The following is a 55558-nucleotide window of genomic DNA, read 5'->3' on the forward strand; positions in this document are numbered from 1 at the left end:
GGGGCGGTGAGCGGCGCGGGGCGGTGAGCGGCGCGGGGCGGTGAGCGGCGCGGGGCGGTGAGCGGCGCGGGGCGGTGAGCGGCGCGCTCCTCTGGATCGCGCCGAACGCCTGTCAAGGCGGCGCGAAGGCGATCACACTGGGGAGCGGCTCCCGGCGGGGAGCCTTCCCTGCCAGGACCGTCAGGAGCGCGCATGGACCTCAAGCTCGAACTGATCCCCGTCCCCGTCTCGGACGTCGACCGCGCCAAGGCGTTCTACGTGGAGAAGGCGGGGTTCGTCTGCGACCTCGACTTCTCGCCGAGCGATGAGTTCAGGGTCGTGCAACTCACGCCGCCGGGTTCGGCCTGCTCCATCGCGATCGGGACCGGCCTGGTCGACACCGCGCCCGGCGCGGTGCGCGGGCTGCACCTGGTGGTCTCCGACATCCACGCCGCGCGGGCCGCGCTGGTGTCCAGAGGGCTGGAGATCGGCGAGGTGGAGGACATGACCGCGCCGGGCAAGCCGACGGTCTCCTACGCCTGGTTCAGCGACCCCGACGGCAACACCTGGACACTGCAGCAACTGCCGTCCTGAATCCGCGTCGGGGTGATGGTGTTTCATCCGGTTGGTGGGTAGCTGCACCGTCATGAGCGAGACACCTGATCCCAGGTACACGGGGGAAGAGGCGGCCGAGCGTGTGGACCGGGCGCTGAACGACGACGACTACCCGGACGAGGTGGACCAGCGCGACGCCCAGGTCGTGGCCGAGGCCGAGGCGGCGCCCGTCCGCCCCGGTCACGGCGAGGGGGCCGCCGAGGGCGACCCCGAGCAGGCCGCGCACCGGGAACGGCTGTGGGACGGATCGACCGCGCAGTCACGCGTGGACGAGCAGATCGAGCCGCCGGACTGAGCGCGGCGCGGCACCGCTACTTGAGCGCGCCCGCGGTCAGGCCGGTCTGGATCTGCCGTTGGAAGACGGTGTAGACGACGAGCATGGGGAGGATGGCGAGGGTCAGCGCGGCGAACAGCGCCGACCAGTCCTGGTCGTAGCCGGCGGCCGTGGAGATGTCGGCGATGCCCTGGGTGAGGACCCACTTGTCGCGCTCCTGCAGCAGGACCAGCGGGAGCTGGTACTGGTTCCACTGGCCGAGCACGTTGAAGATCGTGACGCTCACGATTCCCGGCCTGGCCATCGGCAGCATGATCTGGAAGAAGACCCGCGTGTGCGAGGCGCCGTCCACCAGCGCCGCCTCCGCGACCGCGGTCGGCAGGGTGCGGAAGAAGGCGGCCAGGAAGAACACGGTGAACGGCAGCGAGTAGGCGATGTACACCAGCGCCAGGCCCGCGTGCGTGTTCAGGCCGACGAAGGGGATGACCCGGCCCATGTTCTGCACCACGAAGAACAGCGGGGTCAGCGCCAGGTAGACCGGAAAGGCCAGGCCGGAGACGAACAGCAGGTAGAAGGCGCGGTTGCCGCGGAAGGGGTAGCGGGCCAGCACGTAGGCCGCCATGGACCCCAGCAGCATCGTGCCGAAGGTGCTGAACGACACCACGATGACGCTGTTGAGCATGTACTGGCCGATGTGGGCCTGCTCCCACGCCCTGGCGAAGTTGTCCCACCGGACGGCGGCCGGAAGCGACCACGCGTCGCCGAAGATCTCGTCCTCGCTCTTGACCGACGCCAGGAAGGTCCACAGGATCGGCACCACCACCAGGACCGTCCAGACCAGCAGGGCCACGTGCGTGAGCACCGACAGCGGCCCGAGCCTGCGGCGCCGCTCGACCGCGAGACGCTTGCGCGAGAGGTACATCAGTACTCGATTCGTTCCCGACGCGAGAGGCGCAGGGCCAGGATCGCGAAGCCGATGGTGAAGAAGAACATGACGACGCCGAGCGCGGAGGCGTAGCCGAAGCGGAAGTACTGGAAGGCGTTGCGGTAGATCTCGGCGGCCATGACGGTGGTCGAGAAGTCGGGACCGCCGTGCTGGTCGGTCATCACCCAGACGATGGCGAAGACGTCGAGGGCCAGGATGCCCAGGTACACCCACGCGACCTGGACGGTGTCCCACAGCAGCGGCAGCGTGATGCGGAAGAACAGCGAGAGGCGTCCCGCGCCGTCGATCTGGGCGGCCTCGAACATGTCGCCGGGGATCGAGGCCAGCCCGGCGGAGAACAGCACCACGTAGAAGCCGACCGCCTGCCAGACCATGACGCCCAGCACCGACCAGAACGCGATCGACGGGTCGGACAGGAAGCCCACCGGCGGCAGGCCGAGCGCCATCAGCGGGCCGTTCAGCATGCCGCTGCCGTCCGGCCGGAAGACCTGCTGGAACAGCACCGCGACCACGGCCACGGCCAGCACCTGCGGGAAGAAGAACACCACGCGGTAGACCTTCGACCCGGCCACGCCCGTGATGCCCTTGCCGCCCACGTTCAGCAGGAAGGCGAAGAACAGCGCCACGACGATCGTGATGAGCGGCAGCAGCACCAGCAGCAGCGCGTTGTGCGACACCGCCTTCCAGAAGATCCCGTCGTCGAGCAGCCGCCGGAAGTTGTCGAGGCCGACGAACCGCGGCGCGGCGGACACGCCGCGCCAGTCGGTCATCGCGATGTAGAAGGCCTGCAGGTACGGCGCGATCACGTAGACGAGGTAGAGCGTGACCGGCGCCGCGAGGAAGGAGGCGATGAAGAGGCGACGGCGCAGCATGTCAGCGCGAGTACTTCTTGATCGAGGAGTCCTTCTTGATCTCGTCGGCCTTCTTCTGGATGCGCTCCAGGTACTTGTCGGCGGTCAGCCCGCCGCTCATCAGCTGCCCCGTGGCGGCGATGGCCTCGTCCTTGAGCTGGGCGTACCAGCGCTCCCAGCGCCAGTAGACGGTGTTGGCGCCCGCGGCGGCCACGGCGTCGGAGGCGCTCCTGACGCCCGGCGACAGCGCCCGGCCCTCGCCGGCGCCCTTGACCACCGAGACGGTCCTGACCAGCTCGCTGAAGTCGCCGGCGGCCTTCTTCGACAGCATGGCCCTCAGGTATTCCATGCCGCCCTGCGGGTTGGCCCCCTTGGCGGGCACGATGAAGTTCTCGCCCGGCTGGGAGTGCAGCGTGCCGTACGGCATCTTGTCGGAGCCCGTGACGTCGGGGATGGCGAACATCTGGTAGGCGAAGTCGGCCGGTGTGGTGTCCTTCTGCTCGTTCTCCAGCCAGGAGCCGGAGGGCAGCATGGCGACCTCGTACTTGTTCTGCGCGGTCTGCGTCTGCACGTGGTCGAGGCCCGCGGTGCCCTCCATGAGGTACTTGGCGCCCACCTCGGCCCACCGGGTGGCCGACTGCTTCATGGCGTCGGTGGTCCACGCGCCGTCCTCGAGGTTGTCGATGTTGACCAGCACCTCGTTGCCGCCGATCTTGGCCGCCATGGTCAGCAACGCCTCGTACAGGTACTGGGGGAACTTGCCCGCGTAGGTGAAGGGCGCCATCTTGCCGGACTTCTTGATGGCCTCGCAGAGCGCGACGAACTCCTCCCACGTCTTCGGCGCCTGCCAGCCGTTCTCGTCGAAGGCCTTCTTGGAGTACCAGATGCCGAAGATGTAGTTCACATAGCCGAGCACACTGAACTTGCCGTCATAGGTGCCGATGTCGATCACGGCGGGGTCGATGGCGTCGCGCACCTTGACCGCGGGGTCGTCCCATGTGGGCGCGTCGAGCAGCGGGGTCAGGTCGAGGAGCTGGCCGTCCTGGGCGAGGGCGCCGAAGTCCATGGCGTTCGCGCCCGAGTTGTCGATGACGTCGGGCGGGTTGCCGCCGGCGAAACGGGGCTGGAGGACCTTGGTGATCTCTTTGGTGGTGTTGTGCTTGATCTGCGCCTTGGGGTACTTGGCGGCGAACAGCGGCTGGTGGATGTCCTTGGCGTACGCGCTGCCGAAACCGCCGTCGAAGATCCAGACTTCCAGCGGCTTGTCGGCCGCGACCCCGAACGGGTTGGCGGCGCTGGTGGGCACGGCCGCGGCGGGGGCCGAGGTGGCGGCCGGCGGGGCGGGCGTGGCGCAGGCGGCCAGCGCGCCCGCGGCGGGGACGAGGACGGCACTGCGGAGAAGCTGACGGCGGGTGATCTGGGGGGTGTTCTGGGAGGTGAACTGGGGGGTGTTCGGCATGGGCTACTCCAGTCGATGACTCTCCACGGCCTTGATGGTCAGTTCGAAGGCCTGATTGGTGCGTTCGTAGGTCTGCTGGGCGACCGCCACGTAGACGGCGTCCAGCACGAACAGCTGCGAGTGCACGGCGGCCAGGCCGCCGAGACGGAACGTGGTCTCCCTGCTGGCCGTGGTGAGCACCAGGTCGGCCAGCTCGGCCAGGGGTGAGCGGGCGAAGGAGGTGACCGCGACGCAGATCGCGCCGTGGGTACGGGCCTCGGCCAGGGCCTCCATGACCTCGCGGGTGCGGCCCCGGTGCGAGATGCCGATCGCGACGTCGCCCTGCCCGAGCAGCGCCGCGTCCGACAGGGAGACGTGCGCGTCGCCCGAGCTCCAGCACGGAACGCCGATGCGGCGCAGCCGTCCCTCGAACATCGTGGCCACCGCGCCGCTGGTGGAGACGCCCACGAGCAGCACCCGGCGGGCGGCGACGATCGCGTCGGCGACCTGGCCGACGACGGCCAGGTCGAGCTGGGCGGCGGTGTCCTGGATCAGGCGTGCGTCGGCGGCGGCCATCACCTCGACGGCGGCGTCGAGCGGATCGTCGGGGCCGATGTCCTGGCCGACCCCGGCACCCCAGCCGGCCTGGGCGGCCCTGCCCGTCTCGGTCGCGAGCACGACGCGGAGCTCGGCGTAGCCGGAGAAGCCGAACGCCCGGCAGAACCTGGTCACGGTGGCGGGTGAGCTGCCCGCCCGCTCGGCCAGCTCGACGATCGTGGACCTGGCGGCCTCGGCGGGATCGTCCAGAATCACCTCGCCCACCCTGCGCAGGGCTTCCGGCAGACCGGGCAGTTCCGTCTCGACGCGGCCGAGGGCACCAGATGGCACGAATATTCCTTCCGAATACCGGACCTTGCGGCGAAAATTATTCTTGCAATGAGGTCGCGTCAAGACCCAGGATGTGACACGTGCGTAACGGCTTCCTGTGACGAAGTCCTGACCGGTGCCCGATGGCGGCGAGAGCGAGTAGGTGGGTGGGCCGTGAAACACGGTGACGTGGTGGTCGGTGTCGACGCGGGCGCGACGTCCTCCCGGGTGGCCGTGCACACGCTCGACGGCACCAGGCTGGGCTACGGCAAGGCGGGCGGCGGCAACCCCAGCGCCCACGGCGTCGAGGCCGCGGCGGCCGCGATCGGGGCGGCGCTCGCCGAGGCACTGGAAGGCGTCGACCCCGCGCGGGTGTCGCGCTCGCTGGCGGGCGTGGCGGGCAACGTCACCGACTTCGGCGCCGCCCTCGGCAAGCTGTGGGCCGGCCACGGGATCACCGCGGGTCCCCGGCTCGTCAACGACGTGCCGATCGCCTACGCGGCGGGCTCGGCGGCGCCATCCGGCACGCTGCTGCTGTCCGGCACCGGAGCGGTCGCCGCGCGCGTGACCGGGCACGAGCTCGACGCGCTGTCCGACGGGCTCGGCTGGCTGCTCGGTGACGCGGGCTCCGGCTTCTGGATCGGCAGGCAGGCGGCCAAGGCCGTCGTCCACGCGCTCGACCGCGGCGACCGGGGCGGGCTGCTGTCCGAGCTGGTCGTGGCCCGCTTCCTCGGCGACGACCGCGGGCCCACCCCTCGCAGGGAGGCCGAGCGCGTCGTCAGGCTCGCCCAGGCCGACCGCACCTCGCTCGGCCCGCTGTCGGCCCTGGTCAGCCAGGCCGCGAGCGCGGGCGACCCGATGGCCGTCGAGATCGCCGAGCGGGCCGCCGCGCACCTCGCCGAGACCGTGGCCAGGGTCTACGACGGCGGGCCCATCGTGCTGGCGGGCTCGGTGCTGACCAGCGAAGGCCCGGTACGGCACGCGGTACGGGCGGAGCTGGAGCGGCGGTGGGACGCCGAGATCAGCACGGCCCGCGACGGGGCGGGAGCCGCCGCATGGCTGGCCGCCCTGCCGCTGCTGTCGGCCGCCGAGGCCGCCGACCGGCACGCCGCCTTCACCGGCTGAACCGCCCCACGCCCTGTTCCGCCCCGTACCCTGGTCCGCCCCCGCCCTGCCTTGGCCCGTGCCCGGTTTCCGGCCCGGACACCCCCGTCCGTGTCGGGAGACCGCCCGGCATTTCAGCCGGCCCGTGCGGGGCCGGTCAGGCGGTGAGGAGGGCGGCGCTGCCGTACGAGCCGCCGAACCCGGTCACCAGCGCGACCTCCGCGCCCGCCCGCACCTCCCGGACGGCCTGGGCCACGTTGTTGAGCCCGTGGACGTACCCCTCCGACAGCAGCCCGCCGTGCGGGTTGACCCGCGCGTGCCGCCCGGCCAGCAAGTAGGCGCCGAGGTCGGGCCGTCCCACCAGGCCGAAGTCCTCCAGCTGGCGCGGCACCAGCCACGAGTAGGCGTCGTAGAGCAACGCCGCCTGCACATCGGCGGGCCGCATGCCGGACGCGGCCCAGAGCATGGGGGCCACGTACGCGGAGAAGACGGCCGTGACGTCCGGCGAGCGGTCCATCGCCGAGCAGCCGGGCCCGCCGCCCCGCACCACGGCGTGGACGCGCGGCCCCGGCAGCGCCGCGCTGACGACCAGCGCGCAGGCGCCGTCGGTCTCCTGGCAGCAGTCGACCGTCCGCAGCGGGCTGCAGACGAGCGGCGCGTCCAGGTAGGCCTCGAACGTGAGCGGGTCGCGGCGCAGCGCCCGCTCGTTGGCGGCGGCGTTCACGCGGGACTGGGCGACGACGGCGTGCAGGTGCTCCGCCGCGAGACCCGTGTCGTGCAGGTAGCGGGTGGCGGCCATGGCGAACATGGGGATGGGGCCGGCCATGCCGTAGGGGATGGTGAAGCGCTCCTGCGGGCCGGTCGAGACGGTGTTCATGCGCCTGCCCGAGCGGCCGTTGAGCGCGCGGTAGACCAGCACGTGGCGCGCCAGCCCCGACTCGATGAGCATCGCCGCGTCGCCGAGGACGGAGGCGGCCTGGGTACCGCCGCCGGAGATGTCGTTGTGCCAGCCGAGGCGGTCGATCCTGAGCGCCCTGGCGACCTGCACCACGGGCGCGGAGTCGTTGAGGTGGTAGCTCAGGAGGGCGTCGATCTCGCGGGGGTCGAGTCCCGCGTCGGCGCAGGCCAGCTCGGCCGCCTCGACCGCCAGCGCCAGCTCCGTCCGGCCGGAGGCCCGGCTGAGGGACGTCATCCCGATCCCGGCGATCCTGCCGCGCATGCTCCTCCCGATCTGCCGTGGCCCGCCGCGTGGCCCGTCGCGTGACCCTCCGCCGTGACCCGTCGCCTTGGCCCGTCGCCGTGACCCGCCGCCGCGTTCTGCCCGCCGCGTCCTGCCCGCCGTGTGCTCCGCGCCCCCCGTGCTCCGCCGCCGGCGCCCTGGTCGGCGGGGAATGCCGCCCGCCGGCGGGGCGCGATCCGGACGGCGGGCGGCGGTCCCGTGGTCCGGTCGCGGGTGGCGTCGCGACGGGAGATCGCCCCGCCCGTCACGCTAGTGCGGCCCACCAAGTTAGGCAAGCGCTTGTTAGGTTCACCGGACAGGAGGTGAGACGCCGCCCCGATCCGGGCATGATGGGGAACGGATGTGGCGATGTTGGGTAGTAGTACTATCCAAGTATGCGGATGTCCCAGCTGAGCGCCGAGTCGGGCGTGCCCATCGCCACCATCAAGTACTACCTGCGGGAAGGCCTCCTCCACCCGGGCGAGCAGGTGGCGGCCACCCGCGCCGAGTACGACGAGTCGCACCTGCGCAGGCTGCGGCTGATCAGAGCGCTGCTGGAGGTGGGCCGCCTGCCGATCACCTCGATCAAGAAGGTGATCGACGCGGTCGACGACGAGAGCCTGCCCGTGCACTACATGCTCGGCACCGCGCACTACGCGATCAGCCCCACCGTCGAGACGGGCGAGGGCGAGGAGTGGACCGCCGCCCGCGAGCAGGCCGACCGCATGATCGACGACCTCGGCTGGCAGGTGTCCGTGACCGCCCCCGGCCGCGACGAGCTGGCCCAGACCCTCGTCAAGCTCCGCCAGCTCGGCCTCAGCACCGACCTGAGCCCCTACGCCCGCGCCGCGCACCAGCTGGTCACCGAGGTCGAGCTCGACACCATCCCGCTGGACGGCCCGCGCGACGCGGCCGTGGAGGCCCTGGTCCTCGGCACCGTGCTGTACGGCAAGGCCTTCGACGTGCTGCGCCGCCTGGCGCAGGAGTCGGAGTCGGCCCGCCGGCTGAAGGTCAGTCCCCCAGCACCAAAGGGCGCTTGAGCAGCCACAGCGCCGCCCGCTTGAGCAGCGTGCGGTGCACCTCGTTGTCGTAGGAGCGGGTGTCGTGGCCGAGGGCGTCGTAGACGACCCGGCCGCGCCGTACCGGGCGGGCCCAGACCATCGGCTGGCCCAGCGCGGAGGCCAGCGGGTGGACGTCGGGCAGCACCTCCAGGTCGCTGTAGACCTCGTCCACCAGGTCGAAGTCGCGCAGCCCCTCGACGATCGGGTGACCGCCGAGGACCCGGACGCTCTGCCAGCCGAGCGGCGGGTGGTGCGAGGCGCCCCAGACCCACCGGGCGCCGAGCACGCGCGGCCAGCCCTGCCAGTCGTCGAAGCAGACGGAGGCGGCGTGCATGCACAGCAGGCCGCCGCCCCGCTCCAGGTGGTCGAGCAGCGTGGTGCGAGCCTCGGCGGGCAGCGTGAAGCCCTTCTGCCGCCAGCGCAGGGCGTTGACCGTGATGAGCTGGTACTCCGACGGCTCGCCCAGCGCCCCCGCGATGTCGTCGGTGATGTCGGACTCCACCCCGACGTCGGCCAGCACTCCGGCGAGCGCGGCCGACGTGGCGTCGAAGTCGTGGAACAGGCCTCCTGAGAGAATCAGATTTCTCGCCACATCACGACTTCATCACGGATCGCCGAGGGAAATCCATGGCCGTTCGCTGGCCGGGGGAAAACTCGATCTTGGGCACCATCCCGGCATGAGATTCGTCAAGATCGCGGCACTCGCCACCGCCGCCCTGATCGCCACCTCCGCGACCGCCTCGGCCGCGCCCGCCTCGTCCTCGCGAGCGCTCTTCATCGTCCAGGTCACCGTCCCCAACGGATGGACCCGCGTGGTGAGCCTGACCTGCGCCCCGGAGGGCGGCGCCCATCCGCAGGCCGCCACCTCCTGCGCCCTGCTGGAGACCGTCGAGGGCGACCTGGCCCACCATCCCGCCGAGCAGGGCATGTGCACCAGGGAGTACGACCCGCGCGTGGCCGAGCTGACCGGGTGGTGGGAGGGCTCGTCGGTCCACTTCGAGCGGACCTTCGGCAACCGCTGCGAGATGCTCCTGGCCACGGGGTCGGTGTTCGACCTGTAGCCGAGGGCCTTCGCGCGCAGGATCGGCGCCCCGTCGCCCGCGCCTCCGGGCACCTCCGGGGAGACGATCCGCGTAGGGACGGCCCGTGATGGCCGGACGGCCGTGGAGAGACGACCCGGCATGATTCGAACCGTGGATTTCGCGACATACCGCCCGATGCTGCTGGGGCTCGCCTACCGCCTGCTCGGCAGCATGTGGGACGCCGAGGACATCGTCCAGGAAGCCTGGCTGCGCTGGAGCGGCACCGACCAGAGCAGGGTCGAGGAGCCGCGCGCCTTCCTCGTGACCATCGTGTCCCGGCTGGCGCTCGACCAGCTCAGGTCCGCGCGGGTCAGACGGGAGGCCTACACCGGTCCATGGCTGCCGGAGCCCGCGCCGACCGCCGAGGTGGGCCCGCTGGACACGGCCGAGCTGCGCGACACCCTCTCGTACGCCACCATGCACCTGATGGAGCGCCTGTCCCCGCCGGAGCGGGCGGTGTTCGTGCTCAGGGAGGCGTTCGACCTGCCGTACGAGGAGATCGCGGAGATCGTCGGCGCCAGCCGGGCCAACTGCCGTCAGATGCACCACCGCGCCTCCGTACGGCTGGCCGAGGGCCGCGGACGCTTCCAGCCGAGCACCGAGGAGCACGCCAGGCTGCTGCGCCGCTTCCTCGACGCCGCGCAGGGCGGCGACCTGTCCGCGCTCACCTCGATGCTCAGCGACGACGTGGCGATCTGGACCGACGGCGGCGGCAGGGTCCGCGCCGCGCTCAGGCCGATCCACGGCCGCGACAAGGTGCTGGCCTTCCTCACCGGGCTCACCGACCGGTACGCCTTCGAGGGCGGGATCGTCGAGGCCAACGGCGCTCCCGCGCTCCGGCTCACGGTCGGGGGACGGGACCAGGTGGCCTTCGTCGACGTCCGCGACGGCCTGGTCCACGGCATCTACACCGTGATGAACCCTGACAAGCTCCGCGGTTTCCCGCAGGGCGACCAGGAGGAAAACCGCATTATCGGGGCACCACCTCCTTCCCTACCGTCTTCCACATGATCTCTTTCATGAACCTGCTGATGGCGGCTGTGGTCACCCTCCCTGGTGCGGCGGTGCAGGAGCGGCTGGAGGCGTTGCCGAAGACGGCCGCCCTCGTGCGGCTGAGCGACGAGCGCACCGCGTGGGTGGGCGCCGCCGGAGTGCGCGACCTCAGGTCCGGACGGCCCGCCGCCCCCGAGGGCCACTTCAGGATCGGCAGCGTCACCAAGACCTTCGTGGCCACGGTGGTCCTGCAACTGGTGGACGAGGGGAAGGTCGCGCTGGACGACCCGATCGACCGGTACCTGCCGGGTCAGGTGCCGGACGGCGGGCGGATCACCGTGCGGCAGATCCTCGACCACACCAGCCACCTCCACGACTACATGAGCGAGCCCGGGTACTCCACCAACCGCTGGCGCGGGAAGGACCGCTTCCGCCACTACTCCCCCGCCGCGCTGCTGAAGGTGGCCTTCGCCAGGAAGCTGCCCGACGACGGCAGATGGCACTACTCCAACACCAACTACGTCGTGGCCGGGCTGCTGGTGGAGAAAGTGACCGGCCGGCCGTACGGGGAGGAGGTCGCGCGCAGGATCCTGCGGCCGCTCGGGCTGCGGCAGACCAGCGTGCCAGGCGACCGGCCGGGCCTGCCGGAGCCGCACGCCCGCGGCTACGAGCCGCTGCCGGGCGGCGACCTGGTCGACGCCACGCTCATGAACCCCTCGCTCGACTGGGCGGCCGGCGAGATGATCTCCACGGCGCGTGACCTGGACCGCTTCTTCGACGCGCTGCTCACCGGCAAGCTCACCAGCGCCGCCTCCCTGGCCGCGATGCGCACCGCGGTGCCCACGGGCGCCGGCTTCGACTACGGCCTCGGCCTGCAGGCCTACCGGCTGCCGTGCGGCACGAAAGTCTGGGGGCACAGCGGCGAGCTGATCGGCTACCTCACCTTCGCCTTCCGCTCGGACGACGGCCGCTCGCTCACGCTGTCGATCAATCCAGCGGCCCGCAACCCGTCGACCGAGCAGGTGATGGAGATCGCGGCGACCCAGTTCTGCGATCGGTAGTCTCGCTGTCATGGATCTCGGCATCTCGGGCAAGGTCGCACTGGTCACCGGTGGTAGCGCGGGCATCGGGCTGGCCGCCGCCAAGGCGCTGGCGCGGGAGGGCTGCGACGTGTGCGTCTGCGCGCGCAGCCCCGAACGGCTCGCCGACGCGGTGGTGGAGCTGCAGGAGTTCGGCCACGTGGTGCACGCCGTCCTCGCCGACGTCGAGGACCCCGCCGCGGCCGAGCGGGTGGTGGCCGAGACGCGCGAGGTGCTGGGGCCGATCGACATCCTGGTCGCCAACGCGGGCGGGCCGCCCGCGGGCACCTTCGTCGAGGTCAGCCTGGCCGACTGGGAGGTGGCCGTGCAGCGCAACCTGCTGGGCACGGTGCGCCTGATGCGGGCGGTGCTGCCCGACATGCGCTCGCGCGGCTGGGGCCGCATCGTCGCCGTGACGAGCAGGTCGGTGCGCGAGGTGATCGACGGGCTGGCGCTGTCCAACGCCACCCGCACGGCGGTCGCCGGCGTGGTGCGGTCCCTGGCCAGGGAGGTCGGCGAGGACGGCGTCCTGGTGAACAACGTGTGCCCGGGCCCGATCGACACCGAGCGGCTGCGCTCGCTCGGCCACACCGGCAGCACGCCCCTCGGCCGCATCGGCCGCCCCGAGGAGGTCGGCGACGTGATCGCGTTCCTGGCCAGCGACAGGGCGTCCTTCGTCAACGGCGTGTCCCTGCTGGTCGACGGCGGGGAGAGCAGGGTGGTGGCCTGACGGCAGATCCAGCACCCGCCAACCCATGACATCCTTCGTGTAGAAGCGAAAGGGAAGGACGGGGGCATGGACAAGCCGGTCATCGTGACGGTCGACGACGACCCGGGCGTGTCGAGGGCGGTCGCCCGCGACCTTCGGAAGAAGTACGGCCAGCAGTACCGCATCGTGCGCGCCGAGACGGCCGAGCAGGGCATCGAGGCGGTCCGCGAGATGCGCCTGCGCGGCGACGAAGTGGCCGCGATCCTCGCCGACTACCGGATGCCGCAGATGAACGGCGTGCAGTTCCTCGAGGCGGCGATGGACATGTTCCCGTTCGCGCGCCGGGTGCTGCTGACCGCCTACGCCGACACCGACGCCGCCATCCAGGCGATCAACGTGGTCGACCTCGACCACTACCTGCTCAAGCCGTGGGATCCGCCGGAGGAGAAGTTCTACCCGGTGATCGACGGCCAGCTCGACGCGTGGCAGCGCACCGACCGGCAGGTCAAGGCCGAGCTGCAGGTCGTGGGCGACCGCTGGTCGGCCCACTCCTACCGGGTGCGTGACTTCCTGTCCCGCAACCACGTCCCCTACCAGTGGATGCTCGCCGAAGACCCCGAGGGGCAGCAGCTGGTGGCGGCCGTCGGCGGCGACTGCCACCTGCCGCTGGTGATCACCGCGGAGGGCGAGCAGCTGCAGGCGCCCGACCAGTCGACGCTGGCCTCGGCCGTGGGCCTGTCCACGACGCCGTCCACCGACTTCTACGACCTCATCGTGATCGGCGGCGGGCCCGCGGGCCTCGGCGCCGCCGTCTACGGCGCGTCGGAGGGGTTGCGCACGGTGCTGGTCGAGGCGCACGCCTCGGGCGGCCAGGCGGGGCAGAGCTCGCGCATCGAGAACTACCTGGGCTTCCCCGACGGCGTCTCCGGCGCCCAGCTGGCCGACCGGGCCCGTAGGCAGGCGCTGAAGTTCGGCGCGGAGCTGCTGACCGCGCGCAAGGTCATGAGCCTGGAGGCCAAGGGCCAGGCCAGGGTCGTCGGCTTCAGGGACGGCGGCCAGATCGCGGCGCACGCGGTCATCCTCGCCACCGGCGTCACCTACCGCAGGCTGGAGGCGCCGGGGCTCGACGACTTCGTCGGCAGGGGCGTCTACTACGGCGCCGCGCTCACCGAGGCGCCCTCCTGCCGCGACAGCGAGGTCTTCATCGTCGGCGCGGCCAACTCGGCCGGGCAGGCGGCCGTCTACCTGGCGGGATTCGCCAGCAAGGTCCACTTGTTGGTGAGGGGTGACGGTTTGGAGAAGTCCATGTCCCACTACCTCATCGAGCAGATCGCCGCGATCCCCACCATCGAGGTCCACTACGAGACCGAGGTGACCGCCGGCTCCGGAGACGACCACCTCGAACGGCTGACGCTGACCACCAGGGGCGAGGAGTGGTCGGCCGACGCGCAGTGGCTGTTCGTCTTCATCGGTGCCGAGCCGTACACGACCTGGCTGGGCGACGGCATCGAGCGCGACGCCAAGGGGTTCGTCATCACCGGGCCCGATCTGGTGGCGTCCGGCGAGCGGCCGCGCAACTGGCCGCTGCGGCGCCAGCCGTACTTCCTGGAGACCAACGTCCCCGGCGTGTTCGCCGCGGGAGACGTGCGCGCGGACTCGATCAAGCGGGTCGCCTCCGCCGTGGGCGAGGGCGCGATGGCCGTCGCTCTGGTGCACCGCTACATGGAGAAGCAATGATCGACATAGACGAACTGCGCAAGCTCTTCCTCTTCGAGCGGCTGACCGACGAGCAGCTGACCCTGCTGGCCACCAAGGGCGAGGTCCGCTCTTACGACAGGGACTCCTTCGTCCTGCGGCAGGGCGAGCCGTCCGAGCACTTCTTCGTCCTCATCGAGGGCGAGGTGCAGATGCTGACCGACACCAGCGCGGGGCCGGTCGCCCAGCCGCGCACCTCCCAGCCCGGCGTCTACGCCGGTGCCGTCCAGGCCTACCTGGGCAACCGCGCGCCCGACGTCTACCAGCACTCGCTGCGCGCCACCGCGCCGTCTCGCCTGTTCGTGCTGCCGGCCAAGAAGTTCGGCCACATCGTCACCGAGTGGTTCCCCATGGCCTTCCACCTGCTGGAGGGCATGACGTACGGCGGGCGGGCGGCGCGCGAGATCATCGACAGGCGCCAGCGGCTCACCGCGCTCGGCACGATCACCGCGGGCCTCACGCACGAGCTGAACAACCCCGCGGCGGCGGCCGTGCGCGCCGTGAGCGAGCTGCGGACCAGCATCAGGGCCTCCCGCGTCCAGCTGGCCGAGCTGGCGGCCCACGGGATACCGCCGCAGAAGCTGCTGCACCTGGTCGAGCTGTCCGACGCCTGCGCGCAGGCGGTCGGCACGCTGCCCCCTCGGTCCCCGCTGGAGATCTCCGACGCCGAGGACACCGTGGGTGAGGCGCTGGAGGAGATGGGCGTCGACGACGCGTGGGAGCTGGCTCCCTCGCTGGTGAACGCCGGGTTCACGCTCGACACGCTGGACAGGATCCGCACCAAGGTGGGCGACGAGCACGCCGGCGTGGCGCTGCGCTGGCTGTCGCAGGCCACGGAGATCTCGCAGATGCTGAGCGAGGTGACCGAGGCCACCGAGCGGATCACATCGCTGCTCGACTCCGCCAAGCAGTACTCCCAGATGGACCGCGCGCCGTACAGCGTGCTGGACGTGCACGACCTGCTCGACAGCACGCTGGCGATCTTCAGGGGGAAGATCCCGCCCGGCGTGTCCGTGGTCACCGACTACGACCGGACCCTGCCGGACATCCCCGCCTACGGCGGCGAGCTCAACCAGGTGTGGACGAACCTGATCCACAACGCGCTCGACGCCATGGGCGAGGAGGGCACGCTCACGATCCGCACCGCCCACGACGAGGACGAGGCCATCATCGAGATCGGCGACACCGGTCCCGGCGTGCCCGACGAGATCAAGGAGCGCATCTTCGAGCCGTTCTTCACCACCAAGACGGTGGGCAAGGGCACCGGGCTCGGGCTGGACATCTCCTACCGGATCGTGGCGGGCCGCCACAACGGCGAGCTGAAGGTGCGATCGGTGCCCGGCGACACCTGGTTCGAGGTACGGCTACCGCTCCGCGAGACCCCCGCCTAGCCCTGGCACCGACCGGCGATCATGTCCGTCAGCCGCGGCACCACGCGGTCGGCGGCGACCCTGAAGCCGTCGTGCTCGAACTCGTTGGTCACCCACGCGCGCGTGTTGCCGACCCGGCTTGCCGTCTCCAGCGACAGGCCGGCGTCGACGTACATGTCGTCGTGGTAGACGACGGCGGCGACGGGCACCTGGTTGCCGGCCAGCCGCTCCGGGTCGTAGAGGGCGGGCCAGCCGGTGTAGGAGGCGAGCCGCTCGGCCGCCTCCTTGAACGGCCGCAGGGAGCGGATCTCGTCGAACATCCAGGGGTAGATCATCTCGCCGGTGAACATCTCGGGGGCGGCGAAGTCCTCCGGCATCACCCTGGCCGCGGCCCACGAGGTGGCGGCGCCCTGCGCGTAGATCGGCTCGTGCAGGACCGCGTACAGCGGGTTGCCCACGAAGCCCGTCGCGGTCATGACCTCGTACAGGAAGGCGTCGGACAGCCGGCCGCCGGCCCAGGCGTCGTCGAGCAGCCAGTGCAGCGAGGCGGCGCCGTCGCCGGTGCCGAGGCGCAGGCCGAGCGTCCTGAAGCGCCTGGAGGTGAGGCGGTCGCCGTCCGGCAGCAGCACCTCGGACTCGTCGAGGTGGGCGACGATCCGCCGCACCTTCTCGGCGTCCTCGGGGAAGCTCCGGTAGTAGCGGGTGACCTTGTCGCGCACCCGCGCGTAGGTGCGGGTGTAGACCTCGTCGGCGGTCGCCTCCAGCCCCGGCAGGCCCCCGGTGATGTGGCAGGCCCTGAGCGCGGCGGGCGCCTGCGACAGGTAGGTGAGGGTCACGAAGCCGCCGTAGCTCTGCCCCCACGTCTCCCACTGCTCGATGCCGAGCTTCGCGCGGATGTGCTCGCAGTCGGCGACGATGGCGTCGGCGCGGAAGTGCCTGAGATAGGCGGCCAGGTCGTCGGGCTTCTCGGGTGAGGAGGCGTCGGCGGGGGTGCTGCGGCCGGTGCCGCGCTGGTCGAGGAGGAGCACCCGGTGGGTCTTCAGGATGTGCGCGAAGTGCGCGGGCCCGGTGGGCCTGGGCGACCGGCCGCCGGGCCCGCCCTGCAGGAACAGCGCCCACGGCAGACCCGAGCGGGCCGGATCGGCGATCTCGCGGGCGAAGACCGTGATGGTGGGGCCGTCCGGGTCCGCGTGGTCGAGCGGGACGGTGAACTCGTGATCGGTGGCTCGCAGGCCCGGCAGAGTGACATTCACTCCCCTATGATCACATTTCATGGATGAGGCTCCCCCTGGCATCAACCCTCACATTCCCAGCGTGGCCCGCATGTACGACTACTACCTCGGCGGCAAGGACAACTTCCGGGCCGACCGGGAGGCCGCCGAGAAGGTGCTCGCCGTCGTCCCGGAGACGCGGCAGGCCGCCAGGGAGAACCGCGCGTTCATGCAGCGCGCCGTCCGGTTCCTGGCCGGGCGGGGCATCAGGCAGTTCCTGGACATCGGCACCGGGCTGCCGACCCAGGGGAACGTGCACGAGGTGGCAGGACCGGACGCTCGCGTGGTCTACGTGGACAACGACCCCATCGTGCTGACCCATGCCAGGGCCATCCTGTCGGGCGCCGAGGGGGTCGACGTCGCGCAGGGCGACCTGCGCCTGCCCGAGGCCGTCCTCGACAGCCCCGAGGCGCGCCGGCTGCTCGACTTCGACGAGCCGGTCGCGATCCTGGTCGTGGCCGTGCTCCATTTCGTGCAGGACACCGACGACCCCGAGCGCATCATCGGCAGGCTGAAGGAGCGGATGGCGCCCGGCAGCTACCTGGTGCTCTCGCATGCCTGCCCCAACCGTCCGGTGGAGTCGGAGGACATCGCCTCGGTCTACGACCTGGCCACCGCGGGCATCAGGCTGCGCGACCGCGCCGAGGTCACGCCGTTCTTCGACGGCCTGGAGCTGGTCGAGCCCGGACTGGTCAACGTGGCCGAATGGCGGCCGGAGGTGGCCGAGCTGGCGCCGCTGCAGGGCGTGGGCGACTACCTGCTCGGCGGGGTGGGCCGCAAGGGCTGACCACCCGCCGGCGAGCGCCGAGGCGCCCGCCGGCGGAGACGGCCGGCGGAGGCGTCAGCCGTCCAGGGCCGTCAGGTCGAGCCGCTGGAGCCGCTCGGGGTCGGACAGCACGTCGATGGCCACGATCTGCCCGCCCGTGACGGTGAAGCCCATGACGGACAGCGGCCGGCCGTTGGCGGCGACCACGACGCCGGCCGTCCCGTTGACCAGCGCCGGGCGGGCGAACGGCGACAGCCTCCCGAACGTGACCGCCTGCTCGGCGACGGTCCGCGCGCCGGTGAACACAACGGTGTGGCGGGCCCGCGCGAGGCCGCCGTCGGAGCGCAGCACGACCTCGGGGTGGAGCACGGCGACGAGCGCCTCGAAGTCGCCGTCGCGGGCGGCGGCGAAGAAGGCGTCGACGACGTCACGCTGGCGGCCGAGGTCGGGGTCGGGAGCCGGGGCCTGCCCCTGGACGCGGCGGCGGGCGCGGCTCGCGAGCTGCCGTGCCGCCGCCGGCGACCGTTCGATCATCGGGGCGATCTCCTCGAACGGCACGGCGAACATGTCGTGCAGCACGAACGCCAGCCGCTCGGCCGGTGACAGCGTCTCCAGGACCACCAGCAGCGCCAGCCCGACCGAGTCGGCCAGCATCGCCTGCCGCTCCGGGTCGATCACGGACGCGGAGCCGATGATCGGGTCGGGCATGGACACGTCGAGGGGGTCCTCACGGCGCTGCTCGCGCGAGCGCAGCACGTTCAGGCACACGCGCGCCGCCACCGTCGTCAGCCACGCGCCGAGGTTCTCCACATCGCCGGTGTCGGCGCGGCTGAACCGCAGCCAGGTGTCCTGGACGGCGTCGTCGGCCTCGCTCACCGAGCCGAGCATCCGGTAGGCCACCGCTCGCAGCCGAGGCCGGTGCTCCTCGAACCGCTCGCTCAGCCGTTCGCGCTCGTCCACCGTGTCACGTTCCTTCCATGCGGGGTGTCGTAACGGTAGACCCCTGGAACCCGGTGGATGTGACCGGGGCTCGTCGCGCGCCTTCCTATCGGGCGGGGCGGGAAGCTGGTACGCTCCCAAGCGAGCGCTTGGTTTATCAGCCGAAGGGCGGACGCATGAGGTTCTCCACCTTCCATCTCTTCCACCGGTTCGACGGGCAGAGCTTCAAGGACGTCTACGACTACCACCTTGAGCTCATCGAGCTGGCCGAGGAGCTGGGCTTCCACGGGGTACGGCTGGCCGAGCACCACTTCCGCGACTACGGCGTGGTCCCGAACCTGTTCACGCTGCTGGCCCACGCCGCCGCCCGCACCGAGCGGATCCGCCTGGGCACCGGCATCGTCGTGCTGCCGCTGCACAACCCGGTCCACGTCGCCGAGGAGGCGGCCCTCGTCGACGTGCTGTCGGGCGGCAGGCTCGACCTGGGCATCGGCCGCGGCTACCAGAGCTTCGAGTTCGAGGGCTTCGGCATCGACCTGGCCGAGGCGCGCGACCGCTTCAACGAGGCGCTGGAGGTGATCCTGGGCCTGTGGACCCAGGAGTCCTTCCAGCACGAGGGCAAGTTCTACCGGACGGGCGAGGTCTCGCTGACGCCCAGGCCGCTGCAGACGCCGCACCCGCCGATCCACGTCGCCGCCGTCTCCCCCGAGACCGTCACCATGTACGGCGAGCGCGGCCTGCCGATCCTGGCCGACCCCGCCGCGCCGTTCCGCAAGGTCGTGAAGGCGGCCGAGACCTGGCGCGAGTCGGCCGGAACGGCGACGGCCGACCTGGTCGTCGCCCGCAGCGTCTACGTGGCGCCGACCGTCGAGCAGGCGCGCGAGGACCAGGCGAGGTTCGAGGCCGCCTTCGACCGCTCGCGGATCTTCAACGAGCGCAGCGCGCCCATCGACCCGAAGACCGGCAAGGCCGCCCAGGGCTTCGAGTACTACCAGGACCGCTACCTCAAGGGCGGCTCGGTCTCCAACGACTTCCGCTGGGAGCAGCTGGAGGTCATCGGCGATCCCGCGCGGGTGATCGAGCAGATCGGCGTGCTGAAGGCGGCCGGGTTCTCCACCCTGCTGTGCGACTTCGGCAGCACGCGCCCGATGCCGCTGGAGGAGATGAAGAAGGTCATGCGGTTCTTCGCGACCGAGGTGATACCCGCGTTCCAGGAGGCGTGATGATCCACTCGCTGACACTCTCCGACGTCCTGGCCGAGCACGCCCGCAGCCGCCCGCAGGTGACGGCGGTGGTCGACGGCGAGGTCCGGCTCACCTATCCCGAGCTCGACGCGCGGGTCTCCCGCCTGGCCGGCGCGCTGGCGGGCAGGGGTGTGACGGCGGGCGAGCGGGTGCTGTGGCTCGGCCAGAACTCGCACGCCGTCCTGGAACTGCTGCTGGCCTGTTCCCGCCTCGGAGCGGTCTTCTGCCCCGCCAACTGGCGCCAGTCCACCGACGAGCTGCGGTTCGTCGTCGAGGACCTCGCGCCCGCCGTGGTGGTGTGGGAACGATCGGAGGCCGCCGCGCCGCTGGCCACCGAGGCGTGGGTCGAGGACTACGCCGCGCTCGTCGAGGAGGGCGCCGCCCTCGACGGGCTCCCGCCGGTCGACGACACGGTCCCCGCCCTGGCCCTCTACACCGCCGCCTTCGCCGGCCGTCCCAGCGCGGCCCTGCTCAGCAGCGCCGCGCTGCTCGCGCACGGCACCTCCCTGCTGGTGGTCAGGCAGATGGAACCGGGCTTCACCTTCCTCAACAGCGGGCCGCTCTTCCACGTCGGCACGATGATGTTCTGCCTGGCGACGCTGCAGATCGGCGGCACCAACGTCTTCACGCCCTCCTTCGAGGCCGAGGAGGTCTGCCGCCTGGTCGACGCCGAGAAGGTGACGCAGGCGTTCCTGTTCGGCCAGATGATCGACGCGGTGGTGGCGGCGAACGCGGAGCGCAAGTACGACCTGTCGTCGCTGCGGTTCGTCTCGCACTCGGCGGAGTGGGACGAGATGACCACGCCCGACGACTCGCCGTGGTGCAGGTCGAAGATGGGCGGCTACGGGCAGACCGAGGTCGGTGGCATGCTCACCTTCCTGGGCCTCGCGCCCGGCGCGGCCGGGTTCGCCGGCAGGCCCTCGCCGCTGGTCCAGGTGCGCATCCTGGCCGCCGACGGGAGCGAGGTGCCCGCCGGCGAGGTGGGCGAGATCTGCGCCCGCGGCAAGACCCTCTTCTCCGGATACTTCGCCCGGCCCGAGCTCAACGCCCAGAAATCCCTGTACGGCTGGCACCACACCGGCGACCTGGGCAGGCGCGAGCCCGACGGCACGATCACGTTCATCGGCCCCAAGCTCCGGATGATCAAGTCGGGCAACGAGAACGTCTATCCGGCGGAGGTGGAGCGGGCGCTCAGATCGCATCCCGCGGTGGCCGACGCCGCGGTCATCGGGGTGCCCGACGCCCGATGGCACCAGGCGGTGAAGGCCGTGGTGGCGTTGAAGGGCGAGGCGTCGGCGGACGAGCTGATCGAGCACGTCAGGGGGCAGCTGGCGGGCTACAAGCGGCCCCGGCACGTCGACTTCGTGGAATCCATCCCGAAGAAGGGCTTCACGCCCGACTACGACGCCCTGGACGCCGCCCACGGAGGGGGCAACTACCCGGGGAGCTGACTCACGCGGCGCGCGGGCGGTCCTCGATCCGTGGCCGACTCCCGCATGCCCGCCGCGATCACCGCGTCGAACGCGGCCTGCTCGAGACGTTCCGGTAGCCCGAGCCGAGTCGCGCATCAGCGCGTCATGACCGGCGGCGCCGGCCGGCCGAGGTCGCCGACCGCCGCCTCGACCCCGGAGGGGGCCTTCGACGGATCGCGCTCGAGGACCCTGCCATCCTGCCTGGTAGGGAGAGGCGAGCGGGGCGGAGAGGAGACGGCACCGGTCGCGCCGGTGATGAGAATCGTCACGCGAAGCGCGATATAGTAAGCATCAGTGACCAAAGGAGCCTCGTTGAGCCGCGCCGAACGCAAGCAGGCCGACCCCGATCTCGGTGTCATGGCAGGTCAGGTGCTGTTCTCCCTCCAGAAAGAGCTGTTCGGCACCCTGGCCGAGCAGGGCCACCCCCGGCTGCGCCCGCGGCACGGCGCCGTCATGGCCTACCTCGACGAGGCCGGTAGCAGGGCCACCGACCTGGCCCAGCTGTCCGGCCAGCACAAGCAGGTGATCGGGACGCTGGTGGACGAGCTGGTCGAGCTGGGATACGTGCGGCGGGAACCCGACCCACGCGACCGCAGGGCCAAGCTCGTCGTGCCGACCGAGCTCGGCCTCGACCAGATGGCCAGGTCCGACCGGATCGTGGCCGACATCGAGCGGCGGCACGCCGAGGCCGTCGGCGAGGAGGAGTACGCCGCGTTCAGGCGGGTCTTCCGGCGGGTGGCCGAGGGGCAGCGCAGCGGACTACGTTGATCGGATGTGCCCTCTTTAGCCTGGCGCCCGCTCGCCTTCGTCGCCGCCCTGCAGTCGGCGCTCCTGCTCGTGCTCAGCCCGCTGTACGGCTACCACCGTGACGAGCTGTACTTCCGCCTGCTGGCCGAGCACCCCGCATGGGGCTACGTCGACCAGCCGCCGCTCACCCCGATGCTCGCCAAGGTCTCGATCGCGCTGTTCGGCGACACGCCGACGGGGCTCAGGGTCCCGGCCGCGCTGTCGGCCGCGGCGCTGGTCCTCCTGGTCGGGCTGATCACCAGGGAACTGGGCGGCGACCGCAAGGCCCAGGTGCTGGCCGCCGCGGGGATCGGCACGGGCGCGTTCGCGCTGGTCGCGGGCCACTCACTGCTGACGCTCAGCGCGGACCTGCCGCTGTGGTCGGCGGCGATCCTGTTCGTGCTGCGCGTGCTCCGCACCGGAGACGGCCGCTGGTGGCTCGCGGCCGGCGCGGTCATCGGCGCGGCGACCTACAACAAGCACCTGATCGCGCTCCTGGTCATCGGGCTGGCCGCGGGCGTCCTCGCGGTGGGCCCGCGCAGGATCCTGCGCGACCCGTGGCTGTGGGCGGGCGTCGCGGTGGCGGCGCTGATCGCCGCGCCGAACCTGATCTTCCAGGCCACGAACGGCTGGCCGCAGCTGGCGATGGCGGCCGCGCTCAGCGAGACCAAGGGCGCCGAGATGCGCGCGCTGTTCGTCCCGATGCAGATCGTGCTGTTCGGCCCCGTCGTGGCCTTCGTCGCGGCGCGCGGCTGGCTGCGGCTGTGGCGCGACGAGCGGCTGCGCTGCCTGGCCGTCGCCTACCCCGTGGCGGCGGCGCTGACGCTGCTCAGCGGCGGCCGGTTCGACTACACGGCCGGGCTGGTCATCCTGCTGTTCTGCGCGGGGGTGACCGAGGGCCTCGCGCCCGCGCTGGCGATCAACGGCGCGTTCTGCGCGCTCGTCGCGCTCCCCTTGATCCCCGTCTCGCTGGTGGGGATGACGCCGGTCCCTCGCGTCAACGAGGTCGCCAGGGAGTCGATCGGCTGGCCGGAGTTCACCGCGGCGGTCGGCGCGGCCGTACGGACGCTGACACCCGAGGAGCGGGCCAGGGCGGTGCTGCTGGCGGGCAGCTACGGCGAGGCGGGCGCGCTGCGCCTGGCGGGCGGCCTGCCGCCGGTCTACAGCGGCCACAACCAGCTCCACCTGTACGGCCCGCCGCCCGAGGGCGCCGACGTGGCGGTGGCGGTGAAGTACCCGCGCCGGGGGCTGGAGACGGTGTTCCGGTCCTGCGTCGAGCACGGCAGGGTCGACAACGCGGCCGGCGTGGACAACGAGTTCCGCGGCCTGCCCGTGCTCGTGTGCAGGGGGCTCAGGATGCCCTGGAGCGAGGCCTGGCCGAGCTTCCAGGAGTACAGCTGATATTTGACAGACCGTTCCAGAAAGATCTAGCGTCGGGCGCATGGCCAGGACGAAGGAGTTCGATCCCGACGAGGCGCTGCAGAAGGCCATGGAGCTGTTCTGGCGGCGGGGCTACGAGGCCACCTCCATGTCCGACCTGGTCGAGCACCTCGGCATCGGCAGGGCGAGCATCTACGCGACCTTCGGCGGCAAGCGGGAGCTCTACCTGCGCGCCTACGACCGCTATCTCGAGCAGGGCGTCGACTTCGAGGGTCTGCTGTCGGGGCCGGGGCCGGTACTGCCCGCCGTACGGGATCTGGTCCTGAGGTTCGCCGACGAGGCCGCGCACGACACCGACCACCGCGGCTGCCTGGTCGTCAACACCGCGGTCGAGCTGGCCCCGCACGACGAGGAGCTGGCGCGGCGGGTGGCGGCCAACTGGGACTTCGTCGAGGCCACCCTCGCCGCCGCGCTGACCAGGGCCCGCGAGCGGGGCGAGCTGGACGACAGCCAGGACCCCCGGGCGCTCGCCCGGTTCCTGCTGACCGTGCTGCAGGGGCTGCGGCTGGTCGGCAAGGGGGCGACCGATCCGGCCCGGCTGCGCGACACCGCGACGCAGGCGCTGCGCGTCCTCGGCCTCACAGGATCGCCAGCGGGTTGACCGGGCTGCCGGTTCCCCCCTCGATCTTGAGCGGCGCGGCCACGAAGACGAACTCGGCGGGCCCGGCCGCGGCCAGCTCCTCCAGCCACAGCATCTCGACCAGGTGGATGCCATGGCGGTGGAGCAGGATCAGGTGCAGGTCGTCGGCCGGGCCCTCGTCGGCGAGCTGGCGGGCGTTCAACCCTCCGATGGCGGCGTTGTCGCCGGCGACCGCCGCGACGTCGCGCGCGGCCAGCCAGCGGCCCGCCTCCGGCGACAGCCCCGGCTGCCCGGTCCAGTAGGTGTCCGGCCAGGTCAGCGGCCAGCCCGTACGGATCACGGCCACGTCGCCCGGCCGGACGTCCGCGTGGATCTCCTCAAGCAGCGCCGGCTCGATCCTGAAGTGGGCGGGCAGGTGCGGCATGCCGAGGTGGCCGGGGACGTCGAAGAGGATCCCGCGCGCCACGACGCCCCCTGCGTGCTCGATGCCGCAGCGGGTCGCGCCGTAGGAACGGACCCGCGCCGCGGGATGGCCGTTGTAGAGCTCCTCGCCCTCCCACATGTGGCAGAGGGCGTCCATGTGCGTCGTGGTGCCGTGGGGGGTGACGACCAGCGCGTCGTCGGCCACGCGCAGGCCCGCGCCGATCCCCCGGGCGCCGGCCGCGTAGTCGCCGCCGTCGACCGACATGAAGTGCTGGGGCAGCGGTCGGCCGCGCAGGTGGGGGACGGTGGTCGGGGCGGGCGACGACGTGGCGCCCCTGATCGGCATCGACAGGCTGAGCACCCTGCCGGTCGTGGCACTGGCCAGCGCGCGCAGCACGACCTCAGGCGTGAGCAGGTTGAGCGTGCCGCGCTGGTCGTCTGGGCCGAAGCGGCCCCAGTTGTTAGGCTCGGTAACCAAGCAAGCGCTTCCTTTCTTCCGGAGGGTGTCCATGCGGCTTGACGAGGTTTTCGCGCGCCACACCGAGCTCGGCGCGGCGTTCGCCGTCCACGTGGACGGGGAACTGGTGGCCGACCTGTGGGGCGGCGTCGCCGACCGCCGTACCGGGCGCCCGTGGGCCGCGGACACGCCCGTGCTGACCTACTCCTGCACCAAGGCGATCACGGCGACGGTCACCCTGCTGCTGGTCGAACGGGGACAGCTCGCCCTCTCCACGCCGGTGAAGGAGATCTGGCCCGAATTCTCGGCCGCCGGGGTCACCGTCGAGCACCTGCTCACCCACCAGGCGGGGCTGCCGGTCATCGAGGAGCAGGTGCCGGTCGAGGAGTACGGCGACCACGCTGCCATCGCCGCCCGGCTGGCCCGCCAGTCGCCGCTGTGGGAGCCGGGCACCGCCCACGGCTACCACGCGCTGACCTACGGGTTCCTGATCGGGGAGGTGGTGCGCAGGGTCACGGGCAAATCGGTGGCCGATCTGGTCGCCGCGGAGATCGCCGGGCCGCTCGGCCTGGACATGTGGCTCGGCGCGCCCGACGAGGTCCTCCCGGCGGTGGCCAGGCTCTCGGCGGGCGACCCTGCCCCCTCTCCATCCGACACGCCACCCGCCCGGCCCTCCGACCCGGCCGCCCCGCGCCCCCGCCCGGCCGTACCGCCCGCGGGTCCGGCCGCCGCGCCGAGTGCCGCCGAGCGGGCGGCGCGCGACCCGTACAGCCTCATGAACAGGGCGCTCGGCAACCCCGGCGTGCACCGGCTCAAGGGCGGCGCCAACCACCCCACCGTCCTGCGCGCGGGCTGGCCCGCCATGGGGCTGGTGAGCACCGCGAGAGCGCTGTCCGGCTTCTACCGCGCCCTGATCGCGGGCGAGATCCTGCGGCCCGACACGCTGGCCGACGCCGTCCGGCCCAGGGTCGCGGGCCCCGACCGGGTGCTCCACATCGGCACCGCGTTCGGGCTCGGCTTCATGACCTCCTCCGAGAGCTTCGCCCCGTTCGCCCCCACCGCGTTCGGGCACACCGGCCTGGGCGGCTTCCTCGGACTCGGCGACCCCGCGCGCGGGGTGGCCATCGCCTACACCATGAACATGCTGTCCGCCACCTTCGCCGCCACCACACCCGCGTGGGAGCTGGCCGCCGCCGTCTACGACGCGCTCTGAGCCGCCACCGCCGCTCCCACCACCGCTCCCACCGACGCCCTCACTGACAGCCTCACCGGCACCCTCACCGGCACCCGCGGCGCCACCGCCGCGGCCGACGACACGCGCGGCGCTCACTGCATGGTCACCCCGCCGCTGACCGACAGCGTCTGGCCGGTGATGTAGGCCGCCCTGTCGGTGCACAGGTACGCCACCAGGCCCGCCACGTCCCCCGGCGCGCCCAGCCTGCGCAGCGGGATCCCCTTCGCGATCCTGTCGACCAGGCCCGGCTTCTCGGCGTCGACCCTGCGCAGCATCGGGGTGTCCGTCGGGCCCGGGCAGACCACGTTCGAGGTCACCTGCCCCCTCGCCGCCTCCCTCGCCAGCGTCTTGGCCAGCCCGAACAGGCCCGCCTTCGTCGCCGCGTAGGCTCCCTCGCCGCCCGAGCCCGCCCTGGCCCCGTCGGAGGAGACGAACACCAGCCGCCCCCAGCCGCGCTCGACCATGCCGGGCAGCAGCAGCTTCGTCATCAGCATGGGCGCGCGCAGGTTGACCAGCCACATCAGGTCCCAGTGGGCCGGATCGCCCGCGGTGAACGGCTCGACGATGGAGACTCCCGCGTTGTTGACCAGGATGTCCACCGGCCCGGCGGACCCGCAGAACGCCGTGATGGAATCCGGGTCGGCGAGGTCGACGCGGCCGGCCGTACCGGATCCCCCGGGCAGCGACCGCGCCACCTCGGCCGCGCCCTCCTCGTTCACGTCGGCGACCACCACCCGCGCGCCGAGGGCGGTCAGGTCCGCGCAGATCGCGGCGCCGATCGCGCCCGCTCCCCCGGTCACCACGGCCGTCCTGCCGTCCAGCCGCATGCCCTCCATCACCGGCCGCCCTCCCAGACGCGCGCGGCCGTGACCCTGGTCGCCAGCAGGCCGATGGTGTGGTCGAGGACGGCCTGCGCGTACTCCTCGGGGATGCCTGCCACGGCGTCGGTCACCACCGTGACCCGGTAGCCAAGGGCGGCCGCCTCGATGGCGAGGCCCTGGATGCCGAGGTTCAGGGACACCCCGAGGGCCACGACCCGCTCCACACCCAGCGAGCGCAGGGTCATGTCCAGGCTGGTGCCGGTGAACGGCGAGAACCCGTGGAAGCGGCGGCTCTCCAGGTCACCGGGGTCCCATAACTCCGGCAGCACCTCGACGGCCGGGGTGCCGTCGAGCATGTGGGCCGGGTCCTTGAGCAGGTGGGCAAGGAAGGGCGTGGTGCGGGCGTGGGAGCCCGCCCGGTCGGCACGGAAGGCGGCCGTGCAGTGGACCACCGGGATGCCGGAGTTCCGCGCGCCCCGCAGGACGTGGGCGGCGTTACGGAAGACGTCGCGTTTCTCGCACGCGGCCACCAGGTCGGGAAATCGCGCGATGTCTCCGACGACGCCCCTCTGCATCTCCATCACCAGGACGGCCGTGCGATCCACCCGCCACCTCCGCTCGATCGAGCGCTTGCTTGGTAGACGGAGGTTAACATTTCCCGGCCCGGGTTATAAAGCATCCTCATGGATCTCCAGCGCAAGGTGAGCGCCGCCTGACCTCAGGGTGGCAGGAGCCCCCGGACCGCCGGGTCCGGGGGCTCCTTCATGTGCGGTGTCTCACTCCAGCGTGGTGATGACCTTGTCGGCGTCCCTGGTCAGGACCTGGCGGACGTCGGCCCTCGGCACCAGCCGCACGTCCGCCACCAGCTTCTTGAAGTCCTGCAGGTGCCGGACGGCCTTGGCGTCCCTGCCGGACGCCTCCGCCTTCCGCGCCTGGGTCAGCTCCCGGGTGAGCGACTGCGCCGCCGGCCCCGACAGCCAGCTCGTCGCCCTGAAGCGGTCGACGAGGTTCTGCATGTCCCGCAGCGACGTGGTCACCGCGTAGCGGACGTTCGTGGTGATCGCGTTGCCCGCGTTGTCGCCGGCCGTGACGGAGACGGTGTGCGCGGCCAGCGTCTGCGGGAACAGCGGCACCACCGAGTCGGGCGTGAGGGCCGAGCCGTCCAGCGTGCCCGTGGTGGCCTTGACGCCAGAGGTGGTGTCGACGGCCTGCCAGGTGATGCGCAGGTCCTGGGCGTCGCCGTACACCTCGCCGTCGGAGACGCCCGAGACCATGAGCGTGGGCTTGGTGCCGTCGATCTTCAGGACGGCGGCCTTCTCCTGCTCGGTGGTGCCCGCCGTGTCGGTCGAGCGGTAGCGCAGCTCGTGCGGTCCGTCGCCGCTGACGACCACGGGCCGGCCGGCGTAGGCCGTCCAGGCGCCCTCGTCGAGGGAGTACTCCGTCTTCGAGACCCCCGAGGTGGTGTCGGCGGCGGACAGCGTGACGGGGATGTCGCCGTCGTTCCAGCCCTCGGCGTTGGGCGGGGCGAAGGCGGCGGTGGTCACGGGCGCGGTGGCGTCGAGCTTGAGGTCGAGCGCCTTGGGCTCCTCCACGTTGCCCGCGGCGTCACGCGAACGGAACTCCACCTTCCTGGTGCCGTCCCCGCTGACCAGGACGGGCTCGGTGTAGGGCGTCCAGGCGCCGCCGTCGAGACGCCATTCGGTGGCGGCGACCTCCGACGCCTCGTCCGTGGCCGTCAGCGTGACCTCGACGGGCGCGGTGGTGTGCCATCCGGCCGCGTTCGGCTGGGCGGCCTTGGCGGTGGTGACCGGCGGCGTCCGGTCGGCGCCGGCGGCGGAGGTGAAGCGGAAGCGCTGGTTGGGGGCGTTCGCGCAGGTCCACTGGATCACCGCCGCGTTGTCGGCCTGGGAGACGCCGTTGACGTCGACGCACAGGCCGCTGGCCGCGGCCGTGACGATGTGGTCGTCGCCGGCGGAGGTGATGAAGAAGCGCTGGTGGACCTGGTGGGCGGCGCCGTCGGGGTGGCAGGTCCACTGGACGAGCTGGGTGCCCGCGGTGGTCGATCCGCCCGGCACGTCCAGGCACTTGCCGCTCTTGACGTTCTTGAGCTGGTAGCCGCCCGCGGTGGCGGGGATCGCCTCCCACTTCTGCTCGTCGCCCTGGGTGGCGCCCAGTTGCACGATCTTGGCGTCGTCGAGCAGAGACACCGGGGTGACGTTCTTGCCGCTGTGCTGGGCGGTGACGGTGTAGACGCCGGGCTCGAGCCCGCCGCCCGCGTCCTCGCCGGCGAACTGGACGGCGTCCAGGTCGAACCCGTTGTTACGGCTGTTCTTGAACACCGCGTAGATGGTCTTGGTGCGCACGTCGTTCTTCACCGGGACGGCGCTGGTCATCTGGTAGACGTCCCAGTCGCCGGTGTTCTGGACCGGGGCCGTGGCCAGGAGCGTGCCGTTGGGGGCGTCGGCGCGCAGCTCGATCATGCCTCCGCCGTACGGGCTGGAGACCCTGAAGGAGACGGACGTGACGCCGTTGAGGTCGAGCGGGGTGAAGGCGATCCAGTCGTTGTCGCTGATGTCGCCGATGCGCTTGCCGCTCTCGGCGCCCGCCTGGTCGATCACCCTGACGCCCGAGGAGGTCTTGAAGTACTCGGCCTGCTTCCGCCTCGGCTGCAGGACGACCTTGGCGTAACCGGTGAGCGGCTGCTCTCCCTTGTCGGTGTAGTGGGCGTTGATGACGTAGTAGAGGTTGGCGCCCGCGGGGTGCCCGCCGATGTCGCTGGTGGAGATGGTGCCCTCGCAGCCGGGGAGCTCGACGGTCTCGTGCTCGTGGTCGTCGTGGCCGAGCGCGGGGTTGGCGAAGACCTTCGCGCAGTCGACCGTCCCGTCCTCGGGATCGGTCACCTTGATCTTGTACGGCACGTCCTGGCCGAACTCGATCGTGCTGCCGTCGATCGGCGCCTCGAGGGTCACCACCGGCTTGGTGTTGCCGGCCGTGATGACGACGTTGGAGAAGCCCTCCTTGCCGGTGCTGTCCTTGACCTTGAGCTGCGCGGTGTACTGGCCCTTGGCCTCGTAGACGTGCGTGGCCTTGGCCGCGGTGGAGTCGAAGGTGCCGTCGCCGTCGAAGTCCCACGAGAACTCGATCGGGTCGCCGTCGGGGTCGAAGCTGCCCGCGCTGTCGAACTCCACGCTGAGCGGCGCCGGGCCGTCGGTGCGCGAAGTGGTGATCTTGGCGATCGGCGCGCGGGCGCCGGCGGAGTAGTCGATCCGGTACAGGCCCGAGTCGTTGTTGCCGCCACCGAAGGAGCTGCCCCATTCCAGCAGGTACAGCGAGCCGTCCCGGCCGAAGGTCATGTCCATGGGCTTGACGAACGTGCCGAGGAAGGGGTCGATCTTGAGGAGCTTGTCCTGGTCGTCGAGGTGGATGGTCTTCACGTAGTGGCGCGACCACTCATAGAAGAAGTTCGTGCCGTCGAAGTAGGCGGGGAACTTCGTGGTGGAGGTGGAGGCCGCGTCGTAGCGGTAGACCGGGCCGCTCATCGGGGCCGAGCCGCCGGAGCCGAGCTCGGGGAAGGAGGGCGAGGTGCCGTAGCCGTACCACATGATGGGCGACTCGATGGGGGGCAGCTCGGTCAGGCCCGTGTTGTTCGGCGAGTCGTTGACCGGGTTCGCGCAGTCGAACTTGGGCCCGACGACCTTGGTGTCGGGGTTGTACGGGGCGTAGGCCTGATTGTCACCGTGGCAGAACGGCCAGCCGTAGTTGCCCGCCTTCTTGATGACGTTGTACTCGACCAGCCCTTCGGGGCCGCGGTCGGTGGTCGGGCCGCCCCGGTCCGGCCCGTAGTCCGAGACGTGGACGTAGCCGGTCTTCTGGTCGACGGTGAAGCGGAACGGGTTGCGGAAGCCCATCGCGTAGACCTCCGGCCTGGTCTTGGCCGTGCCGGGCGCGAACAGGTTCCCCGAGGGGATGTCGTAGCCGCCGTCGGCCTTCGGCTTGATCCGCAGGATCTTGCCGCGCAGGTCGTTGGTGTTGCCCGCGGTGCGGGCCGCGTCCAGCATGTGCTGGCCTGGCCGCCAGTCGATGGGCGCGTAGCCCTGCCAGTCCGGCGACAGGTTGGGCGGCACGTCGTCGCCGGTGCTGAGGTAGAGGGTGCCGTCGGGGCCGAACTCCACGGCGCCGCCGGTGTGGCCGGGCTCGGGGTAGGTGCGCTGCCGGTAGGCGGGCACGTCGATGATCTTCTTCTCGGACGCGAGGTCGATGCTGTCGCCCGTCACGGTGAAGCGGGAGAGCCTGTTGACGTCCTCGGCGCTGGAGGCGGGCGAGTAGTAGAGGTAGATCCAGCCGTTCTGCGCGAAGGCCGGGTCGAGTTCCATGCCGACCAGTCCGTCCTCGCCTCCGGTGTAGACGTCGAGGGTGGCCGCGGTGACCGTGGTGTGCGTGTCGGGCTTGAAGATCTTGATCTCGCCCTTGCGCTGCACGTAGAAGACGCGGCCGTCGGCGGCCACGTCCAGTTCCATGGGGTCGGCGGTGTTGTCGTCGAGAGTGATCTTCTCGAAGCTGCTGTTCACCGTTCCGCCGCAGTCACCCGCCGCGGCGCCCGCGGCCCAGTTGATCCCGCCGAGGACGTGCGTGCGGAAGGCGGGCTCGGTGTAGGAGGCGGTGTCGTGTCCCATGGCGGTCGCCCACACCTTGCCGCCTTCGGCGTTGCGGCACCAGGAGATGGGGTGGTCCGGTCCCATGGCCGAGGGGCCCGGGTTGTAGGTCTTCTCGTCGGCCGACACCAGCACGTGCACGTTGCCGCGCGGGTTGGGCGCGAAGTTGTACCACTCCTCGGGGCGCTCCCAGCGCAGGGGCAGTTCCTTGGTCGACGGGTGGACCCGGTCGGTGACCTTGGCCGTGCCCTGCAGCACGCCAGGTGAGTGGGCGGGCATGTGCGCGCCGCCGTTGACCAGGTCGTCCCACCAGGGGAAGTCGTTCTCGATGCCCATGTCGAGCGCGTTGTGGACGGCGACGACGCCCTTGCCCGAGCGGACGTACTTCTGCAGGGCCTGGCGCTGGGCGTCGTTCTCCCAGACCATGCCGGAGTTCTGCAGCATGATCAGCACGTCGTAGCCGGCCAGGTCGGTGTCGTTGAACACCGAGGAGTCGTCGGTCTGCACGACCGCGAAGTGGTTGGCCGCGCCCAGGTCCTTGACCATCTGGATGCCGGCCGGGATGGAGCCGTGGACGTAGCCGACGGCCTTGGTGAAGAGAAGCGCGCGGAAGGTCTCGTGGGCGGTGGCGTTCGCCGTGCCCGGTAACAACAGCAGGAAGGGGAGAATCAGGGCAGCGCAAAGACGACGCATGGCGGTGACTCCGGTGACAGAGGGGAAGAGTCAGAGGGTGCGGAGGAAGGCCAGCCCGTCGACGGCGAGAGCGTCCTGGCTGGATGCGAGCGGCCGCCAGATGGAGGCCGCGGTGGCGATCGTCCGGTTGTGGGCGGTGAAGGACTCGATGACGAGCGGCCCCTGGTAGGAGGCCGCGCGCAGGGCCGTCGTGAAGCCCGGCCAGTCGAAGCGGTCCTGCCCGGGGGTCCCCCGGTCGGTGCCGCACACCTGGACATGCGCGATCCTGCCGGCGGCCGCGCGGACGGCGGCGGCGGGATCCTTCTCCTCGATGTTCAGGTGGTAGACGTCGAGCGCCAGGTCGGCGCCCTCCGGCAGGGCTTCGAGCGCCTGCTCCACGGTGTTGAGCAGGCTGGTCTCGTAGCGGTTGAGCGGTTCGACGGCCAGCCGTACCGGGCTGTGGTCGATGACGGGCCTGAGGTTCTCGCGCAGCTCGGCGTAGGCGGCCGCGCGCTCCTCCCCCGACATCCGCCACGTACGGCCGACCGCGCTGTAGGCGGGTCCGGCGATGACGGGAGACCCGACGATCTCGGCCACGTCCATGCAGTGCATGAGGTAGTCCTGGGTCTCCTTGACCGTGCCGGAGGCGACCAGGTCCCGGCCCGGCGGCATGACCAGCACCACCGTGGCGGCCAGGCCGAGCTCGGCGAGCAGGTCGGCCGCCCTGGCGGGGTCCCAGTCGCCGGGCTGCTCCACGGGCAGCTCGATGACGTCGAACCCCCACCCCGCGACCTTGGGCGCGAGCGCCGCCAGGTCGCGGTCGGTGAGCGGCGAGGTCCACACCCAGGTGTTGACCCCGAGGTTCACTTCTTGCCGCCCCAGGTCTCGGGGAAGCCGGGCAGGGTCTCGCACCCGCACAGCGCGTAGTGCAGCGGCGGCATGTTCGGCTGCAGGTAGGTGTCCAGCGTGTCAGCGGTGATCTTCGGCTGGGGCAGCTTCCAGGTCTTCGGCACCTCCTCACCCTTGAGGATCTTGAGAGCGGCGATGACGGGCGTGCGCCACTGGTAGGTGGGGTAGGTGGGCGCGACGGCGGTCAGGTTGTTCTGCTTCCACTTCTGCAGGAAGTCCTGCTGGTCCTCGCCGACCATGGCGGGGACGGGCACGCCCGCGTCCTCGAAGGCCTCGACGGCGGCGACGGCCGTCGCGCCGGCGTCCATCCAGACCCCGTCGAGCTTGCCGTGGCGGGCCAGGTAGTCGCTGACGATGCTCTTGGTCTTGGCCGCGTCGCCGTCGGTGAACTCCACGCCGACGACCTGCAGCGCGCTCTTGTCGAAGGTCACCTTGGCGGCGGACCAGCGGGTCTCGAGCACGTCGACGCCGGGCAGGATGCGCAGGGCGAGGATCTTCCCGCCCGCGGGGACCTTCTCGACGAGGAACTCGGCGCCGTCGGCGCCGAAGGCGTAGCCGCCGATCGGGTTGATCATGGTGACGGGGCAGTCGGTCTCCACGCCCCGGTCGAAGACGATCACCGGCAGCTTCCCGCAGGCCGCCTTGACCGCGGGGGTGAGGGTGGCGGTGGTGTTCGGCGAGACGATCAGCGCGTCACAGCCCTTGCCGGTCAGCTCGGCGATGTCGGAGATCTGCTTGTCGTCCTTGCCCTCGGCGTCGAGAGCGGTGAACGTGGTGATCTCCTTGTGCAGCGCCACCTCGGCCTGCATGCTCTTCCAGCCGACCTGCCGCCACGGGTTGTTGACCGCCGCGTTGGAGAAGCACAGGTGGTACCCGCCGGCCTTCTTGTACTGCGTGGTGCTCACCATCTGCGGGTCGATGGCCTGCTCCCACGGTTTGTCCGCCGGGCCCTGCGCGGTCTTGGCGCGCATGGCGAGCTGTGCGTCGTAGTCGGCCTGGACGAAGAACGCCGACTGCCGGCCGGTGCCCGCGGCCGTGGTCCCGGAGGCTGTGGTCTCGGCGGCCGGGGCGGAGGAGGCGGGGCCCGACGACCGCGCGGCGGTGGCCGTGTCCGTCGGCTTGTCGCTGGTGCAGCCCGCGACGAGCAGCGCGACCGCCGTCACCGCGAGCATGAGGGGTTTACGACGCGACATGGGCGTCTCCTTTGAACTTCCGGGGGGTGTTTCGGGGGGTGTTTCGGAAGGTGTTTCGAGAGGTGAGGGAGAAGGGCAGTCGTACGGCTCCCGCCGCCACGGCGGCGATGATGATGACGCCCTGCACGGTGAACTCCAGGGCCCCCGAGATCCCGTACAGGTTGAGCAGGGTGAACAGCGCCTCCAGGGTGAACGCCCCGGCCATGGCGGCCACGACCGACCCCCTGCCGCCGCCGAGCGCCACGCCGCCGAGGACGACCGCGGTGATGGCGGAGAACTCCAGGCCCTGCCCGACCTGCGCCGACACGCCCGCGAACCCGCCGAGCAGGACGCCCGCGACCGCGGCGGCCAGGCCCGAGACGGCGAAGGCGAAGATCTTGACCCTGGTGACCCTGACACCCGACAGCGCGGCCGTCCGGGCGTTGTCGCCCGTCGCGATGAGCGTGCGGCCGACGTCGGCGCGCATGAGCAGGACCGCCGCGGCCCCGACAATGGCGAGGATCAGCACCGACCAGAGGGTGTCGCGCCCGAACACCCTGAAGGCCTGCGAGAGCGCGCCGCGCGGCGCGCCGCCCGTCCAGAGGAACACCGCGCCCGACAGCACGAGCATCATGCCGAGCGTGGTGATGAACGACGGCACCCGCAGCAGCGTCGTCACCGCCCCGTTGACCAGGCCGACCAGCAGGCCGATGACGACCACCAGGGCGAGGACGGGCCAGGTGGCCGCCTCGTTCCCGTCGATCAGCCGGGCGGCGACGACCACCTCGACGGTGACCAGCGAGCCGACCGAGAGGTCGAACTCGCCCGAGACGATCACGAAGTACTGCCCCGCCGCCAGGATCACCAGCGGCGCGGCCCGCTTGACGAAGGCGAGGAAGCCGGCGGGTTCGAGGAAGAACGGGTTGGCCAGCGCGATCGCCGCCAGCAGGACGGCCAGGACCGCGAAGATCGGGAGCGCGCGCTTCACGAGGTGCTCCTCTTCCTGGCGTAGACGGCCACGGCCACCACGATGACCACGCCCCGCACGACGTCCTTGACGAAGGAGTTGACCTCGAGCTGGTTGAAGACGCTGTCGAGCACGGCCAGCAGCAGCACGCCGCCGACGGTGCCGGCGACGCCGCCCCTGCCGCCGGCCAGCGCCGTGCCGCCGAGGACGACCGCGGCGATCGACTCCAGGTCGTAACCGCCGTCGGTGCCCACGGTGGGGACTCCGGCGCCGAGCCGGCTGGCCAGCAGCAGGCCCGCGATGCCGGCGCACAGCGAGCACAGGACGTGCGTCACGATGATCACCCGGTCGGTGCGGACGCCGGACAGGCGGGCCACGTCGGGGTCGCCGCCGACGGCGTGGACGCGGTAGCCGTACCTGGTCCTGGCGAGCAGGAACCAGGCGGTCAGGGCCACGGCCGCCCACAGCATCGCGGAGACGGGGACGGGGCCGACGCGGTCGTAGCCGAGGTGCTGGAACGACTCGGGGACGCGCCCGGCGGGGCCGTCGTAGAGGTGGTCCAGGACGCCCTTGATGATCAGGGCGACGCCGAGGGTGGCGATGAAGGCGTGGACCTTCAGCTTGGTGATCACCACACCGTTGACCAGGCCCACGAGGGCGCTGACGGCGATGACGGCGGCGACGCCCCCCGGGACGCTGCCCGCCTGCATGATCTCGGCGGCGACCAGCGAGGACAGGCTGATGAGGTAGGCGACCGACAGGTCGAGCGAGCCCGCCAGGATGGCCAGGGTCTGGCCGACGGCCACGATGCCGAGGGCGGCGCTGCGCTGCTGGACGCCGACGACGCTCTCCATGGTCAGCAGGTTCCCGCCGTCGGCGGCCACGAGGATCGAGCCGATCACGATCGTGGCCGCGAGCGCGACGAACACCGCCCTGGTCGGGCCCAGGTTCGCCCATCGGCGCCGCGCCGCGCCCGCCCCGCGCCTGCGGGGGACGGCCGCCTCCCGTGGGGCCTCGAGCCGGGAAGGGGGCGCGTCGTTCATGCCGCCTCCTCGCCGGCCGCCAGCCGCATGACGGCCTCCTCCGACGCGCCCGCCGGCAGGGTGCCCGCGATGCGCCCGTCGCGCAGGACGACGACGCGGTCGCTCATGCCGATCAGCTCCGGCAGCTCGGAGGAGATCATCATGATCGCCGTCCCGTCCTCGGCCAGCTCCCGCATGAGGTCGTGGATCGCGGCCTTGGCCCCGACGTCGACCCCGCGGGTCGGCTCGTCGAAGAGCAGGACGTCGGGGGCGAGCGTCATCCACTTGGCGAGGACGACCTTCTGCTGGTTGCCGCCCGACAGGTAGCGCACCTCCTGCGAGGGGCGGGGCGGCGAGAGCCGTACGCGGTCGAGGAGGTCGCGCACGGAGCCGCCGCGGCGGCCGACCGCGCGCGCGACCAGCAGCGCGTTGTCCCGAACGGACTGGCGCAGGGCCAGTCCTTCGGCCTTGCGGTCCTCGGTGACCAGCCCGATGCCGGCGGCGACGGCCTCGCGGACCGAGCGGGGCCGGACCGGGGTCATCGTGCCCGTGGTGAAGGGGGCGGCGCCGAACAGCGCCTTGGCCAGGGAGGAGCGGCCGGAGCCCTGCAGGCCCGCGATGCCGACGATCTCGCCCGCCCGCAGCTCCAGCGAGATGTCCGACAAGCGGGCGTTGCCGCCGCCGGTGACGCGCAGCCGCACCTCTCCGGTCGAGGCGGCGCGCGGCGGGTAGTAGGTGCCCAGGTCGCGGCCCACCATCAGGCGGACCAGGTCGTCGGCGGTGACCTCGGCGGCGGCGACGGTGGTGACGAGGCGGCCGTCCTTCAGCACCGTGACCCGGGAGGCGAGGTCGAAGACCTCGCGCAGGCGGTGCGAGATGTACAGCACCGCGATCCCGCGTTGCTGTAATCGCCTGACCAGCCGGTACAGCAGCTCCACCTCGTGGTCGGCGAGCGCGGCCGTCGGCTCGTCCATCACCACGATGCGCGCGTCGAGCGAGAGCGCCTTGACGATCTCCACGACCTGCTGCTGCGCGACCGAGAGCCGCTTGACCGGGTCGCGGGGTCCGAAGGAGTCCTCGCCGAGCTCGGTGAGAAGCGCGGCGGTCGCGGCGTCCATCGCGGCCCGGTCCACCAGGCCGCGGCGCAGCGGCTCCCTGCCGAGGAAGACGTTCTCGGCGACGCTGCGCTCGGGCAGCAGCGTGAACTCCTGGTAGATGATCGCCACCCCGGCCCGCTGGGCGTCGAGCGGGTGGCTGAAGGAGACCGGCCGCCCGTCGATGGTGATCGTCCCCGCGTCGGGCGCGTGCACCCCGGCCAGGATCTTCATGAGCGTGGACTTGCCCGCGCCGTTCTCGCCGACGACGGCGTGCACCTGTCCGGCCTCGACCGCCAGGTCCACCTCCGACAGCACCCGCACGCCGAGGAAGCTCTTGCCGATCCCGGTCATGCTCAGCACTCGACCCACCCCCCTGACGCCGCCGAGGCGAGCACCGCGTCGCAGACGCGCGCGGCTCGGGCGCCGTCGTCGAAGGTGGGCAGGCCGTCGCGGCGCTCGCCGCGCAGCGCGGCGTAGCTGTCGGCGACGAAGGCCTCGAAGCACTCGTGGTAGCCCTGCGCGTGCCCGGGGGGCAGCGGCGAGTACGGCAGGGCGGCGGCGGTCAGCGTCTGGGGGTCGCGCACCAGCGCCATCGACCCCTCGCGCCTGCCCAGCCACAGCTTCTCGGGTTGCTCCTGGTCGAAGGCCAGGCTCTGCTCGGTGCCCGTCACCTCGAGGAAGAGCCGGTTCTTGCGCCCCGGTGAGACCTGGCTGGTGGTGAGGGAACCGAGCGCGCCGCCTGCCGTACGGAACTGGACGGTGACGACGTCCTCGGTCAGCACGGGGGCGTGGCCGGCGCGTTCCCGCTGGACGACGCCTGTCTGCGCGGACACCGCGCTGATGTGCTCGCCCGTGACGAACTCGGCCAGGTCGCACCAGTGCGAGCCGATGTCGGCGAACGTCCGGCTGGGCCCGCCGATCTCGGGGTCGACCCGCCAGTTGTCGTCCTCGGGGCGTAACAGCCAGTCCTGTAAGTAGCTGCCGTGGATCAGGGTGACCCTGCCGACGTCCCCGCGCGCCACGCGCTGCCTGGCCTCGCGGGCCATCGCGTGGAAGCGGTAGACGAACGGGACCGTGGCCACCAGGCCCGCCTCGTCGGCGCGGGCGGCCATGAGCGCCGCGGTCTCCGCGTCGGTGGCCAGCGGCTTCTCGCAGATGACCGCCACCCCGGCGGCGATGGCCTTGAGGGCGAGCGGCGCGTGCAGGTGGTTGGGGGTGCAGATGTGGACGAGGTCGATCGCGCCCGACTCGATCAGCTCGTCCGCCGAGGCGTAGGGGCCCTGCGACCTGTCGGGTCTGGACCCTGCGACGCCGACGATCGTGGCGCCTGCGAGGCGGGCGGAGCGGGCGTGTACACGGCCCATGAAGCCGGTCCCGATGATGCCCACTCGGGGATTATCAGCCGATTCCCGGCTTATGTCCTCCATGTTTCGTGATCGTAGATTCGACTTATGATGACGGTCAAGCAAAAGTCAGGCCTTTACTTCACAAGTCCCCCGGCTTATATACCGATCTATGGCTATTGGTGTTTGGCTCATCGGCGCCAGGGGCTCGGTCGCCACGACCGTCATGGTCGGGGCGGCGGCCATCAAGGCTGGACTGCTGCCCGCCGCGGGCTGCGTGGCGGAACGGCTGCCCCCGTGTGGCTTACCCGGTATCGCCGACCTCGTGTTCGGCGGTCATGACATCGCCTCCATCTCTCTGAGGAAGCGGGCCGAGCGGCTGGCCGAGGCAGGGGTGATCCCCGCCGCGCTCCCCGCCCTGCTGTCCGGCGACCTGGACGAGGCCGAGGCGGAGATCAGACCAGGCCACGCGCACGAAGGCGACCAGGCCGACGCCGCCGCCCGGCTGGCCCGCGACATCACCGCCTTCCGCGAGCGCAAGGGTCTGGCGCGCGTCGTGGTGGTGGACCTGTCCTCCACCGAGCCGCCCGTGCCGTGGCGGCCCGAGTTCGCCGATCTCGAGGCGCTGGAGGCGGCGCTGGCCACCGGGGCGTCGGTCCTGCCGGCCAGCTCGCTGTACGCGTACTCGGCCTTCCACGCCGGGTGCGGCTACGTGGCGTTCACCCCGTCGACGGGGCCCACGCTTCCCGCGCTGGCGCAGCTGGCGGCGGCCGAGGGCCTGCCGTACGCGGGACGCGACGGCAAGACGGGCGAGACGCTGGTGAAGAGCGCGCTCGCGCCGATGTTCGAGGGGCGGGGGCTGGCCGTGCGCTCCTGGTCGGGCCTGAACCTGCTCGGCGGCGGCGACGGCGCCACCCTGGCCGACCCCGCGGCGAGGGCGAGCAAGCAGACCTCGAAGGACAGGGCGGTCGAGGGCATCCTCGGCGGCAGGGTCGAGGGGCACACGCACATCGACTACGTGGCCGACCTCGGCGAGTGGAAGACCGCGTGGGACCACGTCACCTTCGAGGGGTTCATGGGCGTGCGGATGACCATGCAGTTCACCTGGCAGGGCTGCGACTCGGCGCTGGCCGCGCCCCTGGTGCTGGACCTGGCCAGGCTGGTGGCCCGCGCCCACGAGCGGGGCCGGAGGGGCGGGCTCGCCGAGCTCGGCTACTTCTTCAAGGACCCCCTCGGCGCCGCCGAGCACGCGCTGCCCGCCCAGGACGCCATGCTGCGGGCCTTCGCGGAGTCGCTCGCATGAGAGCGCTGCTCGAACTGGTCAGGGCACCCGCCGCGCTGTCGGTGCCGGGCGACACGATGGCCGGCGCCGCCGCCGCGGGCTCGCCCGCCCACCCGGGGACGGCGGTGGCCTCCACGTTGCTGTACTGGGCCGGCATGGCGCTCAACGACTGGTCGGACCGTCACCAGGACGCCGTCGACCGGCCCGAACGCCCCGTCCCGTCCGGCCGGATCAGCCCCGCCACGGCGCTCGCCACGGCGGTGGGCTGCACGGGCGCGGGCCTGCTCACCGCCTTCGTCGCGGGCGGCAGGCGAGGGCTCGGGCTCGCCGGCCTGCTCGCGGGCGCGGTATGGGCCTACGACCTGGCGCTCAAGCGCACGCCGGCCGGTCCCGCCGCCATGGCCGCGTGCCGGGCGCTCGACGTCATGCTCGGCGCGGGCGGCGCGGCGCGGGCCGTTCCCACCGCGCTGGCCATCGGCGCGCACACCTACGGCATCAGCGTCCTCGGCCGCGCCGAGACCACGGGCGCCACCGGCGCGACCGTCGGGGGCGCGGTGGCCGCCTGCGCCACCGCCGCCGCGCTCGTCGCCTGGACCTGCCCCGGCGCGCCGCTGGCCGGCTACGTCACCACCGCCGGGCGAGCCCTGGCGGGCCTGCGCGCCGACCCCGATCCCGCCCGGGTACGGCAGGCCGTCCGGCTGAGCATCGTGGCGCTCATCCCCCTGCAGGCCGCCGCCGTCGCCGGCCACGGCCGTCCCGTCCAGTCCGCGGCGCTGCTGGCCGCCGCGCCCTTCGGCGGCCGGCTGTCGAGGCTGGTGGCCACCTCGTGAACTGGTCCTACTGCACCAACGGCTTCCGCGACCACCGGCTGCCCGAGGCGCTGGCCGTCCTGGCCGAACTCGGCTACACCGGGGCCGCGATCACCCTCGACCACGGCCACCTCGACCCCTACGCCCCCGGCCTCGCCCGTGACGTGGCGGCGACCGCCAAGCTGCTCGGCGAGCTCGGCATGACCGCGGTCGTGGAGACGGGTGGCCGCTACACCCTCGACCCGTGGCGCAAGCACCACCCGACGCTGCTCGGCGAGGGAGACTGGCGCAGGGCCGACTACCTGCGCAGGGCCATGCGGATCGCCGTGGACCTCGGCGCGCCCGTGGTGCACCTGTGGAGCGGGGCCCTGCCTGACGGCGTCGGCGAGCAGGAGGCGTGGGCCAGGCTGGCCGGATGGTGCGAGCGGCTGCTCGGCGACGCCGACGAGCTGGGCGTCACGCTCGCCTTCGAGCCGGAACCCGGGATGCTGGTCGCCGATCTGGCGGGCTACGAACGGCTGCGGGACCTGCTCGGCGGCCATCCCCGTTTCGGGCTCACGCTGGACATCGGGCACTGCAGGTGCCTGGAACCGCAGGACGTGCCGGACTGCGTCCGGCGGGCGCTGCCGTACCTGGCGCACGTGCAGATCGAGGACATGCGCAGGGGCGTCCACGAGCACCTGGAGTTCGGGGCGGGCGAGATCGGTTTCCCGCCCGTCATCGCCGCGCTCGCGGGTTACCGCGGCCAGGTGGCGGTCGAGCTGGCCAGGCACGGCCACGCCGCCCCCGAGGTCGCCCGCCGGTCGATCGACTTCCTGAGGAGGGCACATGGACGACTGGACGGCTGAGGCCGTGGCACAGGTGAAAGCCGACCAGCAGGCCGCGCACCGCCTGTTCCCGGTGGCGGCGCGCAGGGGCGGCCCATCCGCCAGAGCCGCCCTGCTCGACCACGTCGACGCCGCGACGGTCGCCGCCCTGTACCGCGACGGCGACGCCGGCGAGCGCCTGGCCGTTCTGGACGCGCTGGACCGGCTCGACCTCGGCGACGCGGCGCTGCCGCTGGTGGAGGACGCGCTGCGCACCAACGACGCCAGGCTCGTCGCCGCGGCCCTCGGCCCGTACGGCGCGCGGGTCCTCGACGACCACGCCTACCGCCAGGGCGTGCTGAAGTGCGTGTTCATGGCGATCCCGCTCGAGCGGGTCGCCGGCCTCGACGAACGCTTCGACCCCGAGCTGGCCAGGATGCTGGCCGCCTACGCCGACGAACGGAGGGCGGCCGGCAGGACCGTGCCCCCCGACGTGCTGGAGAGGATCTGATGCGCATCTTCGACCCCCACGTCCACATGACCTCCAGGACCACCGACGACTACGAGCGGATGCACGGGGCGGGGGTGCGCGCCGTCGTCGAACCGGCCTTCTGGCTGGGGCAGCCGCGCACCAACGTGGGCAGCTTCCTCGACTACTTCGACGCGCTGCTGGGCTGGGAGCCGTACCGGGCGGCGCAGCACGGCATCCGCCACCTGTGCGCGCTGGCGCTCAACCCCAAGGAGGCCAACGACCCGCGCTGCGCGGGCGTGCTCGGCGAGCTGCCCCGCTACCTGCTGAAGGAGTCGGTCGTGGCGGTCGGCGAGATCGGCTACGACTCGATGACACCGGCGGAGGACAGGGCGTTCGAGGCGCAGCTCGCCATGGCCGCCGAGCACGACCTGCCCGTCCTGGTGCACACCCCGCACCGGGACAAGGCCGCCGGCACCCGGCGCACGCTGGACGTCGTCAAGGGCCTGCCGCCCGAGCGCGTGCTGGTCGACCACCTCAACGAGGTGACGGTGGGCATGGTCGCCGACTCCGGCTGCTGGATGGGCTTCTCGATCTACCCCGACACCAAGATGGACCCTGGCCGGATGGTGGCGATCCTCCAGGAGTACGGCACCGAGCGGATGCTGGTGAACTCGGCCGCCGACTGGGGCCGCAGCGATCCGTTGCGCACCAGGGCCGTCGGCGAGGCGATGCTCGCCGCCGGTTTCACCGAGGACGACGTCGACAGGGTGCTGTGGCGCAACCCGTCCGCCTTCTACGGCGTCGATCCCGCCGCGCCCGCGCCGGGCGACGACTACGCGGGCAACACGATCAGGCGGGGTGGCTGATGCGCCTGCTGCACCCCGGCGGTCCGGTCGTGCACCTGGCCTACTGCACCAACGTCCACCCCGCCGAAGACCTGCCGGGCATCCACGCCCAGCTGTCCGGCTCCTGCGCCCGCGTCCGCGCGCTGCTCGGCGTGCCGCGCCTCGGCGTGGGGCTGTGGCTGCCCGCCGGAGCCGCCCGCGCGCTGCTGGCCGACCGCCGGGAGCTGGTACGGCTGCGCGCCGCGCTCGACGACAACGGCCTGGAAGTCGTCACGCTGAACGGCTTCCCCTACGGCGGCTTCCAGCGGGAGGTGGTGAAACACCGCGTCTACTCCCCCGACTGGTCCTCGCCCGCGCGGCTGTCCTACACCCTCGACCTGGCCGCGATCCTCGCCGCCCTGCTCCCGGACGACGTGGCCGAGGGCTCGATCTCGACCCTGCCGCTGGCCTGGCGCACCAGGGGCGCGCCGACCGCCCTGCTGGGCAGCCTGGTCGAGGGGCTGCGCGAGGTCGGCGATCGGACCGGCAAGACCATCAGGGTCGGCTTCGAGCCCGAACCCGGCTGCGTCATCGAGACCACCGCCCAGGCCGCGAAGCTGCTGCCGCGCGACGACCTCCTCGGCGTCTGCCTGGACGCCTGCCACCTCGCCGTCGGCTTCGAGGGGCTCGACTTCGGCGACCTGCCGATCGTGAAGCTGCAGGCGTCGTGCGCGCTGGAGACGCCGCCGGGGGCGCAGCGGGCGCTCGAGAGGTTCCACGAGGCGCGCTTCCTGCACCAGACCAGGTGCGCCTCCGGCTACGCCGACGACCTGGACGAGGCGCTGGCGCGCCTGCCGTACGGGGAGAGGTGGCGGACCCATTTCCACATGCCCCTGCACGCCGCCCCTCCGCCGCCGCTGACCACCACCGCCGGGTACCTCGGCGAGCTGCTGCGCGCCGTGCTGGCCGCGCCGCTCACCAGGCACATCGAGGTCGAGACCTACACCTGGACGGTGCTGCCCGACCAGGACGTGCTCGGCGGCATCGCCGCCGAGCTCACCTGGATGCGGCGCGAGCTGGCCGCCCTCGGACTGAAGGAGCTGTGATGCCGCCGATCGTGGTGATCAACGTGGTGGGGCTGACCCCGCGCCTGCTCGCGCACATGCCCGGGGTGTCCAAGGTCGGCGCGGCGGCGGCGCTGCGCCCGATCCTGCCTGCCGTGACCTGCTCGATGCAGGCCACCCTGCTGACCGGCGCGCCACCGCGCCGGCACGGGATCGTCGGCAACGGCTGGTACTTCAGGGACCTGGGCGAGGTCTTCCTCTGGCGGCAGCACAACGCGCTCATCCAGGGCGGCCAGCTGTGGGACTCGGTCCCCGGCCTGCGCACCGCCAACGTCTGCTGGTGGTACGCCATGGGGGCGGCCGCCGACCTGCTCGTCACCCCGCGCCCGATCTACCACGCCGACGGCCGCAAGTCGCCGGACTGCTACACGCGACCGCCCTCCCTGCACGACGAGCTGCCGCCGTTCCCCCTCTTCAGCTACTGGGGGCCGGGCGCGGGCATCGCCTCGACCGAGTGGATCGTCGGCGCGTCCGTCCACATCCTGCGCGCCCACCGGCCCGACCTGATGCTCGTCTACGTCCCGCACCTCGACTACGACCTGCAGCGGTACGGCCCCGACGGTCCGCAGGCGGTCGCCGCGGCCCAGGCCGTCGAGACCGCCCTCGCGCCCCTGCTGGCCGAGGACGCCACGTTCGTCGTGCTGTCGGAGTACGGCATCACGCCCGCCTCCAGGCCCGTCGACGTCAACAGGGCGCTGCGCGCGGCCGGACTGCTGGAGGTGTACACGCAGGCCGGCATGGAGTACCTCGACCCGTGGACCTCGCGGGCCTTCGCCGTCGCCGACCACCAGCTGGCCCACGTCTACGTCCGCGACCCCGCCGACCTGCCGAGGGTGCGGTCGGTGGTGTCCGAGCTGCCCGGCGTGGACGAGGTGCTGGACGAGACGGGCAAGGCCGTCCACGGTCTCGACCACGAGCGCTCGGGCGAGCTCGTCGCGGTCGCCGAGCCCGACGCGTGGTTCACCTACTACTACTGGCTGGACGACGCCCGCGCCCCCGACTTCGCCCGGCTGGTCGAGATCCACCGCAAGCCCGGCTACGACCCGGCCGAGCTGTTCATGGATCCCGCCGATCCGTTCGTCAAGGTGCGCGCGGGCCTGGCGCTGGCCCGCAAGAGGCTCGGCCTGCGCTACACGATGCCGGTGGTGCCGCTGGACCCGTCGCCCGTGCGGGGCAGCCACGGCCGGCTGCCCGACAGCGCCGACGACGGTCCCGTCCTGCTCGGCCCCTTCGACGGGGACGCCTACCCGGCCACGGCGGTCAAGGGCCTGCTCGACGGGCTCATCTCCAGGCGCGCAGGCTGAGGTCGTCGCAGTAGCCCTGGCCCGCTTCCTTCCGCCAGCAGAAGATCGTCGCCTTGGTCATGCCCTTGCCGGTGGTGAAGGTCATCGAGTAGTAGGCGTACTTCTTTCCGCGGTGCACCCTCCACCCGCCCCGGTGCGGGTCGGCGGTCTTGACGCCCAGCATGGTCCGCCTGCCGTCGGAGCGCACCCATCCGCTCAGGGTGTACCTGGTGTTGGGGCGCAGGTCGGTCAGCACCTGCTCGGCGGCGGCGTCCATGCCGGGGGTGGCGGCCAGCCAGACCGCGCCCCAGCCGCTGTGCTGGTCGCTGGTGACCTGCTTGACGGTGCCCCTGGGGTACCAGGGCGCCAGGTCGGCGTCGTTGAACCCAGCGTTCGCCAGGAGGTTGCGGTTGGTGAGGCGGAGCTTCCTGACCGGGCTCGGGACGGCGGTCGGGCTCGGGGAGGGGCTGGGCGTCTTCTTCCTCTTGGTCTTCGGCGTACGGCTGGGCAGCGGCGTGGACCAGGTGCCGGTGGAGGGGACGGCCACGGGCAGCGTGCTCGGCTGGGGATCGCGGGCCTGCGCTCGGGCCGTGCCCTGCGCCGTGGCGCCGTCCCTGGTGAGCAGAACGGCGGTCGTCGCGCCGCCGAGCACGACGACGGCGGCGGCCGCCAGCACGGCGATCAGCCGCCGCCTGCCCGCCGGTCGCGAGCTTTCCTGCCCCGCGGCGCCGGGAGGGGGCGGCTGAACCATGGTCCCCGGCAATCCGGTGATGGTCGCCTGCGGCGGGATGGTCGCCCCCACGGGCCCGGCGGCCGGAACCGTGGGCCCGAGGGGCGGAACCGCAGGCCCGGCCGGCGGGACCGCAGGCCCGGCGGGCGGAACCGTCGTCCCCGTGAGCGCGGCGGGCGGCGGCTGCGGCGGGATCGTCGTCCCGGGAAGTCCCGCGAGCGGCGGCTGCGGGGGGAGCGTCGTCCCGTGCGGTCCGTGGAGGGGCGGCTGCTGGGCTGCGGGGGCGGCGGGCGGGGTGCCCGGGTGTGCCGGCTGCGGCCCCGGCGGCGCGACCTGCGCCGGATGGGGAGGCGCGACCGGCACCGGATGGGGGGACGCGACCGGCGCCGGATGGTGAGGCGCGACGGGCGCGGGATGGTGGGGCGCGACGGGCGCGGGATGGTGGGGCGGCGGCGCGGCGAGGGGCGGGACGGGCTGCGGCGCGCCGACGGGCTGGGCGGGCGGGGCGGGCTGGGGTGACGCCGGAGAGACGGGCTGGGGCGGCACCGGGGTGCGGGCCCCGCTCAGGTGGGCCACGAGCTGTTCGGCGGTCGGCCGCCGCACCGGGTCCTTGACCAGGCAGAGCGACACCAGATCCCGCAACGCTCCGGCGAGCACCCCGAGGTCGGGCTCCTCGTACATGATCGAGTGCAGCAGCCCCGGCAGGGTCTCGGTGACGAACGCCGGCCGCCCGTTGGCCGCGAACACCATCGTCATCGCCCACGCGAACACGTCCGCGGCCGGGCCGACCGGCGTCTCGGCGAACTGCTCGGGCGCCATGTACCTGGGCGTGCCGAAGACCTGCCCCTGGTGCGTCATCCCGGACAGCTCGCTGTCCAGCGCCCTGGCGATGCCGAAGTCGATCACCACGGGACCGTCGGGCCCCAGCAGGATGTTGGCGGGCTTGAAGTCGCGGTGCAGCACGCCCGCCCGGTGGATGGCCGCCAGCGCCATCGCGGTGTTGAGCGCCAGCCGTTCGAGCGCGGCTCCCGTGCGGGCACCCGTCTCCCGTACGGACTCCTCGAGCGAGGGGCCGGAGACGTACTCGCTGACGATGTAGGGGCTGTCGCCGACCAGGCCGGTCTCCAGGATCTGGGCGGTGCAGAACCTGGCCACGCTGGTGGCGATCCGTACCTCGCGGACGAAACGCTCGCGCGCCTCCGCGTTGGCGATCAGGTGGGCCTGCAGGACCTTCACGGCGACGCGCTGCCCGTCCGGCGCCTCGCCGAGATAGACGATGCCTTGTCCGCCCTCGCCTAACCTGCCGAGGATGCGGTGTCCCCCGACAGCCGCAGGATCCCCGGGAATGAGCGGTCTCAACTCGACCACGGTGCCCCTTTTCCCCCGTTAACTCCCCTAGAGAGGGCACCTGTATATCACCGAACCGGAACCCCGGTTCGGCGACTGCGCATACCCGTGCGTCCGCGCACGTCAGAGCCCGCGACCGAGGTCGGCGACGAACCTGGCCAGCCCCGCCCGCCGCCGGAACAGCTCGTGCACCTCGGGTGTCGGCTCGTCGGCCAGGCGATCGAGCGGCAGGGTCGTCCACGCGGCGACCAGCACGAGCGTGGCGGCGTAGCCGTAGGCGACCTCGTCGGCGGAGAAGCCGGACCCCTCGACGTAGGCCGCCTCGATCGCCTCGTGGACGGCGGGCAGCTCGGCCGGCGTCAGCTCGCCCGAGTGTGCCCGGCCGACCAGGAGCTGGCACAGGTCGAAACCCGCGCAGGTGGCGTACGGCCAGCTCCAGTCGATGGCCACGAAGCGCGCCGAGCCGTCGGCGGGCACGAGCAGGTTGCCGGGGGAGGCGTCCCCGTGCGAGAGCGTGTGCGGCAGCTCGGCGACCGCCGCGACCAGCCGCTCGATCCTGGCGGCGAGCGCCAGCAGGTCGGAGCGCAGCAGCGGGTCGGCGTAGGCGGCGACGAGCGGGTGCCGCCACAGGTCCGGATCGCGCAGCGCGGGCAGGAACACGTGCTCGACCGGCCCGCCGAGGTAGTGGCGCAGCCCCTCGTTGGGCCCGGCGGCCGGATGCATGGCGGCCAGCTCGCCCAGGAGCCGGGCGGCGGACCGGTACCTGTCGAGGTCCCAGGGCGCGTCGGCGGTCCTGATGTCCTCCAGCCACATCACGTAGCGGTCGCCGCCCAGGTCCTCCACGTGGTGCAGGCGGGGCAGGCGCAGGCCGTCCGGCAGCGCGAAGCCCGCCAGGTAGGTGTCGAGGTCGACCCGCCACGGGAAGTGCGCCGCCAGCTCCTCCATGCCCGGACGGCGCCGCGGCGACTCGATCGACTTGACGACGAACGACCAGGGCAGGCCCGCCGTCGTGGTGCCGTGGAGCCTGCGCAGCGAGATGGTGGACAGCGCGCCGGACCCGTGCGCGGGCACGTCCTCGCTGCGCTGCTCGGCGATCTCGGCCGACGGGTCGCCGAGGCTGCGCCGTACCAGGTCCCTCAAGTCCATGGCCACAGCCTGCTCTCCCGGGAATGCCCTCGCATGAGTACGGGCTACTCAAATAGCCTTCCAGGGTGGCACGCGGGTGGCCCTTCGCGGGCCGGACGGCTGAGCTGGAGGAGATCAGGTCCGCCGCTGGCGGCCTGGTCGTCGTGGGCGCGCCCGGGGTGGGCAAGAGCTGTCTGGTGGCGCACGCCGTACGCGATCTCGACGGCGTGGCCTGGGTGCGGGCCACGGCCGCCGCCGCGGAGCTGCCGCTGGGCGCCTTCGGCCCGCTGCTGCCCTCCACGCCGCCCGCGGGCAACCCGCTGGGCTGGGCGGCCGACGCCGTGCGGGCGCCCGTCCTGGTGGTGGACGACGCGCACGTGCTCGACGCGGCCTCCGCCGCGCTCGTCCACCATCTGGTGGTGCGCGGCCGTACCCGGGTGATCGCGACCTTACGCACGCAGACGCCGGCGCCCGACGCCGTGCGGGCGTTGTGGAAGGACGGCCTGCTGCCGCGCATGGAGCTGGCGCCGCTGACGGTGGAGGAGACCAGGCGGCTGCTCGAACAGGCGCTGGGCGGCCGGGTGGAGCCGGGCACGGTGACGCGGCTGTGGGAGGCCAGCCGCGGCAACGCCCTGTATCTGCGGGAGCTGGTGCTGGCCGGGATGCTGGCCGAGCGCGCGGGCGTGTGGCGGTGGCGCGGGCCGCTGGCGATCACCCCGTCGTTGCGCGAGACGATCGCGGGCCGCATCGGCGAGCTGACGCCCGACGAGCGCGAGGTCCTGGAGCTCCTGGCGTACGGCGAGCCGCTGGGCGCCGACCTGCTGGGCGCGCTGGCGACCGCCGCCGCGGTCGAGCGCCTGGAGGACCGCCGGCTGGTCACCGTCGACGTGGAGGGCCGCCGCCTGCAGGTACGGCTCGGCCACCCGCTCTACGGCGAGGTCATCAGGCGCGGCTGCGGCACCCTGCGGGCCCGCAAGCTCCAGCGCAAGCTGGCCGACGCCGTGGCGGAGGCGGGCCTGCGCCGCCGCGAGGACGCGCTGCGGGTGGCCGTCTGGCGGCTGGACAGCGGCGCCGACAGCGATCCCGAGCTGCTGCTCGCCGCCTGCGACCTGGCCCGGACGGTGCGCGACCTCGTGCTGGCCGAGCGCCTGGCCCGCGCGGCCGGCGACGGTGTCCCTGCCAGGCTCGCGCTGGGCAGCATCCTGTTCTACGTCGACCGCTACGCGGAGTCGGAGGAGGTGTTCGCCGCCACCGGCCGGCTGCCGATGGACGGGCACACGCGCGTGGAGTGGGCGTCCTACCGGGCCTTCAACCTGTTCTGGGGGCTGGGCAGGCTCGAGGAGGCGCTGGAGCTGATGACGGTGGCCGAGGAATCGGCCGCCGATCTCGACTCGCGGCAGGGGGCGCGAGTCACCAGGGCCTCGGTGGAGGTCTTCGCCGGCGATCTGGAGGGCGCGAGGGCGTCGCTGCGCGCGGCTTCCGACATGGGCCCGACCACGCATCCGCGCAGCGTACGGGCGTCCGGCACGACCGAGGCCGGCATCCTGGCCGCGGAGGGCAGGGCGGCGGAGTCACTGCGGCTGGTCGCCCGCACGCTCGACCTGGTGCCGGACACGTTGCCGAGTCTCATGGCCGCGCTGCTGGAGGCCGCCACGGACGCCGCGCTCTATCTGGGCGATCTGGCGGCGGCCGAACGTCATGCCGAGCGGGGGCGCGGCCTGGACGGCGAGCTCGGCATGTGGGCCAGGACCACCATCGTCTTCGGCAGCCGCACGGCGCGGGCGCTCAGGCTGCGCGGCCGGGTGGCCGACGCGCTGGCCTGGTGCAGGGAGACGGTCGCCCATCTGCCCGAGCGCAGCGTGTGGGCGGGCCTGTGCCTGGGCGAGCTGGCCCACGCCCACGCGCTGCTCGGCGAGGTCGGCGCGGCGGAGGAGGCGATCGCGCGCGCCGAGCGGACCTGGCTGCCGGTCGGCCCGCCTGTCGTGGTCCCGCTCCAGCAGGCGAAGGTGTGGACGCGGGCGGCGCGCGGCGACGTGCCGGGCGCCGTCGCGACCGCGCTGGCCGCGGCCGAGCGGGCGCTGCCCGTCCAGGTGCCGTTCGTCCTGCACGACGTCGTAAGGCTCGGCCACCCCGCGCTGGTCGCCGACCGCCTGACCGGTGAGGGCCCGTTGGTCGCGCTCTTCGCCCGGCACGCCGCCGCCCGCACGGGCCCGGAGTTCGACGCCGTCTCGGTCGGTTTCGAGGGTCTCGGCCTGACCGTGCACGCCGCGGAGGCGGCGGCTCACGCGGCCCGCCGCTACCGCGATGACGGGCTGACCCGTGCGGCCAGGGCCGCGGAGACCAGGGCGTGGGCGCTGTCGCGCCGCTGCCAGGGCGTCCGCACTCCCGCGCTGCTCGACCTGGACGTGCCCGCGCTCACCCCTCGCCAGCGTGAGATCGCCCTGCTGGCCGCCCAGGGCCTGACCAACAGGGAGATCGCGACCAGGCTCGTGGTCTCCATCAGGACCGTCGCCAACACCCTCTACGCCGTCTACGAGAAGACCGGTGTGAGCGACCGCGCCGACCTGGCCGACCTGCTCGGCTGAACCGATCCCGGGGAGTTGACGCGTTTCCGCACGGCTTCTATGGTTCATTACAAGAGTAATGAACCACAGAAGCGAGTAACCATGTTCGACGACCGGAGCCCCATCTACCGGCAGATCGCGGACCGCATCAAGGCCGAGGTCGTGAGCGGGGCACTGAAGGGAGACGAGCAGGTCATGTCGACCAACCAGTACGCCGCCTTCTACCGCATCAACCCCGCGACGGCGCAGAAGGCGTTCCAGCAACTGGTCGACGAAGGCGTCCTCTACAAGAAACGAGGTATCGGCATGTTCGTCAGCCCTGCCGCCCGGGACACGCTCCGCGCGGAGCGCAGGGAGGGCTTCTTCACCGAGGTGGTCGACCCGATGGTGGCCGAGGCCAAGGCCATCGGCATCCCGCTCGACGACGTGATCGACCGCATCAGGAACAGCCGATGAGGATCGACATCGACGACCTGCGCGTGAGCTACGGGGACGTCCACGCCGTCGAGGGCCTGTCGCTCACGCTCGAGCCGGGCAAGATCTACGGCCTGCTCGGCCGCAACGGCGCGGGCAAGACCAGCCTGCTGTCGGTCCTGGCGGGCTTCCGCAGGCCGAGCGGCGGCAGCGCGCTGGCCGACGGCCGCCCGATCTTCGAGAACACGGCGATCACCAGGGACATCTCGCTGATCCGCGACGCCGGCGAGACGATCGACCTGGGCACCGTGGAGGACGCGCTCTACTTCGCCGAGCACCTGCGCCCCCGATGGGACGCCGCCTACGCGAAGGAGCTCATCGACCTGTTCGAGCTCGACCCCAAGAAGAACGTCAAAACCATGTCCAAGGGCCAGCGCTCGGCCGTCGGCGTGGTCATGGGCCTGGCCTCGCGGGCCCCGCTGACCATGTTCGACGAGTCATATCTCGGCATGGACGCCCCCAGCCGGCAGGCCTTCTACGACGCGCTGCTGGCCGACTTCATGGCCCACCCCCGCACGCTGATCCTCTCCACCCACCTCATCGAGGAGGTCAGCGCCCTGTTCGAGGAGGTCGTCATCATCGACAAGGGCCGCCTCGTCGTCCACTCCCCCGCCGACGACCTGCTGTCCATGGGCACCTCCGTCACCGGCCCGACGGCCCAGGTCGAGGAGTTCACCAAGGAGCTGACCGTGCTCGGCGTCAAGCGGCTCGGCCCCACCAGCTCCGCCATGGTGTACGGCAGGCTCGACCACGCCGAGGCCCGCCGCGCCGGCCTGGAGACCGGCCCCATCGCGATGCAGGAGCTGTTCATCCACCTGACCGGAGGCCCGGCCTCATGAGATTCCCCAGCCGCCTCCTCGGCGCCAACATCTGGCTCGCCTCCTTCGCGTGGCTGGCCTATCTCGTGCTCATCACGCTGATCACCGTCGGCATCGCCATCTGGGGCAACCTGGACGAGAGCGTGTGGGAGAAGGCCGTCCAGCTGACCCGCTGGTACGCGCTCTTCGCCGGGATCGCCCTGGTCAACGAGTTCCTGCCGCTCTACATCGCCCACGGGCAGAGCCGCCGCCAGTTCGGCTTCCAGGCGGCGGTCACCATCGCGCTGTTCGCGCCGTTCCTGGCGGCCCTGCTGGTGATCAGCTTCCTGCTGGAGTCGCTGCTGTACGGCGTGACGGGATGGACGTGGGCGCTCGGCCAGGCCCACCTGTTCACCGCGCCCACGCAGGTCCCGCTGATCTTCCTTGAGTACACGGTGATGTTCCTGGCCTGGCTGGTGACCGGCGCGTTCGGCGCGGCCGCCTTCTACCGGTGGCAGGGCGGCGGGCTGCTGGCCGTACCGGTCGGCATCCTCATGGTCCTGGTGGCGCAGAGCGCGATCGGCGACAGGATGCCGCTGCCGTTCATCACCGACCGGCTCGGCTTCGACCTCCCGCAGTCGGTGCCGCTGGCGCTGGCCGCGGGGCTGGGCACGTTCGCCGTCGGCCTCGGCCTCAGCTGGCTGATCATCCGCGACGTCCCGCTGCGGAACCAGCGGTGAGCGGGTGCGGCCATGCCGCTCGGGGCGTCGTCCGGCACCGCCGGGCCGCCGAGGTCGCATGGCGCCCCCGGTGAGGGGACGCCGTGACACCGCCGGTCATGGACGCCGTTCGTCAGCTGGGCGGCGCCGGGGCGAGCAGGCGGTCGAGCTCGGCGGCCACCGCGGCGGGGCGCTCCAGGTGGAGGTCGTGTCCCGCGCCGGGCACGGTGACGAACCGGGCGTCGGGCCGCAGCCGCCGCATCTCGGCCACCTCCTCCGCCGGCAGGACGCCCCGCTCGCCGAGGACGACGGTCGTCGGGCAGGCGATGCGCGCCCAGTCGTCCCAGTTCGAGCGGCGGGCGTGCGCGGCGATGACGTCGACGACGACCTCGCGCTCGAACGTCGGGCGCAGGCCGTCGGCCGCGGCGACCAGCCCGGAGGCCCAGCCCTCGCCGACCGGCCCGCCGCCGAAGAACCGCACCGCGTCCTCATGGGCGGCGAAGGGAACCGGCCAGGAGCCCAGCCAGCCGTCGATCTCCGCGGGCGTCTCGTCGTCACCCGCCGCCGCGCCCGCCTCGACCAGCAGCAGCGCCCGCACCAGGTCGGGACGCGCGGCGGCGGCCTGGATCGCGGTGACGCCGCCCAGCGACTGCCCGGCCAGGATCACCGGCCCGGCGGCGAGCTCCCCGATGACGGCGACCGCGTCGGCGACGAAGGCGGCCCTGGAGGTGTCGCCCGGGCGGGGTTCGCTGCCCCCATGGCCGCGCTGGTCGAGCGCCAGCAGCCGGTAACGGCCGCCGAGGTGCGCGCCGAGCGCCTCCCACTCGCGGGACTGTCCGGCCAGGCCGTGCAGGAGCAGGACGGCGGGCCCCGGGCCGCCGCTGTCGCGGCAGACCAGTCGCACGCCGTCACGTCGCACGGTCGTCGTTCTCATGTCGTCTTCCCCATCGCCGGGACACTCTACGCAGCCGCCGGCATGCGCAGGTGCGCGCGTGCTGGGTAGAGGACGCGTATGTCGAGCCTCATGGACAAGGTGCGCGCGTATCTGCGCAGCCCGGAAGGCAAGCAAACGATCGACAAGGCCAAGCGCATGGCCAGCGACCCGCACAACCAGGCGAAGGCGAGGAGGTTCCTGGACAGACTGCGCCCGAAGCGCCACTGAGCCGCCGGCGCGGACGGCCGAGGGCGCGCGGGTGCCGGGCGAGCCCGTGGCTCCGGCGGCACCCGCGCGCGCCGTGTTCAGGGGGCTGGCGGCCGGCGGAAGTGTCGGTCGCGCCTCCTAGAGTGGGTGCGTGCTTCCAGATCTACGTGAGCCCGTCATCAGGCAGCTCGCCGAGTCCGACCTGGCCCGCCACCACTGGCGGGCCGACGACGGCGACGGCGGCGTGTGGCTGTTCGAGAGCGTCGAGGGCGACGGCGAGCACTGGGCGATCAGGCAGATCGAGATCCGCGCCGACCGCTCCGTCCACCGCTACTGGTGGCGCCACCTGCAGGACGAACACGGCTTCCTCACCGACCAGCCGCTGGAGATCTGGGAGCTGGCCGAGATCAGCCAGGAGGCGTTCGCGTCGGTGTGGGAGCTGGCGGGCTGATCAGCTCTCGCCGGGCGGCACCGCGACGGAGATCTCGCCGCCCAGCTTGTGCCCCAGCAGCAGGTCGAGGTCGTCGCCGCTCCAGAACCGTCCGGGGTCGTACCAGTTGGGCCTGCGGCCGACCGGCAGCAGGCCCATCTCCTCGTAGGTGACGGCGACGACCTCGGCGCAGTAGGCGCGCTCCAGCGTCCGCTCCCCCACCTCGCGCCGCAGCCGGGGGATCCTGCCGCGCAGCCATCGCCCCGCCAGGCGCGCGGTCGAGGGGAACGGCGTGCCGTCGAGCCTGGCGACCGTGCGCAGCGCCGCGTCCTCCATCTCGGCGGTGGCCTGCGGTTCGAGCTGGCGCAACCAGCCGCGCTGGCCGTACCGCCGGCCCCAGACGGTGACCGCCTCGCGCAGGTCGTGCAGCTGCACCCCGCGCTGGTGGGTGCCCGACCACAGGTCGAGCAGCGACTTGCCGAGCTCGGCGTGCCACATCATGGGTGGCATGTCCTCGATGACGATCGACATGCCCACGTGGTTGACCGGGCTGTTGGTCACTGTCTGGATCGCCCGGTCCGGCACCGAGCGTCCCCTGAACACCCAGAGGTCCCCGGTACGGGTGAGATCTACGGCCTCGTCGAGAGTCAGCACGCCACTACCCTAGGCACATGCGGACGAAATGGTGGAAGATTCTCGGCCTGGCGGGCGTGGCAGGAGTCGCCGCGACCGGCGTGGTCATGGCCCGCGCCGAACGGCGGCGCCGCGCCTACACGCCGGAGGAGATCAGGTCACGGCTCCGCGAGCGCGTCGAGGCCGAGGTCGAGCAGGGCTGACCTCAGCCGACCGGCCGCAGTTCGTGGACGAAGACCACGTCCGGATAGGCCGGGTTGTCGTTGTAGCCCTGGATACCGCTCAGGTAGGCCCGCTGGTAGTTGACCACCCACGGCACCGCGGCCGCCGCCTGGACGTCGAGCAGCCTCCTGTCGAGCTTGGCGTAGGCCTCCTGCGCCGCCGCCCGG

General features: G+C 72.2%; 55 protein-coding genes (1 of these 55 cut by a window edge). 31 read left to right on the forward strand and 24 right to left on the reverse strand.

All coding sequences use genetic code 11. The annotated features are described in order from the left end of the window. Window positions 1-192 precede the first annotated feature (192 nt). Window positions 193-573, forward strand: a complete 381-nt coding sequence (locus tag ACWEVS_RS39060; protein WP_452555830.1) for a VOC family protein — start codon at window positions 193-195, stop codon at window positions 571-573. Window positions 574-625: 52 nt separating this feature from the next. Next, window positions 626-889, forward strand: a complete 264-nt coding sequence (locus ACWEVS_RS39065) for a hypothetical protein (RefSeq protein ID WP_354906791.1) — start codon at window positions 626-628, stop codon at window positions 887-889. Window positions 890-905: 16 nt separating this feature from the next. Here ACWEVS_RS39065 and ACWEVS_RS39070 read toward each other — a convergent pair whose 3' ends face one another. From ACWEVS_RS39070 to ACWEVS_RS39085, 4 genes are read right to left on the reverse strand one after another with little or no spacing between them, the layout of a single operon-like run. After that, on the reverse strand, window positions 906-1790 hold the full coding sequence (locus ACWEVS_RS39070) for a carbohydrate ABC transporter permease (RefSeq protein ID WP_354906792.1): 885 nt from the start codon (window positions 1788-1790) through the stop codon (window positions 906-908). Next, window positions 1790-2686 (reverse strand): carbohydrate ABC transporter permease, encoded by an 897-nt coding sequence (locus tag ACWEVS_RS39075; protein ID WP_354906793.1) that lies wholly within the window; start codon window positions 2684-2686, stop codon window positions 1790-1792. The genes ACWEVS_RS39070 and ACWEVS_RS39075 overlap by 1 nt, the downstream gene beginning before the upstream one ends. Before the next feature lies 1 nt (window position 2687). Continuing rightward, window positions 2688-4124, reverse strand: coding sequence for an N-acetylglucosamine/diacetylchitobiose ABC transporter substrate-binding protein (gene ngcE / locus ACWEVS_RS39080; protein WP_452555832.1), 1437 nt, complete (start codon window positions 4122-4124; stop codon window positions 2688-2690). Window positions 4125-4127: 3 nt separating this feature from the next. Beyond that, window positions 4128-4991 (reverse strand): MurR/RpiR family transcriptional regulator, encoded by an 864-nt coding sequence (locus tag ACWEVS_RS39085; RefSeq protein ID WP_354906795.1) that lies wholly within the window; start codon window positions 4989-4991, stop codon window positions 4128-4130. A 153-nt stretch (window positions 4992-5144) separates the two neighbouring features. Between ACWEVS_RS39085 and ACWEVS_RS39090 the strand changes: the two genes are divergently transcribed. Beyond that, window positions 5145-6095 (forward strand): N-acetylglucosamine kinase, encoded by a 951-nt coding sequence (locus tag ACWEVS_RS39090; RefSeq protein WP_452555834.1) that lies wholly within the window; start codon window positions 5145-5147, stop codon window positions 6093-6095. A 136-nt stretch (window positions 6096-6231) separates the two neighbouring features. Here ACWEVS_RS39090 and ACWEVS_RS39095 read toward each other — a convergent pair whose 3' ends face one another. Continuing rightward, a complete protein-coding gene (locus ACWEVS_RS39095; RefSeq protein WP_452555836.1) occupies window positions 6232-7293 on the reverse strand; it encodes a thiolase C-terminal domain-containing protein in 1062 nt (353 codons plus the stop codon). Window positions 7294-7688: 395 nt separating this feature from the next. Here ACWEVS_RS39095 and ACWEVS_RS39100 point away from each other — a divergent pair, with 395 nt between their 5' ends. After that, window positions 7689-8333 carry a MerR family transcriptional regulator gene (locus tag ACWEVS_RS39100; protein WP_452555838.1) on the forward strand — a complete coding sequence of 215 codons (645 nt, stop codon included), beginning with the start codon at window positions 7689-7691 and terminating at the stop codon, window positions 8331-8333. On the opposite strand, the gene ACWEVS_RS39105 is transcribed toward ACWEVS_RS39100, so the two are convergent. Further along, window positions 8305-8946: a ThuA domain-containing protein gene (locus tag ACWEVS_RS39105; protein ID WP_354906799.1), complete on the reverse strand. Its 642-nt coding sequence runs from the start codon at window positions 8944-8946 to the stop codon at window positions 8305-8307. The two genes, ACWEVS_RS39100 and ACWEVS_RS39105, sit on opposite strands and share 29 nt — an antisense overlap. Before the next feature lie 85 nt (window positions 8947-9031). On the opposite strand from ACWEVS_RS39105, the gene ACWEVS_RS39110 reads away from it, so the two are divergent. The 6 genes from ACWEVS_RS39110 (at window position 9032) to ACWEVS_RS39135 (ending at window position 15363) form a co-directional block, all read left to right on the forward strand. After that, the gene (locus tag ACWEVS_RS39110; protein WP_449917107.1) at window positions 9032-9415 is read left to right on the forward strand and encodes an SSI family serine proteinase inhibitor; all 384 of its coding nucleotides are present in this window, start codon (window positions 9032-9034) and stop codon (window positions 9413-9415) included. Between the two features lie 132 nt (window positions 9416-9547). Then, window positions 9548-10447: an RNA polymerase sigma-70 factor gene (locus tag ACWEVS_RS39115; protein ID WP_449917110.1), complete on the forward strand. Its 900-nt coding sequence runs from the start codon at window positions 9548-9550 to the stop codon at window positions 10445-10447. Further along, entirely contained in the window at window positions 10444-11490 is a 1047-nt protein-coding gene (locus tag ACWEVS_RS39120) for a serine hydrolase domain-containing protein (RefSeq protein ID WP_452555840.1), read from the forward strand. Before ACWEVS_RS39115 ends, ACWEVS_RS39120 begins: the two co-directional genes overlap by 4 nt. Window positions 11491-11500: 10 nt before the next feature. Next, complete coding sequence (locus ACWEVS_RS39125; RefSeq protein WP_449917115.1) at window positions 11501-12238, forward strand: SDR family oxidoreductase; 738 nt, start codon at window positions 11501-11503, stop codon at window positions 12236-12238. Window positions 12239-12304: 66 nt separating this feature from the next. Further along, window positions 12305-13954: an FAD-dependent oxidoreductase gene (locus ACWEVS_RS39130; RefSeq protein ID WP_449917116.1), complete on the forward strand. Its 1650-nt coding sequence runs from the start codon at window positions 12305-12307 to the stop codon at window positions 13952-13954. Further along, complete coding sequence (locus tag ACWEVS_RS39135) at window positions 13951-15363, forward strand: ATP-binding protein (RefSeq protein ID WP_452555843.1); 1413 nt, start codon at window positions 13951-13953, stop codon at window positions 15361-15363. The genes ACWEVS_RS39130 and ACWEVS_RS39135 overlap by 4 nt, the downstream gene beginning before the upstream one ends. Here ACWEVS_RS39135 and ACWEVS_RS39140 read toward each other — a convergent pair. Beyond that, complete coding sequence (locus ACWEVS_RS39140) at window positions 15360-16595, reverse strand: alpha/beta fold hydrolase (protein WP_452555845.1); 1236 nt, start codon at window positions 16593-16595, stop codon at window positions 15360-15362. The two genes, ACWEVS_RS39135 and ACWEVS_RS39140, sit on opposite strands and share 4 nt — an antisense overlap. Before the next feature lie 19 nt (window positions 16596-16614). On the opposite strand from ACWEVS_RS39140, the gene ACWEVS_RS39145 reads away from it, so the two are divergent. Then, the gene (locus ACWEVS_RS39145; RefSeq protein WP_354906807.1) at window positions 16615-17400 is read left to right on the forward strand and encodes an SAM-dependent methyltransferase; all 786 of its coding nucleotides are present in this window, start codon (window positions 16615-16617) and stop codon (window positions 17398-17400) included. A 54-nt stretch (window positions 17401-17454) separates the two neighbouring features. On the opposite strand, the gene sigJ is transcribed toward ACWEVS_RS39145, so the two are convergent. Then, on the reverse strand, window positions 17455-18339 hold the full coding sequence (gene sigJ, locus ACWEVS_RS39150; RefSeq protein ID WP_452555847.1) for an RNA polymerase sigma factor SigJ: 885 nt from the start codon (window positions 18337-18339) through the stop codon (window positions 17455-17457). Between the two features lie 155 nt (window positions 18340-18494). Between sigJ and ACWEVS_RS39155 the strand changes: the two genes are divergently transcribed. Continuing rightward, window positions 18495-19541 (forward strand): LLM class flavin-dependent oxidoreductase, encoded by a 1047-nt coding sequence (locus ACWEVS_RS39155; protein ID WP_449917126.1) that lies wholly within the window; start codon window positions 18495-18497, stop codon window positions 19539-19541. Beyond that, a complete protein-coding gene (locus ACWEVS_RS39160; protein ID WP_449917129.1) occupies window positions 19541-21013 on the forward strand; it encodes an AMP-binding protein in 1473 nt (490 codons plus the stop codon). The genes ACWEVS_RS39155 and ACWEVS_RS39160 overlap by 1 nt, the downstream gene beginning before the upstream one ends. Before the next feature lie 116 nt (window positions 21014-21129). Here ACWEVS_RS39160 and ACWEVS_RS39165 read toward each other — a convergent pair whose 3' ends face one another. Beyond that, window positions 21130-21303, reverse strand: coding sequence for a hypothetical protein (locus ACWEVS_RS39165; protein ID WP_449917131.1), 174 nt, complete (start codon window positions 21301-21303; stop codon window positions 21130-21132). Window positions 21304-21346: 43 nt separating this feature from the next. Between ACWEVS_RS39165 and ACWEVS_RS39170 the strand changes: the two genes are divergently transcribed. From ACWEVS_RS39170 to ACWEVS_RS39180, 3 genes are read left to right on the forward strand one after another with little or no spacing between them, the layout of a single operon-like run. Continuing rightward, on the forward strand, window positions 21347-21802 hold the full coding sequence (locus ACWEVS_RS39170; RefSeq protein ID WP_452555849.1) for a MarR family winged helix-turn-helix transcriptional regulator: 456 nt from the start codon (window positions 21347-21349) through the stop codon (window positions 21800-21802). 6 nt (window positions 21803-21808) lie between these two features. Further along, window positions 21809-23221: a glycosyltransferase family 39 protein gene (locus tag ACWEVS_RS39175; protein WP_452555851.1), complete on the forward strand. Its 1413-nt coding sequence runs from the start codon at window positions 21809-21811 to the stop codon at window positions 23219-23221. 40 nt (window positions 23222-23261) lie between these two features. Continuing rightward, window positions 23262-23861: a TetR/AcrR family transcriptional regulator gene (locus ACWEVS_RS39180; RefSeq protein WP_452555853.1), complete on the forward strand. Its 600-nt coding sequence runs from the start codon at window positions 23262-23264 to the stop codon at window positions 23859-23861. On the opposite strand, the gene ACWEVS_RS39185 is transcribed toward ACWEVS_RS39180, so the two are convergent. Continuing rightward, window positions 23839-24741, reverse strand: a complete 903-nt coding sequence (locus ACWEVS_RS39185) for a cyclase family protein (RefSeq protein WP_354906813.1) — start codon at window positions 24739-24741, stop codon at window positions 23839-23841. The two genes, ACWEVS_RS39180 and ACWEVS_RS39185, sit on opposite strands and share 23 nt — an antisense overlap. Window positions 24742-24772: 31 nt before the next feature. Between ACWEVS_RS39185 and ACWEVS_RS39190 the strand changes: the two genes are divergently transcribed. Further along, complete coding sequence (locus ACWEVS_RS39190; protein WP_452555855.1) at window positions 24773-25933, forward strand: serine hydrolase domain-containing protein; 1161 nt, start codon at window positions 24773-24775, stop codon at window positions 25931-25933. A 113-nt stretch (window positions 25934-26046) separates the two neighbouring features. On the opposite strand, the gene ACWEVS_RS39195 is transcribed toward ACWEVS_RS39190, so the two are convergent. The 9 genes from ACWEVS_RS39195 to ACWEVS_RS39235 form a co-directional block, all read right to left on the reverse strand. Then, window positions 26047-26790: an SDR family NAD(P)-dependent oxidoreductase gene (locus tag ACWEVS_RS39195; protein ID WP_452555893.1), complete on the reverse strand. Its 744-nt coding sequence runs from the start codon at window positions 26788-26790 to the stop codon at window positions 26047-26049. Then, window positions 26790-27380 (reverse strand): cysteine hydrolase, encoded by a 591-nt coding sequence (locus tag ACWEVS_RS39200; protein WP_452555857.1) that lies wholly within the window; start codon window positions 27378-27380, stop codon window positions 26790-26792. The genes ACWEVS_RS39195 and ACWEVS_RS39200 overlap by 1 nt, the downstream gene beginning before the upstream one ends. Before the next feature lie 171 nt (window positions 27381-27551). Next, window positions 27552-32120: a ThuA domain-containing protein gene (locus tag ACWEVS_RS39205; protein WP_449917147.1), complete on the reverse strand. Its 4569-nt coding sequence runs from the start codon at window positions 32118-32120 to the stop codon at window positions 27552-27554. 30 nt (window positions 32121-32150) lie between these two features. Then, window positions 32151-32966, reverse strand: coding sequence for a sugar phosphate isomerase/epimerase family protein (locus ACWEVS_RS39210; RefSeq protein WP_449917150.1), 816 nt, complete (start codon window positions 32964-32966; stop codon window positions 32151-32153). Continuing rightward, window positions 32963-34201: a substrate-binding domain-containing protein gene (locus ACWEVS_RS39215; RefSeq protein WP_449917153.1), complete on the reverse strand. Its 1239-nt coding sequence runs from the start codon at window positions 34199-34201 to the stop codon at window positions 32963-32965. Before ACWEVS_RS39215 ends, ACWEVS_RS39210 begins: the two co-directional genes overlap by 4 nt. Then, window positions 34188-35168 carry an ABC transporter permease gene (locus tag ACWEVS_RS39220; protein ID WP_449917156.1) on the reverse strand — a complete coding sequence of 327 codons (981 nt, stop codon included), beginning with the start codon at window positions 35166-35168 and terminating at the stop codon, window positions 34188-34190. The genes ACWEVS_RS39215 and ACWEVS_RS39220 overlap by 14 nt, the downstream gene beginning before the upstream one ends. Beyond that, the gene (locus ACWEVS_RS39225; protein WP_452412648.1) at window positions 35165-36190 is read right to left on the reverse strand and encodes an ABC transporter permease; all 1026 of its coding nucleotides are present in this window, start codon (window positions 36188-36190) and stop codon (window positions 35165-35167) included. The genes ACWEVS_RS39220 and ACWEVS_RS39225 overlap by 4 nt, the downstream gene beginning before the upstream one ends. Beyond that, window positions 36187-37617 (reverse strand): sugar ABC transporter ATP-binding protein, encoded by a 1431-nt coding sequence (locus ACWEVS_RS39230; RefSeq protein ID WP_452555895.1) that lies wholly within the window; start codon window positions 37615-37617, stop codon window positions 36187-36189. Before ACWEVS_RS39230 ends, ACWEVS_RS39225 begins: the two co-directional genes overlap by 4 nt. A 2-nt stretch (window positions 37618-37619) precedes the next feature. Further along, window positions 37620-38654, reverse strand: a complete 1035-nt coding sequence (locus ACWEVS_RS39235) for a Gfo/Idh/MocA family protein (RefSeq protein WP_452555860.1) — start codon at window positions 38652-38654, stop codon at window positions 37620-37622. 127 nt (window positions 38655-38781) lie between these two features. Between ACWEVS_RS39235 and ACWEVS_RS39240 the strand changes: the two genes are divergently transcribed. From ACWEVS_RS39240 to ACWEVS_RS39270, 7 genes are read left to right on the forward strand one after another with little or no spacing between them, the layout of a single operon-like run. Then, window positions 38782-39912 (forward strand): inositol-3-phosphate synthase, encoded by a 1131-nt coding sequence (locus ACWEVS_RS39240; RefSeq protein ID WP_452555862.1) that lies wholly within the window; start codon window positions 38782-38784, stop codon window positions 39910-39912. After that, window positions 39909-40721: an SCO3242 family prenyltransferase gene (locus ACWEVS_RS39245; RefSeq protein ID WP_452555864.1), complete on the forward strand. Its 813-nt coding sequence runs from the start codon at window positions 39909-39911 to the stop codon at window positions 40719-40721. Before ACWEVS_RS39240 ends, ACWEVS_RS39245 begins: the two co-directional genes overlap by 4 nt. After that, window positions 40718-41548: a sugar phosphate isomerase/epimerase family protein gene (locus ACWEVS_RS39250; RefSeq protein WP_452555866.1), complete on the forward strand. Its 831-nt coding sequence runs from the start codon at window positions 40718-40720 to the stop codon at window positions 41546-41548. Before ACWEVS_RS39245 ends, ACWEVS_RS39250 begins: the two co-directional genes overlap by 4 nt. Further along, window positions 41529-42017 carry an EboA domain-containing protein gene (locus tag ACWEVS_RS39255; RefSeq protein WP_449917172.1) on the forward strand — a complete coding sequence of 163 codons (489 nt, stop codon included), beginning with the start codon at window positions 41529-41531 and terminating at the stop codon, window positions 42015-42017. Before ACWEVS_RS39250 ends, ACWEVS_RS39255 begins: the two co-directional genes overlap by 20 nt. Next, entirely contained in the window at window positions 42017-42844 is an 828-nt protein-coding gene (locus tag ACWEVS_RS39260; RefSeq protein ID WP_449917175.1) for a TatD family hydrolase, read from the forward strand. Before ACWEVS_RS39255 ends, ACWEVS_RS39260 begins: the two co-directional genes overlap by 1 nt. After that, on the forward strand, window positions 42844-43908 hold the full coding sequence (gene eboE / locus ACWEVS_RS39265) for a metabolite traffic protein EboE (protein WP_452555868.1): 1065 nt from the start codon (window positions 42844-42846) through the stop codon (window positions 43906-43908). The genes ACWEVS_RS39260 and eboE overlap by 1 nt, the downstream gene beginning before the upstream one ends. Continuing rightward, window positions 43908-45230, forward strand: a complete 1323-nt coding sequence (locus ACWEVS_RS39270; RefSeq protein WP_452555870.1) for an alkaline phosphatase family protein — start codon at window positions 43908-43910, stop codon at window positions 45228-45230. Before eboE ends, ACWEVS_RS39270 begins: the two co-directional genes overlap by 1 nt. On the opposite strand, the gene ACWEVS_RS39275 is transcribed toward ACWEVS_RS39270, so the two are convergent. Continuing rightward, complete coding sequence (locus tag ACWEVS_RS39275; protein ID WP_452555872.1) at window positions 45208-47307, reverse strand: protein kinase domain-containing protein; 2100 nt, start codon at window positions 47305-47307, stop codon at window positions 45208-45210. The genes ACWEVS_RS39270 and ACWEVS_RS39275 overlap by 23 nt on opposite strands. 102 nt (window positions 47308-47409) lie before the next feature. Then, window positions 47410-48432, reverse strand: a complete 1023-nt coding sequence (locus ACWEVS_RS39280) for a phosphotransferase (protein ID WP_452555874.1) — start codon at window positions 48430-48432, stop codon at window positions 47410-47412. Between the two features lie 65 nt (window positions 48433-48497). Here ACWEVS_RS39280 and ACWEVS_RS39285 point away from each other — a divergent pair, with 65 nt between their 5' ends. The 4 genes from ACWEVS_RS39285 to ACWEVS_RS39300 all read left to right on the forward strand — a co-directional run bounded on the left by ACWEVS_RS39285 (window position 48498) and on the right by ACWEVS_RS39300 (window position 52986). After that, a complete protein-coding gene (locus ACWEVS_RS39285; protein ID WP_452555876.1) occupies window positions 48498-50996 on the forward strand; it encodes a LuxR C-terminal-related transcriptional regulator in 2499 nt (832 codons plus the stop codon). Window positions 50997-51077: 81 nt separating this feature from the next. After that, window positions 51078-51431, forward strand: a complete 354-nt coding sequence (locus ACWEVS_RS39290; RefSeq protein ID WP_452555878.1) for a GntR family transcriptional regulator — start codon at window positions 51078-51080, stop codon at window positions 51429-51431. Continuing rightward, window positions 51428-52288, forward strand: coding sequence for an ABC transporter ATP-binding protein (locus ACWEVS_RS39295; protein WP_449917188.1), 861 nt, complete (start codon window positions 51428-51430; stop codon window positions 52286-52288). The genes ACWEVS_RS39290 and ACWEVS_RS39295 overlap by 4 nt, the downstream gene beginning before the upstream one ends. Further along, a complete protein-coding gene (locus tag ACWEVS_RS39300) occupies window positions 52285-52986 on the forward strand; it encodes a hypothetical protein (protein WP_452555880.1) in 702 nt (233 codons plus the stop codon). Before ACWEVS_RS39295 ends, ACWEVS_RS39300 begins: the two co-directional genes overlap by 4 nt. Before the next feature lie 112 nt (window positions 52987-53098). Here the strand turns inward: ACWEVS_RS39300 and ACWEVS_RS39305 are convergent, their stop codons facing one another. After that, on the reverse strand, window positions 53099-53899 hold the full coding sequence (locus ACWEVS_RS39305; protein ID WP_449917194.1) for an alpha/beta fold hydrolase: 801 nt from the start codon (window positions 53897-53899) through the stop codon (window positions 53099-53101). Window positions 53900-53989: 90 nt separating this feature from the next. On the opposite strand from ACWEVS_RS39305, the gene ACWEVS_RS39310 reads away from it, so the two are divergent. Further along, the gene (locus ACWEVS_RS39310; protein WP_354906837.1) at window positions 53990-54127 is read left to right on the forward strand and encodes a hypothetical protein; all 138 of its coding nucleotides are present in this window, start codon (window positions 53990-53992) and stop codon (window positions 54125-54127) included. A 130-nt stretch (window positions 54128-54257) separates the two neighbouring features. Next, the gene (locus ACWEVS_RS39315; protein ID WP_449917197.1) at window positions 54258-54557 is read left to right on the forward strand and encodes a hypothetical protein; all 300 of its coding nucleotides are present in this window, start codon (window positions 54258-54260) and stop codon (window positions 54555-54557) included. Here ACWEVS_RS39315 and ACWEVS_RS39320 read toward each other — a convergent pair whose 3' ends face one another. Then, complete coding sequence (locus ACWEVS_RS39320) at window positions 54558-55187, reverse strand: hypothetical protein (RefSeq protein ID WP_354913829.1); 630 nt, start codon at window positions 55185-55187, stop codon at window positions 54558-54560. A 20-nt stretch (window positions 55188-55207) separates the two neighbouring features. Between ACWEVS_RS39320 and ACWEVS_RS39325 the strand changes: the two genes are divergently transcribed. Then, window positions 55208-55372, forward strand: coding sequence for a hypothetical protein (locus ACWEVS_RS39325; RefSeq protein ID WP_354913835.1), 165 nt, complete (start codon window positions 55208-55210; stop codon window positions 55370-55372). 2 nt (window positions 55373-55374) lie between these two features. On the opposite strand, the gene ACWEVS_RS39330 is transcribed toward ACWEVS_RS39325, so the two are convergent. Next, window positions 55375-55558, reverse strand: partial view of an ABC transporter substrate-binding protein gene (locus tag ACWEVS_RS39330; protein ID WP_449917199.1) — the final stretch only. Its footprint extends 1385 nt past the window's final position; only the last 184 of its 1569 coding nucleotides appear in the window; its start codon lies off the right edge, out of view — the gene reads right to left on this strand; its stop codon occupies window positions 55375-55377.

Source organism: Nonomuraea sp. NPDC003754, assembly GCF_053605785.1.

Excerpts from the sequence above, each read along its gene's own strand:
- ACWEVS_RS39280 (WP_452555874.1), bottom strand. The coding sequence starts at position 48,432 with ATGGACTTGAGGGACCTGGTACGGCGCAGCCTCGGCGACCCGTCGGCC.
- ACWEVS_RS39070 (WP_354906792.1), bottom strand. The coding sequence starts at position 1,790 with ATGTACCTCTCGCGCAAGCGTCTCGCGGTCGAGCGGCGCCGCAGGCTC.
- ACWEVS_RS39125 (WP_449917115.1), top strand. The coding sequence starts at position 11,501 with ATGGATCTCGGCATCTCGGGCAAGGTCGCACTGGTCACCGGTGGTAGC.
- ACWEVS_RS39180 (WP_452555853.1), top strand. The coding sequence starts at position 23,262 with ATGGCCAGGACGAAGGAGTTCGATCCCGACGAGGCGCTGCAGAAGGCC.
- ACWEVS_RS39155 (WP_449917126.1), top strand. The coding sequence starts at position 18,495 with ATGAGGTTCTCCACCTTCCATCTCTTCCACCGGTTCGACGGGCAGAGC.
- ACWEVS_RS39075 (WP_354906793.1), bottom strand. The coding sequence starts at position 2,686 with ATGCTGCGCCGTCGCCTCTTCATCGCCTCCTTCCTCGCGGCGCCGGTC.
- ACWEVS_RS39160 (WP_449917129.1), top strand. The coding sequence starts at position 19,541 with ATGATCCACTCGCTGACACTCTCCGACGTCCTGGCCGAGCACGCCCGC.
- ACWEVS_RS39295 (WP_449917188.1), top strand. The coding sequence starts at position 51,428 with ATGAGGATCGACATCGACGACCTGCGCGTGAGCTACGGGGACGTCCAC.
- ACWEVS_RS39325 (WP_354913835.1), top strand. The coding sequence starts at position 55,208 with ATGCGGACGAAATGGTGGAAGATTCTCGGCCTGGCGGGCGTGGCAGGA.
- ACWEVS_RS39305 (WP_449917194.1), bottom strand. The coding sequence starts at position 53,899 with ATGAGAACGACGACCGTGCGACGTGACGGCGTGCGACTGGTCTGCCGC.
- ACWEVS_RS39135 (WP_452555843.1), top strand. The coding sequence starts at position 13,951 with ATGATCGACATAGACGAACTGCGCAAGCTCTTCCTCTTCGAGCGGCTG.
- ACWEVS_RS39255 (WP_449917172.1), top strand. The coding sequence starts at position 41,529 with ATGGACGACTGGACGGCTGAGGCCGTGGCACAGGTGAAAGCCGACCAG.
- ACWEVS_RS39095 (WP_452555836.1), bottom strand. The coding sequence starts at position 7,293 with ATGCGCGGCAGGATCGCCGGGATCGGGATGACGTCCCTCAGCCGGGCC.
- eboE (WP_452555868.1), top strand. The coding sequence starts at position 42,844 with ATGCGCCTGCTGCACCCCGGCGGTCCGGTCGTGCACCTGGCCTACTGC.
- ACWEVS_RS39270 (WP_452555870.1), top strand. The coding sequence starts at position 43,908 with ATGCCGCCGATCGTGGTGATCAACGTGGTGGGGCTGACCCCGCGCCTG.
- ACWEVS_RS39120 (WP_452555840.1), top strand. The coding sequence starts at position 10,444 with ATGATCTCTTTCATGAACCTGCTGATGGCGGCTGTGGTCACCCTCCCT.
- ngcE (WP_452555832.1), bottom strand. The coding sequence starts at position 4,124 with ATGCCGAACACCCCCCAGTTCACCTCCCAGAACACCCCCCAGATCACC.
- ACWEVS_RS39245 (WP_452555864.1), top strand. The coding sequence starts at position 39,909 with ATGAGAGCGCTGCTCGAACTGGTCAGGGCACCCGCCGCGCTGTCGGTG.
- ACWEVS_RS39145 (WP_354906807.1), top strand. The coding sequence starts at position 16,615 with ATGGATGAGGCTCCCCCTGGCATCAACCCTCACATTCCCAGCGTGGCC.
- ACWEVS_RS39060 (WP_452555830.1), top strand. The coding sequence starts at position 193 with ATGGACCTCAAGCTCGAACTGATCCCCGTCCCCGTCTCGGACGTCGAC.
- ACWEVS_RS39260 (WP_449917175.1), top strand. The coding sequence starts at position 42,017 with ATGCGCATCTTCGACCCCCACGTCCACATGACCTCCAGGACCACCGAC.
- ACWEVS_RS39310 (WP_354906837.1), top strand. The coding sequence starts at position 53,990 with ATGGACAAGGTGCGCGCGTATCTGCGCAGCCCGGAAGGCAAGCAAACG.
- ACWEVS_RS39225 (WP_452412648.1), bottom strand. The coding sequence starts at position 36,190 with ATGAACGACGCGCCCCCTTCCCGGCTCGAGGCCCCACGGGAGGCGGCC.
- ACWEVS_RS39065 (WP_354906791.1), top strand. The coding sequence starts at position 626 with ATGAGCGAGACACCTGATCCCAGGTACACGGGGGAAGAGGCGGCCGAG.
- ACWEVS_RS39130 (WP_449917116.1), top strand. The coding sequence starts at position 12,305 with ATGGACAAGCCGGTCATCGTGACGGTCGACGACGACCCGGGCGTGTCG.
- ACWEVS_RS39195 (WP_452555893.1), bottom strand. The coding sequence starts at position 26,790 with ATGGAGGGCATGCGGCTGGACGGCAGGACGGCCGTGGTGACCGGGGGA.
- ACWEVS_RS39110 (WP_449917107.1), top strand. The coding sequence starts at position 9,032 with ATGAGATTCGTCAAGATCGCGGCACTCGCCACCGCCGCCCTGATCGCC.
- ACWEVS_RS39100 (WP_452555838.1), top strand. The coding sequence starts at position 7,689 with ATGCGGATGTCCCAGCTGAGCGCCGAGTCGGGCGTGCCCATCGCCACC.
- ACWEVS_RS39190 (WP_452555855.1), top strand. The coding sequence starts at position 24,773 with ATGCGGCTTGACGAGGTTTTCGCGCGCCACACCGAGCTCGGCGCGGCG.
- ACWEVS_RS39300 (WP_452555880.1), top strand. The coding sequence starts at position 52,285 with ATGAGATTCCCCAGCCGCCTCCTCGGCGCCAACATCTGGCTCGCCTCC.
- ACWEVS_RS39240 (WP_452555862.1), top strand. The coding sequence starts at position 38,782 with ATGGCTATTGGTGTTTGGCTCATCGGCGCCAGGGGCTCGGTCGCCACG.
- ACWEVS_RS39215 (WP_449917153.1), bottom strand. The coding sequence starts at position 34,201 with ATGTCGCGTCGTAAACCCCTCATGCTCGCGGTGACGGCGGTCGCGCTG.
- ACWEVS_RS39230 (WP_452555895.1), bottom strand. The coding sequence starts at position 37,617 with ATGACCGGGATCGGCAAGAGCTTCCTCGGCGTGCGGGTGCTGTCGGAG.
- ACWEVS_RS39205 (WP_449917147.1), bottom strand. The coding sequence starts at position 32,120 with ATGCGTCGTCTTTGCGCTGCCCTGATTCTCCCCTTCCTGCTGTTGTTA.
- ACWEVS_RS39290 (WP_452555878.1), top strand. The coding sequence starts at position 51,078 with ATGTTCGACGACCGGAGCCCCATCTACCGGCAGATCGCGGACCGCATC.